This window comes from Paraburkholderia sp. 31.1, assembly GCF_014397645.1.
GTDB classification, from domain to species: domain Bacteria; phylum Pseudomonadota; class Gammaproteobacteria; order Burkholderiales; family Burkholderiaceae; genus Paraburkholderia; species Paraburkholderia tuberum.
In genome coordinates this window covers 57,672-114,088 of sequence record NZ_VZQN01000018.1, presented here as the reverse complement: position 1 = coordinate 114,088, position 56,417 = coordinate 57,672, and the positions used below count along the sequence as shown (strand labels likewise).

Below are 56,417 nucleotides of genomic sequence, written 5' to 3'. Positions count from 1 at the left end.
CGCGAAGCCTGCGGCCATGTCGTCGAGCGGCATGATCAGCGACGGCACGAAGCGCAGCACGTCCGGACCCGCCATCAGCATGATCACGCCGTGCTGGCCGGCCGCGGTGACGAAGTCCTTCGCGCGGCCCCGGAACGTGTCGTTCAGTTCGGCGCCGATCAGGAGACCCTTGCCACGCACTTCGGTAAATAGCCCGAAGCGCTCGTTCAGTTTCGCGAGATGACCCTTCAGCACTTCGCTGCGCGAGCGTACGCCTTCGAGCAGCTTCGGGTCGCTGACGAGTTCGACCACTTTTTCCGCGATCGCCGAGCCGAGCGGATTGCCGCCGTAAGTCGTGCCGTGCACGCCGACCTTGAAGTGCGCGGCGAGCTCTTTGGTGGTCAGCATCGCGCCGATCGGGAAGCCGTTGCCGAGCGCCTTCGCGGTGGTCAGGATGTCCGGCGTCACGCCGGTGTCCTCGTACGCGTAGAAGAAGCCGCTGCGGCCCACGCCGGTTTGCACTTCATCGAAAATCAGCAGCGCGTTGTGCTGGTCGCACGCTTCGCGCAGCGCCTTCAGGAACGCCGGATCGGCCGGGATCACGCCGCCCTCGCCCTGGATCGGCTCGACGATCACCGCGCAGGTCTGCGCGCCGATCGCCTGCTTCGCCGCTTCGATGTCGTTGTACGGCAGATGCGTGATGCCGGCCGGCACCGGGCCGAAGCCTTCCGAGTACTTCGGCTGGCCACCGACGCTGACGGTGAACAGCGTGCGGCCGTGGAACGACTGCGCGAACGAAATGATTTCGTCTTTCTGCGCGCCGTGACGGTCGAACGCGACGCGGCGCGCGAGCTTCAGCGCGGCCTCGTTCGCCTCGGCGCCCGAATTCGCGAAGAACGCGCGGTCGGCGAACGTGAGGCTTTCGAGGCGCTTCGCGAGGCGCAGCACCGGCTCGTTCGTGTAGCCATTGCCGATGTGCCACAGCTTGCCGCCCTGCTCATGCAATACCTTCAGCAGCTCGGGATGCGCATGACCGAGCGCGGTGACGGCGATGCCGCCGGCGAAGTCGATGTAGTCGCGGCCTTGCGTGTCCCACACGCGCGAGCCGAGACCGCGATCCGGTACGAAGGCGGCGGGGGCAAACACCGGCACCATGACTTCGTCGAAGGTCTGGCGTGTCACAGTCAGTTCGTTCATGGCAATTCCTTTTACGGGTGACAGGTAATACAGCTAGTGTAGGAAACCGCGCGCGGCACGTCTTGCGCATACGCGACGCTTTCTATGAGGTTCCGCGCGTCGCGGCTGTCGAGCTTTGCGCTGAACTTGCCGCGGTTTCGCTTTCAGATGGCTTGCGTCAATCGAGCTCGGGCCGCTCGATCAGCGCGGCCGGCCGCGGCTCGCTCGCGCCGCCGTGCGCGCCGGTCTGGCGGTCGATCCAGTTGCGGCGATCCTCGCGCGGGGTGACGCCGAAGCGCTCCCGATACGCATTCGAAAAGTGCGCCGCCGACGCAAACCCGCATGCGAGGCTGATCTGCACGACGGATTTGCTGGTGCGCTGCAATTGCGTGCGCGCCTTCGACAGCCGCAGCCCCAGATAGTATTTGGACGGCATCGAGCCGAGATACTGGCGAAACAGGCGCTCGAGCTGCCGCCGCGAGACGCCGACGAAGCCGGCGATTTCATCGGTGGTCAGCGGGTCCTCGATATTGGCTTCCATCAGCAGCAGCGCGTCGTTCAGGCGCGGGTGGCGCTCGCCCGGCGCGGTCACGAACGGAATGCGCTGACGCTCCTCGCCCGCGCGCAGCACGCCTACGCCGAGCGTATCGGCGATGCGCTCCGCGAGTTCGGGCCCGTGCTCGCGGCCGATCATCGCGAGCATGAAGTCGACGGTCGCCTGGCCGCCCGCGCAGGTCGCGCGATCGCGATCGATTTCGAAGATCTGCTGCGTGACGATCGAGCGTTCGAACTGTTCAGAGAACTGCTGATAGGTTTCCCAATTCACGCTGACGCGATAGCCGGACAGCTGCCCCGCCATCGCGAGCCACCACACGCCGTGGTGGATACCGGTGACGAGCGGCGTGCGCTGACCGACGCGCGCGAGGCTCGCGAGAAACAGCCGGTAGTCGGCGAACTGCTGGAACCGCTCGCTGACGATGATCAGCCAGTCACACGCGATCGCGTCGCCGAACGCGGCATCGGCCGGCCATTGCGCGCCGCCCGCGAGCGGCACCGCGCGGCCGTCCCACGAACATACCTGCACGCGATACAGCGCACGGCCGTCGATTTCATTGGCGAGATTGAGCGCGTCGACGATCGGCCCGACGCCCGACATCGACACGGGCGGCAGTGCGACGATCGCGACCTGCGTCGTGCGAGCCGGGCTGGACGTGCGGGCCATCGGGTGTCCGTAAAAAGCGAGCCGCGCTTTACTTCAGGCTGCCGGACAGGAACTGCTTCAGGCGCTCGCTGCGCGGCGCGCTCAGCACCTCGGCGGGATTGCCCTCCTCCTCGGTGCGGCCCTGGTGCAGGAACATCACATGGTTCGACACATTGCGCGCGAAGCCCATTTCGTGCGTGACGACGATCATCGTGCGGCCTTCCTCGGCGAGCTTCTGCATCACCTTCAGCACTTCGCCGACCAGTTCGGGGTCGAGCGCGGAGGTCGGTTCGTCGAACAGCATCACGTCCGGGTCCATCGCGAGCGCGCGCGCGATCGCGACACGCTGCTGCTGGCCGCCTGACAGATGCGACGGATACTGCTTCTCGAGACGCGGCGCGAGCCCGACCTTCTCCAGATACTCGCGCGCCCGGTCCTCGGCCTCCTTGCGCTTCAGACCGAGCACATGAATCGGCGCTTCGATCACGTTCTCGAGCACGTTCATGTGCGCCCACAGGTTGAAGTGCTGGAACACCATCGCGAGCTTCGTGCGGATGCGCTGAAGCTGCTTGTGATCGGCGACTTCGAGATTACCGGCGCGATCGGTCTTCGTCTTGACCGCTTCGCCGTCGACGATGATCTGCCCGGCGTTCGGCCGCTCGAGAAAATTGATGCAGCGCAGGAAAGTGCTCTTGCCCGAGCCGCTCGCGCCGATAATGCTGATCACGTCGCCCTTGTTCGCGTTGAGCGACACGCCCTTGAGCACTTCGTTGTCGCCGTAGCTCTTGTGGATGTCCTGTACGGCGAGCTTGCAAGCTTCGGTTTGAGTGGTATGGAGCAAGATGCTCTCCCAGTGAGAATACGGATCGGTCTGGTGCGGACGCCGCCCTGCCGAAGCTCGAGGCGCCCGATGCTATGTCGTCAACGCGCGCTCAGTGCGTGCGCACCGCGAGATGCGCGAGCCAGCGACGCTCGGCGCGCCTGAACAGCGCGACGAGCGCGAACGACACCACGAGATAAATCAGCGCCGCGAGCCCGAACGCGTTGAACGACTGGTAGGTCGCCGAGTTCGCATCGCGCGCGACCTTCAGGATGTCGGGCACCGTGGCCGTGAACGCGACCGTCGTCGCGTGCAGCATCAGGATCACTTCGTTACTGTACAACGGCAACGCGCGGCGCAGCGCGGACGGTATCACAATGCGCCGGTACATCGTGAACGCGCTCATGCCGTAGGCACGCGCCGCCTCGACTTCGCCGTGCGAGGTCGAGCGGATCGCGCCCGCGAAAATCTCGGTCGTGTACGCGCAGGTGTTCAAGGCGAACGCGAGGATCGCACAGTGAAAGCCGCTGCGAAAAAACGCGTCGAGCAGACTGTGCGAGCGCACGAACGCGAGACTGTACACGCCGGTGTAGATCAACAGCAGCTGGACGTAGAGCGGCGTGCCGCGAAATACGTAGGTGTACAGACGTACCGGCGTCGACAGCCAGCGCTTCTTCGACACGCGCGCAACCGCGAGCGGCACGGCGCACACGAAGCCGATCGCGATCGACGCGACCAGCAGCCACAGCGTGACCGCGAGACCCGACAGGCGTTGCCCGTCCCAGAACAGATACGCCTTCCAGAATTGATTGAGGATGTCGATCATGACGCTCAGAGCTCCGCGTGTCGCACGCCGATCGAATAGCGGCGGTTCAGCCAGATCAGCGCGAGGTTCGATACGGTGGTGATCGCCAGATAGATCAGCGCGGCGACGAGGATGAAGAAGAACATGTTGAAGGTGCTTTTGCCCGCGTCCTGCGCGGCCTTGACGACGTCGGCGAGACCGATGATCGACACGAGCGCGGTGGCTTTCACGAGCACCTGCCAGTTGTTGCCGATGCCGGGCAGCGCGAAGCGGATCATCTGCGGGAACAGGATGCGCGTGAACACGCGCACGCCGCTCATGCCGTACGCGCTGCCCGCTTCGAGCTGGCCGCGCGGCACCGCGAGAAAGGCGCCGCGAAAAGTCTCGGTGAAATACGCGCCGTAGATGAAACCGAGCGTCAGCACGCCGGCCACGAACGGATCGATGTCGATCTGCTCGATGCTGAACATGTCGGTCAGATCATTGAGCCAGATCTGGATGCTGTAGAACAGCAGCAGCATCAGCACGAGGTCGGGCACCGAGCGGATCAGCGTCGTGTAGCCGGTCGCGATGACCCGCAAGGGCCGGTTGAACGAGAGTTTCGCCGCCGCGCCCGCGAGGCCGAGCAACACAGCGGCCGCCAGCGACAGAACGGACAGCTCGATCGTCTGGAGCGTGCCGGCGAGCAGCACGGGACCAAAGCCGTATAGGAACACGCGTGTCTCCATCCAGGTTCGTTGAATTGGCGCGGATGGCGGCGGCTTCATGGGCTGCTCGCTGCTCCGGCATGGCGCGGAGTCTCGCAAGCTGAAATCAATTTCTCAAATACCCGGCGGGTGGTTTGCTGCGACGCAACATGACACTTCGACGCACGACGGAACGCTCGTAGCGCTTGGTTTCACGGGGGTTATCGTGTTGTCGGGCGCGCCGCACGCGCCTGGCCGTGCGGCGATTTCGCCAGTTTCGGGTCGCTTTTTCGATAGGCCGCGCCGACGGCGGTGGCACCGCCCGATCGCGTCGCGCTGTTGCATCAGCGCGTCCACGCCGGCTCCGACGCCTGACAGCTCGCGCTCAGTCGAGCCCGAGCCGCGCGCGAATCGCCGGCAGCATCTGCTCGACCGCCTCGCGCCCTTCCTCGATGGCTGGCGCCGCGCGATGAAAATCGAAGATGCCCATGCCGCCGAGACGCGGCTGGATCAGGATATCGGCCGGTTCGCCAGCGAGCCGGCTGCGCGTGATGCGCACCTGCATGATGTCGATGCTTTGCGCGATCGAGCTCAGCATCGACGGCACCTGCGCGCTTGGCTTCGGCGGCACGCGCACGTCGTCGGTGGCGCTCGCCTCCGCCGGCGCGAGCCAGCGCGGCCATGGCTTGCCGTTGCGGCGCAGCGCGACGGGCGGCGGTGCGGTGGGATCGAGCGCGGGCGTTTGAATGACCGGGCCGCCGAAATCGCGGCCGTTCAGGATGTCGTTGTTCAGATCGATCGCGATCACGCAGTCCGCGCGCATGCCCCGCGCGACCGACACCGGCACCGGATTGCTGAGCCCGCCGTCGACGAGCCACACGCCGTTGTGCCATACCGGCGTGAAGATGCCCGGAATCGCAATGGATGCGCGCACCGAGTCGATCGTGCTGCCGTCCTGCAGCCAGATTTCGCGGCCCGTGTCGAGTTCGGTCGCGACCGCCGCGAACGGCATGTGCAGTTGCGCGATCGAGCAGCCGGCGAATTTGTCGGCGAATAGCTGGATCACCTTGCGCCCGCCAAGCAGGCCGCCCGAGATGCGCAGATCGAGCAGCCGCACCACGGTCTGCCACGTGAGACGCGACACCCACTCCTCGAGCCAGTCGAGATCGCCGTTCGCATAGACCGCCCCGACCAGCGCGCCGATCGACGTGCCGCACACGACGTCGGGCCTGATGCCCGCGTCTTGCAGCGCGCGAATCGCGCCGATATGCGCCCAGCCGCGCGCGGCGCCGCCCCCCAACACCAGCCCGATCCGGCTGTATCGACGTCGACGTATCATGCCTACCCCGCTTTTTCGGCCCGCTTATCCGGCCGTCTTCTGATCGACATTGCCCCCGCCTATCGCCCGCGGATCACGTCCGAGCGTGACGTGGTGTACACCCTCTGGTTCCGGTCGAAGTGAACGTTGAAGATGCCTTCTTCGGTCACGCCGCCCTCGCGCCATTTCCAGCTCCACACGGTTTCCGGCTTCAGCGGAAACACCGCCACCTGTCCAGGCTTGCCAAGCAAGCGCCGCACCTCGTCCTCGGTCATGCCCGAGCGAACCTGCGCGAAGTTGTCCGCGGTCAGCACCTGCGTGATCGCCTGCAGCTTGCCGTCGCGATCGATGTCGACCATGTAGGTGTTCAGGCCTTGCGGGCCGCGCGGATATTCGAAGCGCTTCGAGCCGTCGGTGAAGGTGCGCGTGGTCTCGGGCTTGCCCATCTGCGCGAGGATTTGCGCTTCGGTCGTGACGCCCGGCGTCATGTTCTTGAGCAGCAACGCGTCCGGTTTGACGGCGTTGAAAAAGTCCTTGAGTTTTTGCACGGCTTGATCGCTCTGCTGTTGGTCGCAGCCGGTCAGCGCAAAGCACGCTATCAGTAGCGTGACGCCCAGCGGTTTGAGGCTCACTTCGGTTCCTGTCCGGAGATGTGGGATCTGTCGTCGCGGCGCCTGGCCGGTCTGTAGTGTGTACTACAAGGATAACCGCGCACGGAGAAAACCGCGAGCAACGCGGGCGCGACGGGTGCGGCGACGCACGCAACGTGTTGCGCGCAGCGCTAATGGATCGGCTGAGGTCGGCTGAGATGGGCACGCCAAAAGCAAAAAGGCGACGCTGCGTACAGCGTCGCCATGTCGGTCGACAGGATCAACCGGAAGTGACGGCGGCTCATTGGCCGCCTTGCGCGAAGCACCGCGGACGGCGCGCAGCGGTCTGCTCCAGACGAAGCGATGAGCAACCTTGGCTACTCACCTTGCGCCATCGCCGAATGACAAACCGCTGCCTTTTATGGCCGCCCTGGTCCCTCGAAAAGCCTTCCAGATGCCGCTAATTTAAACGCATCGGAGGCTTTCGACGAGAGCGCGTTTACACCGAATTGGCAGAAGATTCGCGCGGCGCAAGCGGGGTGCCGGATGGCCGGCCCCCGGATGGCCGGCCGCCGGATGGCCGGCCCCCGGATGGCCGGCCCCCGGATCGCCGGCCGATCAAATCACACGAAAGCCGTGCGTGCCGTCGCGCGCGAGTTGCGCGACGAGCCCATGCTCCCACTCCAGATACGCGCTCATCGCTTCGCGCGCGTTCTCGGTGCCCTCATACGGCCGCTGATAACGATCGATCCGCGGCGACGCCATCCGCGTCCCGCCCGACTCCACGGGCAGGCCCGCGTCGATCCACGCGATCGTGCCGCCGCGCAGCACCTGCACCGGCCGCCCGGTCGCCGCGGCGAGCTCCGGCGCGACGAAGCGCGCGAGCACGTCGCTGCCGCACGTGAGCACAAAGCGCTTCGCGTCGGGCAGTGTGCGCAGCGCGTCGGCGAGCTGACTGCGGATCACGAACCACGCGCCCGGAATATGCCGCCTCAGATAGTGCGTGCTGCTCGTGAAGTCGAGCACGACGGTTCCCGTCGACTGCAGCAGCGCGGCGAGCTCGGCCGGCGCGATGTCGTCGACGTCGGGCGGCGTGACCGCGTTGCGCGCCAACGGCGCCATGCCCTTCTCGGCGAAATCGGCCGCCGTCAGGCCATCGACCACGTACACCTCTACGTTCATCTGCGCGAGCCACGATGCGGTCATGTTCGCGCGCACACCGTCGCTGTCCGCGAGGATCACGCGCGCGCCGCGCACCGTCACGAACAGGTCGGTTTCCTGCACGAGCTGGCCGCCCGGCGCGCTGCGAAAACCGGGTACATGGCCCGCCTCGTATTCCTCCGGGTTGCGAACGTCGAAGCGATAGACGGTACGCATCGCTTCGTCGGCCCAGCGGCGCGCTTCGTCGCGCGACGTGCGGCGCACGCGCGCCCGGTCGGCAAGCGCGCGCGCGCCGTCTGCCGCGGCGAGACGGGAAGCGTCGTCGACCGCGCCTTCGACACGCCGCGCGCTGCCGTGCGCGAGCGGTTGACCGGCGAGCGTCCAGCCCATCGTGCCGTTGCGCAGCGCGGCCACCGGATTCGGCACGCCCGCGTTGATCAGCGACTGCGCGCCGATGATGCTGCGCGTGCGCCCCGCGCAATTGACGATGATGCGCGTGGCCGGATCCGGCGCGAGCTGCCTGGCGCGCAGCACCAGCTCCGCGCCCGGCACGCTGATGCTGCCGGGGATGTTCATGATCTGAAACTCGTCGAAGCGGCGCGCGTCGAGCACCACGACATCGGCCTCGCGATCGAGCAGCGCCTGCACCTGCTGCGCGGACAGCGACGGCGTATGACGCACGCTTTCGACCAGTTCGCCGAACGCCTTGCTCGGCACGTTGACATCCTTGAACAACTCGCCGCCCGCTTCGCGCCAGCCTTGCAGGCCGCCTTCTAGCAAGGCGACGTTGGTATAGCCGAGTTCGGCGAAGCGCTCGGCCGCACGCCTCGCGAGGCCTTCGCCGGCATCGAACACGACGATCGGCACGGCCGGGCGCGGCAGCCGCAGCGGCGCGTCGAGTTCGAGCCGCGACAGCGGCAGATTGGCGGCGAACAACGGATGACTGCGCGCGTGCGGATCTTCCTCACGCACGTCGACGAGCGCGATCTCCTCGCGGTCGAGCAATGCGTGGGACACGTCTTGGAATGACCGGGTACGAAACTCTTTGACGACATTCATGGGATCGGGAACTCCTTCGCTACATTCCGGATGTCCGGCAACGGGTCGCGTCACCGCACCGATACTTAACCGTACACTCGAATTCCGATCGGCGCACGGTCACTCGCTGGATTGCTGATTCGGGCGCACTGCGAATGCCAAGCACCGCCGCGCGAACACGCTACGCACGTGCAATTTCCGCGCCATGGGTCGCGCCTCGGCGCGCCTCATCGGTCCTGCCGACCCTTCGGTCGACAGGGGCATCGCCGCGCCGCCAGCAGAAAAGGCGCCGCTTTGCCACAATGCCCCATCGCGCAAAAGCGCCGCCCATCGCAATCAACAGACAATGATCCCCTTCTCGGTTCTCGATCTTTCGCCGGTCACCGCGGGTGCCACGCCGGCTGACGCGTTCAGGAACACACTGTCACTCGCGCAGCACGCGGAAAAGCTGAACTACAAGCGTTACTGGCTCGCCGAGCATCACAACATGACCGGTATCGCGAGCGCGGCGACCTCGGTCGTGATCGGCTACGTGGCCGGCGGCACGAAGACGATTCGCGTCGGCTCCGGCGGCATCATGCTGCCGAACCATGCGCCGCTCGTGATCGCCGAGCAGTTCGGCACGCTCGCGTCACTGTATCCGGGGCGGATCGATCTCGGCCTCGGCCGCGCGCCCGGCACCGATCAGACCACCGCTCGCGCGCTGCGCCGCGATCTCCAGGCGAGCGCCGAAACCTTCCCCGACGACGTCGTCGAATTGCAACGGTATTTCGCCGAGCCGGTCGCGGGTCAGCGCATTCGCGCGGTGCCGGGCGCGGGCCTGAACGTGCCGCTGTGGCTGCTCGGTTCGTCGCTGTACAGCGCGCAACTGGCCGCGGCGCTCGGGCTGCCGTTCGCGTTCGCGTCGCACTTCGCGCCCGATTACATGATGACCGCGTTGCAGGTGTATCGCACGCAGTTCCGGCCGTCCGCGACGCTGGCGAAGCCCTATGCGATGGTCGGCGTCAATCTGTTCGCCGCCGACACGAACGACGAAGCCGCACGCCTGTTCACGTCGCTGCAGCAGCAGTTCATCAATCTGCGGCGCGGCACGCCGGGACAATTGCAGCCGCCGGTCGAGCGGCTCGACGCGTCGGAGATGGAGTTGAACAACGTCGCGCGTGCGCTCGCCTGCACGGTGCTCGGCGATCGCGACGCAATCCGCGAAGGTCTGCAATCGATCATCGAGCAGACCGGCGCGAACGAGTTGATGCTGACCGCGCAGATTTACGATCACGCCGCGCGGCTGCGCTCGTTCGAGATCGGCGCCGAGGTGCGCGATGAAATGATGGCGGCCCGATAAGCGGTTCGCGAACCGATCGGCGGACACGGCGACGCACGAAAAAAGGGCGGCTCATGGCAAGCCGCCCTTGTCTTTGCACTGAGTTGGGGCCGGTCGTGTGAGAAGTCGGCCCAATGCCTTCGGGGTCTACTAGAAGGCGCTTTTTATAACGCCCCCGTCGGCCCGCAACGCGGCTCCCGTCGTGGCCGACGAAAGCGGACTGGCGATATAGGCCACGAGCGACGCGATTTCCTGCGGCGAACCAAATCGCTTGATGAGCGAGGTGGGACGGACCTTCTCGAAGAACTCTGTTTCGAACGCTTCAAACGATTTGCCGTCGGCCTTGGCAAGGGTCTCCACGAATTCACCCACTCCCCGCGATTTCGTCGGCCCCGGCAGCACGCTATTGACTGTAATGCCCGTGCCGGCAACGGCTTCGGCGAGCCCCCGCGAGACCGCCAGCTGCGCGGTTTTCGTCATCCCGTAGTGGATCATTTCAGCGGGAATCTGCACCGCACTTTCGCTCGAAATGAAAATGATGCGCCCCCAGTTGGCCTGCCTCATCGCAGGCAAAAACAGGCGAGCGAGGCGTACCCCACTCAAGACATTGACGTCGAAGAACCGCTGCCAGTCCGCATCGGGAATCTCTTCAAACGGCTTGGGCTCGAAGATGCCCAGGTTGTTGACCAGAATTTCCACGTCCGGATAGCGTCGCGCGAGCTCTTCTGCTGAAGCGGCGGTACTGAGATCGCCCGCAAATCCCTGCACGTCGCTGCCCGTCTGCGCTTTCAGCTGCGCGACCACGTCGTCCACAGATGACTGGGCGCGGCCGTTCACGATCACACGAGCGCCCTCCTGCGCCAACGTGGTGGCGATAGCGAGACCGATGCCGGCTGTGCTGCCGCTCACCAGTGCGAGCTTGCCTGTCAGGTTCAGGTCCATGGGTGATTTCCTTTCAATGGATGAATTAAAAATGGCGACATCGGAACTTGAACGTCGGATGCCGCCAGGAGGTCCACGTACGTGTAATCGATGCGCCACCATCGACCAGTGAGGCGGTTCGGTCAAGAACGCCTGCGATTCGTTGCTGTCGTTCATGCCTGGACACATCTGCGTGTCCACGGCGCCCGGCAACACCGATTAAGTCAGGATCGGGCGTGGAGCCTCGCTTTCGAACAGGAAAAAGAGTAGATGATCTGACGGAGATGGCCAGGAGCAGCAAAGCGTATATGTGGGGCACGCACATGAGTGGCGGGCGGATAGCGAAGCAGGCAGACCTGAAGTACGTGTAGGAGAAGGAAAGCAAGGCCATGTCAGCGATTTTCCAACTTCGTTTGGCTAAGTGATGGTGGCGCCCAAACTCGCATCATCGCGATTCACGGGGGGATGCGCTCCGCACAGGTCACGCCCGGATGGCATGACATGTGCGTTGTGTGCTGCAAGCAGCCGGCCGCTTAAATGTTTGTACAACCCTCTTTCAAGGAGACACATCATGAACACGCTGACCATCGACGACATCCAGAACACTGCAGAACTTGATCACCAGGAGATGACCAAAATCCAAGGTGGCCGGATGAAACTACCCGGCCAGCACATCGGCTCGATCCTCACGTCCGCCGATGGCGACCCTGTCGGCGTCTATGTCGACGGCGTGCTGCAAAACTCGGTCACCGACGGCTTCTACCACGGCTGACAGCAAAGGAGGCGCGCAGCCCTGCGCGCCCGATGCCGTCGGTGTAGCAGCCTACCTGTCGTGAAGCTGGCTCACCAGGTAATCGATGAGCGCACGTGCTCGAGACGGTAAAAAACGGCTCGACGGATAAAGCAGCCAGACCGGTCCCATATATGTACGGGCCTCGAATTCCCAGTCGGTCAGCACCCGGACAATGTCGCCCCTGGAAATCGCCTGCGCAACAGCAAAATCGGGCAAGCTCGCAATGCCCAGGCCATGCAGCGCAGCATCCAATCGCGCGCCCGCATCATTGGCGATGTATCGCCCCTTCACTTCGACCGACTGTGTCTCAGAATCGCGGCGGAAATGCCATCGATTGTCGTCGACCGTCTCCCCTAGATACATGCATGCATGCCGAGCAAGGTCGTGCGGCTCGGCCGGGGTCCCCCGTTCCGCGAGATAGGCAGGTGACGCGCATAGAACCCATTTGACCGCTCCAAGTCGCCGGGCAGCAAGGCCTGGCGGAGGCGAACGCGTGAGTCGGATCACCATATCGACATCGTCACGTAGCGGATCGACTTCGTGGTCGGCGAAGACCAGATGGACATCCACGTCGGGCCACATGCGCAGAAATTCGGGAACAAGCGGATGGATGACAGATCTCGCAAATGAAATCGGCGCACTGATGCTGACCTTGCCTCGCGGATCACCCGTCACTTGTCCCGCGACGTCGACGGCGCCCGACGCTGCGCCGACCATATCCCGGCAATACCGGTAGATCTGCGCGCCTGAATCCGTCAAACGGATGCTACGGGTCGAGCGCTCAAGCAACCGCGTGCCAAGCGAATCCTCAAGGCGCTTGATCTGCCGACTGACAGTCGACGGTGTACTGCCCAGTTGCCGCGCGGCAATGGAGAAGTTGCCGGCGTCGACAACCCTCGCAAACGTCGCCATGTCGGGTAGCAACGCAAAGAGTTCATTGGGATTCATCGCGACCCTCGCACCCTCACCAGCTATTTGTGCATCTCAAACATAAAAGATGTTCCACTGACCCGGATTATATTTGTCAATGCAATACCCGACAATTTGGGCCGTTCGAATGAAAAACAGAAGGTCCGTCATGTCGAAGCAAAAGAGCCCGTTATGGATATCCGACCTGATGCTGCTTGCGGTCGCGATGGTGTGGGGCACCAGTTATGGGGTCGTGAAAGGCGCGCTCACGATCTATCCCGTGCTCGGTCTGCTGGCGTTGCGCTTCGGGCTGACGTTCCTCGTGTTGTCGCCGGCGTTGCGCTCGCTCCGACACGTCAAAGCGTCCGCCTTGCTGGGTGCGCTCGGCTCCAGTGCAATCCTGCTCGGCATCTTTTTGGCCGAGACTTTCGGGATAGCGCACACACGCGCGTCGAATGCGGCGTTCCTTATCAGTCTGTGTGTCGCGCTTACGCCGCTGGTCGAATGGGTGTTGTTACGACGAAAGCCGTCGAGTGGCGAATGGATCGCCGTGGGCCTGTCGCTGACGGGCGCCGCGTTCGTGAGCGCAGGCGTGATCATTCCGACCGCGGGCGACGCGCTGATTCTTCTTGCGGCGTTACTGCGTGCGCTGATGGTGTGCGTGACCAAGCGTGTGATGCGCGAATCGGAACTTGCTCCGCTGTCGGTGACGGCGGTCCAGGCAGGCGTCGTTGCATTGGGCAGTGTCCTGGCGGCGTTCGTGCTGCCGTCACAACATTGGGATGCGCTGCCGTCGCTCAGTGGGCACGGTGACTTCTGGGCGAGCATCGCTTACCTCGTGCTCGCCTGTACGTTGTTCGCTTTCTTCGCACAGAACTTTGCCGTCAAGCGCAGCAACCCAACGCGCGTCGCTTTGCTGATGGGAAGCGAGCCCGCGTTCGGTGCGCTATTCGCATACGTATGGCTCGGTGAGCATCTTTCTGGCTGGGCATGGTTTGGCGGAGGTCTGATGGTACTTGCATCGGTGCTGGCGGCGGTTCCGTTTAAAAGGGACGCCAACGCGGCGCTTGAAATGCATCCCGCTACTTCGGTTGACGGTTAGGCTGTCTTCAGGGCGCAAGCAGTTCCTGGCCGACTAGAGCCTGTCCGCAAGCGTCCTCCGTGGAAATCCGCGAAGGGCCATAAAGTAGCTACCAGGACGTTTCGCCTGGCGGTGAACGACGCAGGAGTACGGTAGCGGGACAGAAAGCCGTTTGAACGCTCAACGATTGGTCGGCACCGCCGCGAGTCCATCGAGCAGTGCCCGATGAAACGCTTCCGGGTCCTGCATCTGCGGCGCGTGACCGAGCCCCGCGAACTCGACCAGCGTCGCATGGAGAATCGCCTTCGCGGCCGCGCGGCCCAATTCCGGGTAATGGCCGAGCTTCGCGCGCACCTCGGGCGGCGCTTTATCCTTGCCTATTGCCGTCGTGTCCTTCTGGCCGATCAGCAGCAGCGTCGGCATGCTGAGGTGCCCCAACTCATAAAAAACAGGTTGCGCACAACGGTCATCACAATAGACTTTTCGCCGATGTCCCCAAAATCCCTATCCCATAAGGCTTTGAGCGGAATACAGGTGTGCCAGAGGCAGCAAAATGCTTGTTCGCGGATCTCCCGGGAAAGGCGCTTCCAGACCCATCTCGGCCGCTCGCGCTTTCGCCGACCGAATGGCGGTTTGCGGAGTACCTCGGTCGTCCAATTGATCGGTGTCAGGCGGATAGTTGGCCGGATCTGCTTCGCCAACGAACGTTCGCGAATCCCGGCCATGCGGACGGGTACCAAGACGGCTTTCGGTCGTACGCTCTGCGTGAATCGGTGCATGTCATCCGGAAGGAAGAACGACCACGGCAAGCCGAAACTCGCGAAAAACTCGTCTGCCGCATCGCGAGACGCGTCTGACGCTCATGCAAGCGTCGGTGCGGTGGTATGGCTCACTGCCCGGTGACTTGCCAGGTCAGGACGGGGTGCGTGGCCCCGGGCGGCATCGTCCAGGCGCCACTCGGACCGAAGTCCCAGCCGACAAAACTTGCCGGGGCGCTCATCTGGGCCGTAGTGAGCCCGTTCGATGCTGGCAGGTTGCCGCCGCTCGACGACTGTCCCGTTGTCTGTACGTTCCAGTAGACGTCGCTCCCAATGCCAACGCAGCCGTAGTAGGCGCAGATGCCGCCGACGAAGATCGAGGCCGAACTCACGGGACCCGTCGCGAAGGACTGTGTGATCGTTCCGTGGTCGCCGTTGCTCACCGCGAGTCCTCCTGCGTACCCGAAAACGTTATCTGCGGTGACTGATCCGGTTGTGTATGACTCAGTGATCGTGCCTTCGTTACCGATGACCAGCCCGCCGGCAACACCAGCCCGGACGGTTGCGCTGCTGCCCGAGCGCGCGATCAGCCCGTAGTTAGTGGCGACAAGTCCGGCGAACCAGTCGATTGAATCGCTGGTCTCTGAAACAATGGCCCCGGATGTAAAGACGTTGGCGATCATTCCGTAGTTGTAAACGGCCAGTATCGCGGCGTAGGAAAGATTGTTAGCCGTTGTGCTGACGTTCGACTTGACGTTCACGTCGCGCACGACACCGGTTGCGCCAATCTCACCAAAAATCGCGAAATCGCTCGGCAAGACGTTGGAAATCGTATGCCACATACCGTCGAACTGGCCCGCGAAAATGTACGCGAGTGTTGTGAACGCGACATTGCTCCCATCGATGTCCTTGCCGAGTGCGTAGTTGCCGGCACCATTGTTCGCGATGTTCTGAAGGTCGGTGACCGAATTGACGAGTTGGTAGCCGGTGATCTGCGTCACGAGCCCGCTGTAGAGCGGCGCGCTCCAGGCCGCATTGCCGACAAGCGTGCCGGGGCTGTAACTGCCGTTCATATCGTAGAGCGTGCTGACGATGCCCGTACTTTTCGACCAGTCGATGGTGCCATTGTTGATGACGCTGCCGCCGTTATCGATGCCCGAAGCGTCGGAGCGCAAGGCCAGATTGCCCGCACCATTGTTCGCTATCGTCGTGCCCGTCGTCACGGAGACGTTGTGGTACGCGGCAAGCGTGAGCGAAGCCGGACCGCTCCAGCTCAGGCTCGAAGCAATGCCCAGGTCGCCCGTTGCGCCGTTCGCGCCTGTGGTCGTGACATCGATCGACGTGCCCGCGTTCAGGCTGCGCTGCAACGCGCGCGCGGCGGCATCATCGATCGTGAAAGCGGGCGTCAACAGGTTCCATTGGCCCGCGTGAACGGCTGCATGCCTGCCGAATGCGAGTTGCGCCGCTTGCGTGTCGACCGTTCCGCCGCTGCCATCCGCGTTGCTCGCGGAGATCTTGCCGAGTTGACTGACACGGCCGCCATCGGCGACGAGCCACACGTGGCCATCACGATTCGCCGTGCCCGTCGCGCGGATGCGCGTGCCGCCGCCAGCGAGCGCGTAGACATTGCCGTCGGCGGCCTGCAGGCTGACCTGCGCGGCCTTTATGTGCCCTCTATTGACCACGGTGCCCTGACTGCCCATCTGCACGAACACCTGTCTGCTGCTGCCCGAATCCTGTAACAACACCTGTTCGCCTGCAGCCAGTTCGGCCGTACCGTTGGGCGCTGTGATAGTGCCCGCGTTGATCACGGCGTGTCGCGCAATCAGGAACACATCGCCGCTGCTCGAACTGATCTTGCCGAGGTTGATCACGCTTGCGTTCGGGTCGCCCGACAAGGTGAGGGAACCACCGCCCTGCATGAACGCGGAGTCGCAGACATCGAGCGTTGACGCGACGAAACGGCCACCGGTGCTGATCACGCCCGATGGCCCCACGACGATGCCTTGCGGATTGATCACATACAGGCTGCCCGTCGCACTGAGCCTGCCGAAGATGGCGGACGGCGAGCCGCCCGTCACGCGGTTCAGCGTCGCGCCCGAGCCGTTGTCGAACGTCACGCTGTTGTTCCTGCCGATCGAAAAACTGTTCCACTCGATCACGCCGCGCGTCGAACCCGGTTGCGTGACCACGAGGCCGTCTCCATGGCTTGCTATCGCGCCGGCGCCGGCCACGTAAGTGCCGCCTTGTGGAAGGGTGCCCGCCGCGAGCGCCGCATGGGCAAAGGACAGTCCGGTGATCGAACTGCCGATGACGAGCCACATGCGTGCGTTTGACTGCCGACGATGCAGTGCGCGTCGCGTGCGCCGAGGTAGTTTTGGACGTGACATACCCCCCCCCTTTCCACGTGGGGCGCGGAATGGCTGCCGACGACCCGCAGAGCCGACCGGAAACGCAATAGTCGCAGCGTCTGAAGAATAGCCGCTGGCGTCGCCGACGCATGCCGATATCTCTGCGTTTTGCGCCTTCTTCGCGCTTTTATTCTGTGCGCTTGTGGCCGCCTGGCGTGTACCGGCATCTCCGGATGCTTTTACGAAATCAACGCGAAACTGCGCCACGACGCGACCGGGTTCTGCCAGTCGCCTGTGACACGTGCTGTGGACAGCCTATGGCGATGGACGATACCGGCGCTCGTGTCCCAAAGGCCAAGGACCGTTTGCAATGCGGAGCCAACGTCTGAACGTCTGTCTAACGGGAGGGGCGAATGACGCTTGATGGCCGCGTGCTGCCCGATGCGTTTTGGCTCATGCCGACCCCGAACGGACCTTCGATTTCGTCGAAAGCAGCCGTTCAAGTTGGCCGGCTGGCGGCATTTAGACAGCAGCACTTCCTGGATGAACTGTTCGAACGCCATGTCCTCGGCGGAAGCGGCCCTATCCTGTAGCCGTTCGCCGGTGTTTTCCATTCCTTGGGTGCGAGATCGAGGCCCGTCGTTTCGCGCGCGGAGTCCGCCAGATGCTTGAACGATTCCTCGATATTCAGTTGGCCGTGCATGGAGCGGTACTGGTCGGGTGAAAAATCACGTGTGATGGGCGAACCGAATGCCGACGTATTGAGCGCGACCTGAGTCAAAGGCCGCAGCAAGCCTTGCGGGGCCGACAGGAAAGCATCCTTGATGATGTTGCCACTGCTGCCGTCGGGCAGCGAGAGCGGGGTGGTTTCCTTCAGCGCGGAATTGACCCCGCCGAATACGACATCGCTCATGTCGGCCTTGGCCGTCGCTGCGCGCGAGGCAAGCGCGGCCATCTGCCAAGCGACCTTCGGAATGCCATAGCCTACCGGCACGGAAATGAAGTGGTCAACCTATAATGCGACGAACAGCGCTTACCCAAGATCGCAATCAACTAAAGGCGGGGCAACGGTGGAATTTGCTACGTTTGATTTCTTCAAGTTTAAACCTGTCACGCCGCACCTCATCAAATCTCTGGCAGGTTCGACCATCTGGTGCGCCCAGCCTTCCAGATTGAACGATCCATTCGACTGCCAGATAAACTTACAGGGGTCGTTCGCCCGAGCTGCGGCGAAATCATCCGGCGCGCATAAAAAGTGGCTTGAGCAGTTTCTCGATGATGTTAAGTTTTTTGAAGTGTGGGCAAAGATGTTTGAGCAAGTGGGGGTTTGTTCCTTCTCGCTCAATTTGTATAACTCGCTTATGTGGTCACATTATGCGGACGAACACAAAGGGGTATGCCTGCTTTACCGGTTTTCCGAAAATTTTTTTGCTGATCCGGCCAGCAAAATTATCGGTGTCGATAAGGTTCGCTACGAAGCGGACGTGCTCACTGACTGGCTACTTGATGATCCGCCGACCGATGATCTGTACGAGCTGAGGGTAAAACTCACGGAAATCTACCTGACCGCAAAAGCGCCTGACTGGAGCTACGAGCAGGAGTCGAGAATCGTGCGGTTCAATCATGGTTTGTTCACAATTCCGCGCGAGTCGCTCATACAGATATGTTTCGGTTTGCGGACACCCGAGGCAGACATCGCAAGGATAAAGGAAGCAGTCGGCGAAAGCGGTAGCCAGATTCAGTTTTGTCAAATTGTCCGTGATCCAGCAACCGATTTTGGAATTACCGCTGTCGAACTGTAGCAAGTCACGTGTCGACCTAGTCATCCCTGAGTAGCGGCAAAGCATCACGGGCCATAAGCCGAAGGAGTTTGGCCGCCGACTCGTCCACGTGCCCCGTCTGATCTAGGGAAATCAGGCGAATGGTCGTCTCGTCCCTCAGTGGTTGTAAAAAGTTGGCCCCGAGTGCCAAGGCAACGCGCTCAACATGGTCAAAATTGTGCCGAAGGACGCGTCGAATTCCCGAGGCCAGCAGATCCGCTACCTGAACTCCTGGGGATGAGGTTGAATCAACGTACTTGAAGTCTTCCCGGATCACCTTACCGATATTGACGACGTTGTTATTCTTCGTGTCAACGTCTAGCCCGTACACCTTGCTCAGGTGGTCAGGGGCTTTTCCCTGCTCGTATTCGAATCGCGCAAAGTGACTGTAGTCCTCCCCTTCCAAAGAAATCATTGGATCACGCAAAAACTTGGTTTGCAGCGCTGCGGGCAAGATATCCCGGAAGGCCTTTTCGTATTTGTTTGGCGCCCGACCCTTTTGATCGACCCGCCAACGGAAGTGAGCCAGGCTAACTGGATTACGCTGAACGTAATAAAGCGATGCACCCTTGAGCACAACGTGGAACAGTTCGAGCTGCAGACAGAGCTGTGTGTAGAGTTGAAGCGACAGTGCTTCGAAATTATCGGCGAGGTCTGCAACCGCTTTCTTACCCTCGTCGAAAACCATCAGGTCAATGCGCTCCCGGATTTTCTCGACCTGGCTACGCTGATGCTGAATGATTTCATCATGACGATGGAAACTCACATTGACGCCTACCGCAAATGCGAGCCCGCCAACCTGTCTCAGTTGCGTCAGGAACTTAACGTACGAATCTTCCGAAAGGTTTCCAAGTTTGACCTCCTGAAGATTGCCGTGTGTGCGTCGCACGGACAACATGAGCGCATCGAGTTGTTTCCGGCTGGACTCTGGTAACACATACGCTGCCACCACGCACCATGCGTCCTCCTTATCCGTCAGTACGAACGATCCAGACTCGTCAACAAAAATGAACATCACGTTCCCGTCGAATAAGATTGCAGGAAATCAAGGCTGGGCCATGCTTCGGCCAGCAGACATTTTACGGTGGCCTGGCGGCAAACTAGATTAACTGATGGGAATGCGACTAGTGACTTGCCCGCATTGCTTTGACCTGTACATGCGTATCGGTGCCATGATCGAGAATGCCCGCGACCATCACTGCCCGCTGTGCGTTCACGCCTGCGGCCAGCGCTCACGTCTCAATACGCGACATGTCGTCTTCAGTTGCTGTTCGCAGTTGGATATGCGGTCGCATTTGCTGACCTTGGGCATTGGGAGTATTAGTATTGCCAGATTGTCAGCAATTCAGGCATCCACGTCGAGTGACCGAAACTGGCCGAATACCGCCTGTCCGCAGGCGGCCCTCTCCGGAACGCCGCGACGGACCGCAAAATAGCCCCAGGCAGCTTCGCTTAACGGCGAGCGACGCAGGACTATGACTGCGCGACAGAAACCCACGTGATCGATCAACGGTTTTCCGGCGCCGCTGTCAGCCCCTCCAACAGCGCCTTATGAAACGCTTCCGGGTCCTGCATCTGCGGCGCGTGACCGAGCCCCGCGAACTCGACCAGCGTCGCATGCGGGATCGCCTTCGCGGCCGCGCGGCCCAGTTCCGGGTAATGGCCGAGCTTCGCGCGCACCTCGGGCGGCGCTGCGTCCTTGCCGATCGCCGTCGTGTCCTTCTGACCGATCAGCAGCAGCGTCGGCATGCTGAGCTGGCCGAGCTCATAAAAAACCGGCTGGGTGTAAATCATGTCGTAGAGCAGCGCGGAATTCCACGCGACGATCTGCTTGCCCGGCCCACGATACATGCCCGCGAGCATCTGCACCCACGGTTCGTAGTCCGCGCGCCATTGCCCCGCGTAATAGGTCGCCTGTTCGTAGCGGCGGATGCCGTCCGCGGTGGTCTTCAGCTCCCGCTGATACCACTGGTCGACCGACAGCGACGGCACGCCCTTCGCCTTCCAGTCCTCGAGTCCGATCGGGTTCACGAGCACCAGTTGCTGCGTTTCGCGCGGATACATCAGCGCATAGCGGACGGCCAGCATGCCGCCCGTCGAATGGCCGACCACCGTCACCTCGCCGACGCCGAGCGAATCGAGCAGCGCATGCGTATTGCGCGCGAGTTGCTGGAAGCTGTACTGGTAATGCTCGGGCTTGCTCGATTTGCAAAAGCCGATCTGGTCCGGTGCGATCACGCGATAGCCGGCATCGCTCAGCCGGCGAATCGTCGCGTCCCACGTCGCCGAGCAGAAATTCTTGCCGTGCAGCAACACCACGGTGCGGCCGTTCGCATGCGCGGGCTTCACGTCCATGTAGGCCATCTGCAAAGGCACGCCCTGCGAGGTGAATTCGAAGCGTTCGACCGGCGCCGGGTAGCTGAAGCCCTGCAGCTCCGGACCGTAGGCCGGGCCGGAATCGTCGAGCGAAGACGCGGCCGCGGCGCTCGCGGCGGTCGGGCTCGCCTCGCTGACCGGCACGCCCGCCGGTGTGGCGGCCACCGCGACGGACGCCGCGCACAACATCGCACAGGCGCAGACACTCGACAGGGCAAGCAGGAATGGGCGGTGAAGATTCATCGGGATGCTCTGCAAAAAACGCAATAGGGATGCACGAGGCAGGGAGCGCACGATTCTACGATGCGCCGCCGAACTCCGCCGCCAGTCGCGCACTGCGGGCACGGCACGCGGCCGCGGAGATGTGGCATGCATATTGCGCGTTGTGGGCTCAAGCATCGTCCGGACACGACCTCGTGGCCAATGTGTTGCGCCGCACCGAAAAACGCGCCGTAACAGGCGATCGTTTGAGGATGATCCGCCACGCGGCCCCCGCAATAAACATTATTCGCTCGCGTCCAATCGGTGCTAGAACTGACTGACGGACCCGCGAAAACAGGCAGCGAAGAACGGCAATGCGGCACGACTGCCAGGCAGCCCGAATCATCAGCGCAGAGGAAGCGACCAGATCATCCCCGGGGGTATATCAATCAAGCAACCATCTTGCATGCGGTCGGAGCGAGTGCTGAAGGGCTCACTCCGATCGACAGGAGACAAATATGAATACTCCGGCACGGCTGAACGACTTACAGCGCACTACCCTCGCGATCGTCCTCGCCGGCGGACGCGGTACCCGGCTCGGCCCGCTCACGAACAAGCGCGTGAAGCCGGCGGTGCACTTCGGCGGTAAATACCGGATCATCGACTTCGCGCTGTCCAATTGCCTGAATTCCGGCATCCGCCGCATCGCGGTGGTCACGCAGTACAAGGCGCATTCGCTGCTGCGGCATCTGCAGCGCGGCTGGAGCTTCCTGCGCGGCGAGATGGGCGAGTTCATCGACCTGTGGCCCGCGCAGCAGCGCGTCGAAGGCGCGCACTGGTATCGCGGCACCGCCGACGCGGTGTTCCAGAACCTCGACATCATCCGCTCGATCCGCCCGAAGTATGTGGTCGTGCTCGCGGGCGACCACATCTACAAGATGGACTACACGCGCATGATCGCCGATCACGCGGACAGCGGCGCCGACTGCACGGTCGGCTGCATCGAGGTGCCGCGCATGGAAGCGGTCGCGTTCGGCGTGATGGCGGTCGACGAAAATCGCCGCGTGACCGGCTTCGTCGAAAAACCGGCCGACCCGCCTGCGATACCCGGTCGCCCCGACACGGCGCTCGCGAGCATGGGCATCTACGTGTTCAGCGCCGACTACCTGTACACGCAGCTCGAAGAGAACATCGCCGCGATCGATACCGATCACGACTTCGGCAAGGACATCCTGCCGCGCGTCGTCACGCGGGGCGTGGCGATCGCGCATCCGTTCAGCATGTCGTGCGTGTCGTCGGACCCGAGCGTCGAGCCGTACTGGCGCGACGTCGGCACGATCGACGCGTATTGGGCCGCGAACCTCGACCTCGCGTCGACGATACCGACGCTCGACCTGTACGACGAGTCATGGCCGATCTGGACATACCAGGAGCAGCTGCCGCCCGCGAAGTTCGTACGCGACATGAAGGGGCTGCAGGGCTCGGGCAACAATCTGATCGTCTGCGGCGGCTGCGTGATCTCGGGCTCGCAGATTTCGCGCTCGGTGCTGTCATCGAACGTGAAAGTGAGTTCGTTCTGTAATATCAATGAGGCAGTGTTATTGCCGCAGGTCACGGTCGGCGCGAGTTGCCGCCTGCAGAAGGTCGTGATCGACCGTGGCTGCACGATTCCGGAAGGCACGGTGATCGGCGAAGACCCGGCGCGCGACGCCGAGCGCTTCTATCGCACCGACGAAGGCGTCGTGCTGGTCACGCAGGAGGCGTTGCGCGAGCATCCGTAGTAGCGCGCCCACCGCTGCCCGCGCCGGCGGCCACGCGCCGCCGGCCAGGCTTCACCTTGCTTCACCCGGCTTCGCCCGAACCACCGCTGACTATTTGCCGACCCCGAGCAACCCTGCCACCCCGACAGAGACCCGGCCTATGACGATTCGCGCGCTGCACGTCGCAAGCGAGCTGTATCCCCTCCTCAAAACGGGCGGTCTCGCCGACGTCGCGGGCGCGCTGCCGTCCGCGTTGATCGAGCGCGGCGCCGACGTGCGCGTGCTGCTGCCGGGCTTTCCGGCCGTGCTCGCCGGCCTGCGCGATCTGCAGCCGGTCGCGCAACTGGGCAGCCGCTTCGGCGCGCCGAACGTGACGCTCGAACGCGGCACGCTGCCCACCAACGGGCTCGCCGTCTACGTGATCCGCGCCGCGTCGCTGTACGATCGCCCCGGCAACCCGTATCTGAACGATGAACACGTGCCGTACGGCGACAACGCGCAGCGCTTCGCGCTGCTCGGCTGGGTCGCCGCGCAACTCGCGCAGCAAACGGACCCGACGTGGTCGCCGCAGATCGTCCACGCGCACGACTGGCACGCGGGGCTCGCGCCCGCCTACCTGAAGGCCGCCGAACGCGAGCACGGCCGCGCGCCCGCGCGCAGCGTGTTCACGATCCACAACCTCGCCTACCAGGGGATTTTTCCCGCGCATCAGTTCGGCCTGCTCGGCCTGCCGCACGATTTCTTCAACATGCACGGCGTCGAGTTTTATGGTCAGCTGTCGTTCCTGAAGGCGGGGCTCTACTACGCCGAGCGCATCACGACCGTCAGCCCGACCTATGCGCGCGAAATCCAGACGCTCGCGCACGGCGGCGGGCTCGATGCGCTGCTGCGCCATCGTGCGCACGATCTGAGCGGCATCCTGAACGGCGTCGACTACACGGTGTGGAATCCCGCCACCGATACGCTGCTCGCGACGCACTACAGCGCGTCGAGGCTGGCGGGCAAGCTCGCCTGCAAGGAAGCGCTGCAAAAGCGCTTCGGCCTCGTGCAGAGAAGCGACGCGCTGCTGTTCGGCGTCGTCAGCCGGCTGACCGAGCAGAAGGGCCTCGATCTGCTGCTCGGCGCGGTGCCCGAGATCGTCAAGCGCGGCGGGCAACTGGTCGTGTTCGGCACCGGCGATCCGGCGCTCGAGAATGGCCTCAGGATGGTCGCGCAGGCGCATCCGGAATCGGTCGCGGTCGAGCTTGGCTTCGATGAAACCCTCGCGCATACGATCATCGCCGGCAGCGACGTAGTCGCGGTGCCGTCGCGCTTCGAGCCGTGCGGGCTCACCCAGCTCTATGCGCTCGCCTACGGGTCGCTGCCGCTCGTGCACTGCATCGGCGGGCTCGCGGATACGGTCGCCGACTCATCGCTCGAAAACCTCGCCGACGATTTCGCCACCGGCTTCGTGTTCGAACGCTTCGATCCGAAGGGACTCGCCTCGGCGATCCGCCGCGCGTTCGCGCTGTACGGACGCCGCACCGAATGGAAGGCCACGCAGCGCCGCGCGATGCGCCAGGACTTCGGCTGGGGCGCGTCGGCCGACCGCTATCTGGCCTTGTATCGCGAACTCGTCTGAAGCATCCGGCCGCACGTTGAACGGTCAGGTTTCGTTAATCTTCACGCGCGTTTGATGGTTCGGCGCAACAGCACGGGGACGGATCAACTCGCGGCTGTCAAACTCCTGTATCGTTTGCTGGCTTGCCGGCTATGCAGTTCGTGGGTTTTTCCTGCACCATCTGTATCAGGCATGTCTGCCGCACGGCGGCCGGGCCATCGGCCCGCCCGCGCGAGCCTCCCCTTCCAGTGTTTTGTTGACCGCGCATGACCGGTTGCGCGAGCCTTACCATGACGAAAAACGTTCTGAGCATCCAGTCCCATGTCGTGTTCGGTCACGCCGGCAACAGCGCGGCCGTGTTTCCGATGTGCCGGCTCGGCGTCAACGTGTGGCCGCTCAACACCGTGCAGCTCTCGAATCACACGCAATACGGGCATTGGAGCGGCAGCGCGATCGACGCATCGCAGATGGAAGATCTCGTCGACAGCATCGGCGCGATCGGCATGCTGCCGCGCTGCGACGCAGTGGTTTCCGGCTATCTCGGCACGAAGGAACAGGCGCAGGCGGTGATTGACATCGTCAAGGCCGTGAAGGCGGCCAATCCCCGCGCCTGGTACTTTTGCGATCCGGTGATGGGCGCCACGGGCGGCTACAAGGTCGAGCCCGGCATCCAGGAATTCCTCGTGAAAGAAATGCCGCAAGTCGCCGACGGGATCGCGCCGAATCACATCGAATTGCAGCGCCTCGTCGGTCGCGAGATCGAGACGTTCGAGGAAGCCGTCACCGCGTGCCGCGAGCTGCTCGCGCGTGGGCCGAAGCTCGTGCTCGTCAAGCATCTGCTCGATCGCAACAGCCCCGCCGACCGCTTCAACATGCTCGTCGTCACCGAACGCGAAGCATGGATGGGACAGCGTCCGCTCTATCCGTTCGCGCGCCAGCCGGTCGGCGTCGGCGATCTGACGAGCGCGGTCTTCGTCGCGCGCACGCTGCTAGGCGATTCGATCCGCTCGGCCTTCGAGCACACGCTCGCCGCGGTCAACGCGGTCGTCAAGGCGACCTGGCAGGCCGGACGCTATGAACTCGAACTGGTGGCGATGCAAAATGAAATCGCCCAGCCGCGCGAGTGGTTCGATGCGTGGGTCGCGGAAACCGCTTAGATAACTTAGACACGTCGCTCGTTGCCGAGCGCCCTCGCCAGCACCCTGCTGGCGGCCGTCCTATAATGCGTGCCGCGTGGACCAGGGCTTGCGCCCTCGCGCCACGGCATTTTCAGCATCCGGCATTCAGCAGACGAGGCATTCGATGGACGGTCATATCCGCAGCGAGCGGGAAGAATTTTTTGAGCAGTTGTGCATCAGCGTCGACGCGGACGAAGCGCACGAACAGGAAGCGATCGAGTTCTTCGAGAACCAGTTCGACCAGCCCGACTTCGATCCCGCGCAATGGCTCGATATCGCGCTCTACTACTCGGCCGCCGTCGCGCGCGGCATCGTCGAGATGGTGACGGCCGACGACAAGGCACGCAGCAACATCGCCGAAATCATCGCCGGCAATCTCGACATCTCGTACGGCGAGGACGACTGCCAGCAGTTCGCCGAGACGATCGAATTCGCGCTGAACAACGGCGTGCCGGTCGATCTCGACGTGGTGCTCGACGGCTGCCAGCGCGCGATCGACGATCTCGACACGTGGGCCGACGAAGACACGAAGGCGCCGCTTTTGCGTCTGCGTGAAGAGCTGCTGCGCCAGCAAGGCGAGCGCTAGGCAAAAGGCTCGAATCTCCTCCGACAACGCAACACCGCAACACCGGCCGGCGCGCTCGCGCCGGCTTCTTAAGCATATGCCGTAATCCGCAGCCCAGGCGGACCTTCGCACGGCAAGCCAGCTTGCATGCCTCACGCACGCTCCATGTGCACCACATGCACCTGTTGCCGCCTATGCCGAAATGCTCATCCAAAACGCCACGAATTGCCAAGACGACGGCAATTTGGCTTTCTATATTCGCCCCAGATTGACGTCGCGAACACACTGCGAGGCTCAACGCCAGTGCGCGTATTCCAGCATTGTGAGCGGCGAGCGATCCTTCGTAGTCTTGCGATGCGCGAGGGCTTGCCTCGGCCTCACGTGTCGTACCGCTTTGCTGTCGTACCGCTTTCATAACAACCGTCGATGCAAGGAGAGACCATGAGTCTTCGCAACACGCTGAAACCGCTGGCCATGCTCGTGGGTGCGATGTTTGCCGTCGCGCCTGTTGCCAGTTTCGCCGACGACCTGCCGGTCAAGATCGGCTTTGCCGCGCCGCTGACGGGCGCCAATGCCGGCTACGGCAAGGATCTGGAAAACGGTGTGCGGCTCGCGATCGACGAAGCCAACGCGCAGAAGATCAAGATCGGCGACAAGGTCGCGCACTTCGAGATCGTCTCGCAGGACGACCAGGCCGACCCGCGTGTCGGCGTGCAGGCCGCGCAGAAGCTGGTCGACTCGGGCGTCGCGGTGGTCGTCGGCCACTTCAACTCGGGCACGACGATCCCGGCCTCGCAGGTCTACGAGCAGGCTGGCATTCCGGTGCTCGATCCCGCCGCGACGAATCCGATCATCACGGGCCGCGGCTTCGCGAACACCTTCATGGTGATTTCGACCGACGCGCAGAACGCCGGCAATGCGGGCGCCTATGCCGTCGACGTGACGAAGGCCAGGCGCATCGCGATCATCGACGATCGCACCGCGTTCGGCCAGGGCGAAGCCGACGAGTTCGAGAAGGCCGTGAAGGCGCACGGCGGCAACATCGTCGCGCGCGACTACACCGACAACCACGCGGTCGACTTCAGCACGCAGATCACCAAGTTCAAGGGCGCCAATGCCGACCTCGTGTTCTTCGCCGGCCTCGACAGCCAGGCGGCGGGCTTCGCGCGGCGCATGAAGCAGCTCGGCCTGAACGCACAGCTGGTCGGCGGCGGCGGCGTGATGGACGAGGACTTCATCAAGCTCGCGGGCGATGCGTCCGACGGCGCGATGGCCTGGGAATACGGCCGCCCGCTCGCGCAACTGCCGGGTGGCAAGGACTTCAACGCGAAGTTCAAGAAGCGCTTCGGCGCGGACGTGCTGTCGTATGCGCCGTTCGGCTACGACGGCGCGTGGGTCGCGATCAAGGCGATGCAGCAGGCCAAATCCGACTCGCCGAACGTGTACCGTCCGGCGCTCAAGTCGATCGACTACGACGGCGTGACCGGCAAGATCTCGTTCGACAGCACCGGCGCGTTGAAGAGCGGCGCGTCGACGCTGTATCAGGTGAAGAACGGCGCGTGGGTGCCGGTCGTGACGAAGAGCGGCACCTAAGCTCCACGTCCGGTAGATCGTCGCGGCCCTGCCCGGCGCGTGGCCGGCGCGGGGCGCGCTACTGCCACGCGCTCGCCGCCCGGACGACCACCTCGGCATCGAGATCGCGCTCGATGCGCACGAGGGCGTCGCGAATCGCCGCGAATTCGTTTGGGGTACACATCTGATGGCCGAACGCGGCGCGCAGATGCCGGTTGACCTGCAACGTGCGCGTCGCCGGATCGAAGACGTAGTGCGACGCAAACGTGAGCAACGGGTCCTCGACCGTGCTGTCGGTCGGCAGGTCGGTCACGCGCACGAAGCGCGGCAAGCTCATTTCCAGCGTTTCATCGAACTCCCCGCCGATGCACGCCCACGGTTGCGTTCTGACGGGCTCCGCGAGCCACGCCTCGACCTGCGAGCCCATGCCGCCGGCGAGGCTCGTCAGCGCCCGCACAGCAGTCGTGCCGTCCGGCCAGATCAGATGCGGCACGCTGCCCTGCATCGACGTCGCGAACGGACCGCCGGTCACGGCGACGTCGTCGGTCTGCAATTGCGCGGAGCCGTGCAAGCCCGTTTGCAGCAGACGCCTGGCGGCAAGCTGCTGCGCGCCCTGGCGCGTCGCGCGGCGGAACGTGTTGCGTTCGAGCTCCGCGGTATAGCCCCGATCTTCGACGCGGTACGCATAATGTGCGGTGCCGTTTTCGTCGATGTCGATCTGCACGCGCGCCTTGCGTTCGCGCCGTTGAGTGGCCGGCGTGCGCGCGAGCACGCCGTCGTCGACGAGCAGCACCGGCCGGTCCATGACGCCGCCAGGCAGATAGCCGAACGCGGTGCCGCCCGCCGTCGTGTCCGCGAATTGCGCCAGCTCGGGAATCCAGATGATCGCGTGATTGATCGCGCTCGCGCCGTAGCCGGGGACCTCGGGCAACGTGTAGTACGGACCGAGATTGAGCAGCACCGGCTCGCTGCGAATGCCGGCGGCCGCGAGCAGCGCGCCGTATAGCGCGACGTGGTCCTTGCAGTCGCCATAGCGGTTGCGCAGGATGTCGGCCGCCTTGTGCGGAATCGCCGCCGTCTCGCCGAGAAAAAGCGCGACGTAGCGGATGTTCAGACGCGTCCAGTCGTACAGCGCGCGGGCTTTGTCGCGAGGATCGGTAAGGCCGGCCGTCAGTTGCTGTGCGAGACCGATGATCGCGGGATCGTCGCGGGTCGCGTCGTTCTCGGCGGGACCGCGATAGCGCGCGGCGAAGCTCGCGAAGTCCGGCACCGTCGACACCATCAGCCGGTCGCCCCAGTTCGCGTAGCCGACCGCGCCCGCTTCGAGCCGCGCATAGGGGCCGTGCCGGTAGTCGAACTCGTAGCGCGTGCGGCCGTTCGCGGTGACGGGCGGCATCGCGACATAGCCGCGCGCATCCGCATAGAGCGGCACGTCGGCGGGAAGATCGAAGATCAGACGCTGCTCGTCGACGGGCTGGAGCGACGGCTCGACCAGATAGGCGAAGGTGCCCGCTTGCAGCGGCTTCGCGCGGGTCTTGCGAAATTCCAGGTGCACGCGCGAGCCGATCGTGACGCCGGGGAAGATCACGGTGCGCAACACACCGTCCTCGAAGCTCGGCGCGCCGGACGAGCGCGGCTCCTGCACGTCGCGGATCGCCTCGGGACCGACCGCATGCGCGGTGCCGTCGGGGTCGATCGTTTCGGCGGCCAACTGTTGCACCTGCTCGATGTCCTTGTTGAACCACACGTAGCGTTGCGCGATCTCGTCGACGCCGCTGGCCGTGTCCGCGCGCATCAGCGTGTCGTCGTGTTCCTCGACGGAACCGTCTTTCTGGATCACGAACAAATGGACGTCGCGCTCGATCGTCGCAGGGGCACGTTCGTTGGTGGAGGTGACGATTTCGCCGGCTGCCGCGCAAAAGGGCAAGACGATGCCGCTCGCGGCGGATAGCGCGGCAAGCAACGCCGCGGCGCGCACGCCGCGCACGCGGCACGCGAGCCCGATCATCGCGATCGACGTGTGCGCCAACGTGACGCCGACGTTCCCCAAGATCCACCTCGGACAGGTTCGTGTCGTCGTTGTAGCACATCGCCGACCCGTGCGTTTCGGGCCGGGGTCGGCGTTGCCGCGTCGAGCTCGAGCGGCATTGGAGTCACAGGCGCACCCGCGACGCAGCGGCCGGCGTCGATCGTCTTCACTCGCCGTCGTCGAGCTGGCTCAGCAGCGCCTGCAGTTTTTCCACGTGCCGCAGCAGCATGTGCCGGTGCTTGTCGATCTGTTCCAGCCGGCCCTCCAGGTCGGCTTGAATGCGGTCGTCGAGTTCGGCCGCAGCCATCACGTCCTCGACCTTCGCGCGCATCGATGCAAGCTCCACCGGCGCGTGCAGCAGATGCCGCTCGAAGCGCCGCACTTCCTGCGTCGCGAGATCGCGCACCTTGCGAAAATGCGCATGACGGCGGTGCGCTTCGACATCGAGCGTTTCTTCCTCGAGGCGTCGCGCGGGCGGCGGCTGCCCAAAAATCGGCTCGGGCCGCAACACCGTCTTCTTGCGCACCGGATGCGCGGTGCCCCGAAAGCGCGCGAGCGGCTGCTCGTTGTCGATCGCCTCGCGCGCATTCGGCGGGATCTCGTGACCGGTGTGCGGCACGTTCATCCAGCCGCCCGGCAAACCGGTGACGGCCTCGACGCCGCGCACGAATTCCTCGCTGAATTCGCGTTGGCCCGACAGCATCAGCTTCAGGTAGCTCGCGGAAAACGTCATCATGCGCGCGAGCCGGCTCGCGGCGCCGACCTCGCTGGTCAGCAACACCAGGTTCGCGCGCCAGACTGGCAGCAGCAATTCGTCGGAATCTTCCATCGCTGGGTCTTCCATCTTTTCGCCTGATGAATCGATGACCGCATCGCGCATGTCATCGTTTTGAAAGGGTCGTCGTCTCGCGGTGTCACGTGCGATGCCGCTATGCCGCTTTGCGTGCGGTGGAGCCCAGATGTCGAAGGTACACATTTGACACGGTACGCACCGGCCAATTCAGCGCAAAGCGCGTTAAAACAGGGCTTACGACACATCGCCTGTTGCATTGACACACGTATTCGCGCGCCGGTCCTATCCGCGGCCGCTTGATGTGGCATGCTTACACGCCGATGCGGCACGCGTCGTGCTGCATGGCTTGCTCCACAACACTGACTTAAGGGTTTTGTAATGAAGAAAATCGTTCTCGCCATCGCCGCAGCCGTTGCCACGCTGAGCGCGATCGTCCCCGCTCAGGCCGATGAGCATCACCACGAGTGCCATAAGGTGCGCGTGCATCATCATTGGGAAAAGCGCTGCCACTAATGGCGGTGAAACCGTGTCCGATGGACGCGGTGCACATCAAAAAGCCCCGCTTTCGCGGGGCTTTTTTTCATGGCGCGCCGCGTCTTGAAACAGCCGGCGCACGATACGCTGTGCGCGCTCGACGCTCAAACCATTCCATATGAACGCGCCGGCACGCAATCACGGACACATGCTGTTACACCTTCGCGATACGCTGACCGATGCAGGCCGACGCGGACCGCGATGCCGCGCGTTCCTGCAGCAATCGTGATCCGCGTGGTGAGAAAGGAATACAAGCTTCAGGCGCATTTCACGCGAGCGAGAGCCGTCGTTACCAGCGCTTCGAGCAGCGGCGCGACCTTCGCGGCGAGGTCTTCATCGTATGCATAAGGCAGGCGCTCTTCCATGTAGGTGATCTGCGACAGCTCGAGTTGCACCGCATGCACGCCCTGCTCGGGCTGCCCGTATTGCCGCGTGATATAGCCGCCCTTGAAGCGGCCATTCGCGATCGCCGTATAGCCGCCGTGACGCCCGACCAGCGCGGCCAGTTCGTCAGCCAGGCCCGGCGCGGCGCTCGCACCGTTCGACGTGCCGAAGTTGAAATCCGGCAGACGTCCGTCGAAAAAACGCGGCACGCGCGAGCGGATCGAATGCGCTTCCCACAGCAGCACCTTGCCGTGCTTCGCCTTCAGCGCCGCGAGCTCGCCGGTCAGCGCGTCGTGATACGGCTTCCAGTAAGCGTCGCGACGGCGCGCGACTTCGGCGTCGTCGGGCAGATGGCCGTCGCGATAGAGCGGCTCCTTGTCGAACGTGTCGACCGGCAGCAGACCCGTAGTGTCCTGCCCCGGGTACAGGTTCGCGCCGTCGGGCGGACGATTCAGGTCGACCACGTAGCGCGCGTAGGTCGGCGTCAGGATCGACGCGCCGAGGCGCTTCGCGAATGCGTACAGGCGATCGAGATGCCAGTCGCAATCGTCGGTGCGTTGCGCGACCGGTGTCATCGTCACGGCGATGTCGGCGGGGATTTGCATGCCCAGATGCGGGATCGAGATCAGCAGCGGCAGGCTTCCCTGATGCAGCGAGAAAACCGGCGTGAGGTTCGAAGCAGTCATGTCAGTCCGGAATCGGTGGGATCGGAGAATCAGTTCGGCGGGTCATGGCCGTTATTTGAGCAGTTCCGCGAGCGCCGCGCGATAGCGTGCATAGGCACCCTCTTCGTCGCGATGCCGGCGATCGTCGACAACCCTGACGCCGCCCGCGTAGACGTCGCGGATCGGCGTATCGCCGTGCTCGCAGAATACGACGCCTGACAGCCACGCCTCGCGCTCATGCCCGGCGATGCTCGTATGGTCGGCGTCGAGCACGAGCCAGTCCGCGCGATGGCCCGGCTGCAACGCGCCGACCGCGCGGCCGGTCGCACGCGCGCCGCCGTCGAGCGCGGCCGCGTACAGACGATCCGCGACATGCGGAGCTTGCGCCGACGCCAGCACGTTGCGCTGCCGGCGCGTCAGACGCTGGCCGTATTCGAGCAGACGCAACTCGGCGCGCCAATCGACGCCGACATGGCTATCCGAGCCGACGCCGATGCGGCCGTGCGCGTCGAGATAGTCTTGCGCGGGAAAAATGCCGTCGCCGAGATTGGCCTCGGTGGTCAGACACAAACCCGCGACCGCGCCGCTCTTCGCGAGCGCGAGCGTTTCGTTCGCATCGACGTGGGTCGCGTGCACGAGACACCAGCGGCTGTCCACATCGAAACGATCGAGCAGCCATTGCACCGGCCGCGTGCCTTCGGTTTCGAGGCACGCGTCGACCTCGGCGGTCTGTTCGGCGATATGGATGTGGACAGGCACGGTTGCGTCGATGCCGCCGAGCAACCTGCGCAGCGAAGCCTCCGATACCGCGCGCAGCGAATGCGGCGCCACGCCGTAACGCAGCGCCGCATGTTCGGGGCGCGCGGCGCGTAGCGTGCCGAGCAGATCGAGCAGGCTCTCAGGCGTATTGATGAAGCGCCGCTGATCGTCGCGCGGCGCGCGCGCGCCGAAGCCGCTGTACTGATACAGCACCGGCAGCATCGTGATGCCGATACCGCTCGCCGATGCCGCGTCCACCACGCGTTGCGCAAGCTCGGCCTGATTCGCGTAGCGCTGGCCGTCCTGCGCGTGGTGCACGTAGTGGAACTCGCACACCGACGTATAGCCCGCCTTCAGCATCTCGATGTAGAGCCACTGCGCGACGCTCGCGAGGCCTTCCGGCGTGATGCGCGCGGCAAAGCGATACATCAGGTCGCGCCACGACCAGAAGTTATCCGTCGCATTGGCGCGATATTCGGTGAGCCCCGCCATCGCGCGCTGAAACGCGTGCGAGTGAAGATTCGGCATGCCTGGCATCAGCGGGCCCGCCGCCTTCGGCACCCCCGCCGGCGCCTCGGGTTGATCCGTCGTGACCGCGGTCAGCGTGCCGTGAGCGTCCCATTCGAGCAGCACGTTGCGGCGCCAGCCCTCAGGCAGATACGCGTCAGCGGCGAACAGCGATTGATTGGATTGCGTCATCTCTCAGGTTCTAGTTCAGGTCACACGCGACTCGCGCCGCGTATAGACGGTTTCGCCCGCGCGCACGACGCGCGCGCAGAGCGGCCGGCCAATCCAGTAAGCGAGCTCCGCCAGCGAATCGACCGACCACACCGCGAAGTCGGCCGCGCGACCGACCTGCAGCGCACCGTGCCGATCGCTCTTGCCGAGCGCGCGCGCAGCGTGCGTGGTGACGCCTTGCAGCACCTCGGGCACGGTCATGCGAAACAGCGTGCTCGCCATGTTCATCATCAGCAGTAACGAAGTCGCCGGTGAGGTGCCCGGGTTGCTGTCGGTCGAGATCGCGATCGGCACCTCGTAGCGCCGCAGCAGTTCGAGCGGCGGCAACTGGGTCTCGCGGATGAAGTAGTACGCGCCCGGCAGCAGCACCGCGACGGTGCCCGCTTCCTTCATCGCGGCGACGCCGGCTTCGTCGAGAAACTCCAGGTGATCCGCCGACAGCGCGCGATGCCGTGCCGCGAGCGCGGTGCCGCCGCCGTTCGACAACTGCTCGGCGTGCATCTTGACCGGCAGCTCGTAGCGCGCGGCCGCGTTGAACACGCGCTCACTCTGTTCCAGCGAAAAACCGATGCGCTCGCAGAACACGTCGACCGCATCGACGAGGCCTTCGTCCGCGAGCGCGGGCAGCATCGTGTTGCAGACTTCGTCGATATACGCGTCCGCTCGGCCCGCGAATTCAGGCGGCAACGCGTGCGCGCCGAGAAACGTCGTATAGACCGTGACCGGATAGCGCTCGCCGAGTTGCCGCGCGACGCGCAGCATCTTGCGCTCGCTCGCGAGGTCGAGACCGTAGCCCGATTTGATTTCGATCGCCGTCACGCCTTCGGCGAGCAGCGGTTCGAGCCGCGCGGCCGCTTGCGTGAACAGCGACGCTTCGTCCGCGGCGCGCGTCGCGCGCACCGTCGACACGATGCCGCCGCCCTGTCGCGCGATTGCTTCGTAGCTGACGCCCGCGAGCCGCTGCGCGAATTCGTCGGCGCGCTGGCCGCCGTACACGAGGTGCGTATGGCAATCGATCAGGCCCGGCGTCACCCATGCGCCGCGCAGATCTTCGCGCGGCCATGCGGCATAGGGCGTGGGTAAATCGGCGAAAGCGCCGAGCCACGCGATACGGCCGCCGTCGACCGCAATCGCGGCATCGGCGAGCGTGTGGCGAGGATCGCCCTGCGGGCACAAATTCAGGTGATGCCAGACGGTTTGCTTCATCGCGTGCTCTTTGCCGCTCGTTGCGTGTCTGTGGATGGGTTGTCCGTAATGGAGCGCATGTGAGGCCCTATCACGGTTGATTCGTCATCGCGTGTAGCGGATCGTGATCGCGAGCACCGCGCCGTCGCCCGTCAGCGTGCAAGTGAGCGCGTTCGGCCCGTCGACGCGCAGCGTATCGCCGGTGTCGAGCCGCACGGCTTGCGCGTGGTCCGCCGCCAGTCCGACCGTGACCGCGCCGCCCGCGCAAAACAGCAGCGCCACGTCGCCGTCGAGCACGCGCGGCGCATCCTGCCGCGTGCCAGTGCGCCACACGTCCAACTCGCCCTGCGCCACGTCGCGCCGCACCATCAGGTTGAAGTCGCGCGTCGCGCCGTCGACGAGCCGCGCGTCGATGCGCGTCGCGCCATCGAAGCGCGCGATGTCGAGCGGCTGCCGCAACACATGCGTCGAGGCGACGCCCGCGTCGCCCAGCTCATCGAGCAGCATGCCCGCGCCAGACAGCAACACCAGCGTCCGGTCGACGCCGTCGAAGCGCGAGAACGGTCCCGCCTGCGCAACCTCGGCGACGCTCACGCGCCACACGAAGTCGGCGCTCGCCGCACCCTGCCCGCCGCCTGGCGACGGAAACGCCGCGACCTCACGCGTGAGCCCGCCGCCGTTTTTCCACGGCGCCGCCACGAGGTCGGCGCCGCGAATCAGCGTGACGCCTGCCATGCCGCCCGCGTGGTTGGCCATGGTCACGATCAGCGGCCCAGCATCGGCAGATTGAGACCGGCCTCGCGCGCCGTCTGTTGCGCGAGTTCATAGCCCGCATCCGCGTGACGCATCACGCCGGTGGCCGGATCGTTCAACAGCACGCGGCCGAGGCGCTGGTGCGCGGCTTGCGTGCCGTCCGCGACGATCACGACGCCCGCGTGCTGCGAGAAGCCCATGCCGACGCCGCCGCCGTGATGCAACGATACCCACGACGCACCGCCCGCCGTGTTCAGCAGCGCGTTCAGCAACGGCCAGTCGCTGACCGCGTCCGAGCCGTCCTTCATCGATTCGGTTTCGCGGTTCGGGCTCGCGACCGAACCGGTATCGAGGTGATCGCGGCCGATCACGATCGGCGCCTTCAGCTCGCCGTTCCCGACCATTTCGTTGAACGCCTGGCCGAGACGATAGCGATCCTTCACGCCGACCCAGCAGATCCGCGCCGGCAGACCCTGGAACGCGATGCGTTCGCGCGCCATGTCGAGCCAGTTGTGCAGATGCGGATCGTCGGGGATCAGTTCCTTCACCTTCGCATCGGTCTTGTAGATGTCCTCGGGATCGCCCGACAGCGCGACCCAGCGGAACGGGCCCTTGCCTTCGCAGAACAGCGGCCGGATATACGCCGGCACGAAGCCAGGGAAATCGAACGCGTTTTCCACGCCCATTTCGAGCGCCATCTGGCGAATGTTGTTGCCGTAGTCGAGCGTTGCCGCGCCGCGTTCCTGCAGCGTCAGCATTGCCTGCACCTGCGCGGCCATCGACTGCTTGGCCGGCGTGACGATGCTTTCCGGCGCGGTCTTCATGCGCTCGCGCCAGTCGCCGACCGTCCAGCCCTGTGGCAGGTAGCCGTGAATCGGATCGTGCGCGCTCGTCTGGTCGGTCACGCAGTCCGGCGTGATGCCGCGCGCGACGCACTCGGCGAACACGTCGGCGGCATTGCCGAGCAGGCCAACCGAGATCGGCTTGCCGGCGCGCTTCGCTTCGTCGAGCATCGCGAGCGCCTCGTCGAGCGTCTTCGCCTTCTTGTCGACGTAGCGCGTCTTCAGACGGAAGTCGATGCGCGTCTCGTCGCATTCGACCGCGATCATCGAGAAGCCCGCCATCGTCGCCGCGAGCGGCTGCGCGCCGCCCATGCCGCCGAGACCGCCGGTCAGAATCCAGCGGCCCTTCGGGTCACCGTTGAAGTGCTGGTTCGCGACCGCGAAGAAGGTCTCGTAGGTGCCCTGGACGATGCCCTGGCTGCCGATGTAGATCCAGCTGCCCGCGGTCATCTGGCCGTACATCATCAGGCCCTTGCGGTCGAGTTCGTGAAAGTGTTCCCACGTCGCCCAGTGCGGCACGAGGTTCGAGTTCGCGAGCAGCACGCGCGGCGCGTCCGCATGGGTGCGGAACACGCCGACCGGCTTGCCCGACTGAATCAGCAGCGTTTCGTCTTCGTTCAGGTCCTTCAGCGACGCGAGGATCTGATCGAAGCAATCCCAGTTGCGCGCGGCGCGGCCAATGCCGCCGTACACGACGAGCGCGTGCGGGTGCTCGGCGACTTCCGGGTCCAGATTATTCTGGATCATCCGGTACGCGGCTTCCGCGATCCAGGTCTTGCAGGTCTTTTCCGCGCCGTGCGGTGCGCGGATCGTGCGAGTCGGATCGAGACGCGGATCGACGTGTTTCGGATTGTTCATGGTGTCCCTAATCATGCGTGAAGAGGTTCGATAAAGATTCGGCGAAGACGAAAAAGCGAATTCAGAAATGCCCGGTGAAGCGGTAACGGGTGCCCGGATGCCACAGATTCGCGATCGAGGCGACCTCGCCTTGCGACCACGTGCGCCGGTGCAGCACGAGACACGGCTCGCGTTCACTCATGTTCAACAGCTCGCGCGTGATCTCGTCGGCGGCGAGCGCCTCGATGCGGTACTCGACGCGCTGCAGCGGCGCGACGCGCACGAGGTACTGGTTGGGCGTGGTGTTCGTGAAGTCCTGCAGCGCGTATTCGGGTGCGACGGCCGGATTGACCCAGCGTTCCTCGAGCTGCACCGGCTCCTCGTTTTCGAAATGCAGCAGGCGCGAATGAAACACGGGGCTGCCCGCGCTCACCTGCATCTCTTCGGCGAGCGCCGCATCGGCGATGCTGGCGCCGATGTTCAGCACCCTCGCCTGATAGCGATGACCGCGCGCAACGATTTCGTCGGAGATGCTGCGGATCGCTACCAGGGTCGACTCGTACTTGGGACGGGCGACGAAAGTACCCGAGCCTTGTACACGTGTCAGCACCTGCTCCGAGGTCAACTCGCGCAACGCGCGGTTGACCGTCATGCGTGCGACGCTGAATTCGCGCGCAAGCTCGTTTTCGGAGGGCACCTGGTCGCCTTCGGCCCACTCGCCCGCATGAATGCGCGCGAGGATGAAGTCCTTGATGCCCTGATAAGCGGGTGCGTTCATGGGTGTGATCCGCGCTCTCGACGACTCATTGTTCCGACGCGAACGAGAACGGGCTCAGCTTCGCGACCGCGCCGGCCTGCACGAGCTTCGTGACCGCCGCGATGTCCGGCGCGAAGTAGTGATCGAGCTCGTAGTGCGCGACGTCCTTGCGCACGAGGTCCATCACCTTCTGCAGGCTCGGGCTGGTCTTGTGCGGCGCGCGCAGATCGACACCCTGGGCGGCAGCGAGCAGTTCGATCGACAGGATGTTCGCGGTGTTGTCGGCGATATCGCCGAGCTTGCGCGCGGCGAACGTCGCCATCGACACGTGGTCTTCCTGGTTCGCGGACGTAGGCAGCGAATCGACCGAAGCCGGATGCGCGAGCGTCTTGTTTTCCGACGCGAGCGCGGCGGCCGTCACATGCGCAATCATGAAGCCGGAGTTCACGCCGCCATCCTTGACGAGGAACGGCGGCAGGCCCGACAGCGTCGCGTCGATCAGCAGTGCGATGCGGCGTTCGGCGAGCGCGCCGATTTCCGCCACGGCGAGCGCCAGGTTGTCGGCCGCGAACGCGACCGGCTCGGCGTGGAAGTTGCCGCCCGACAGCACTTCGCCGGTGTCCGGGAAAATCAGCGGATTGTCGGAGACCGCGTTCGCTTCCATCAGCAGCGTTTCGGCGGCATTGCGCATCTGGTCCAGACACGCGCCCATCACCTGCGGCTGGCAGCGCAGGCTGTACGGGTCCTGCACCTTGTCGCAATCGGCGTGCGACACGTTGATCGCCGAACCTTGCAGCAGCGAGCGATACGCCGCGGCCGCGTCGATCTGGCCTCGATGGCCGCGCAGTTCGTGGATGCGCGCGTCGAACGGCTTGACCGAGCCCATCGCCGCATCCACCGACAGCGCGCCAGCGACGAGCGCCGTGCGGTACAGGTCTTCGATCGCGAACATGTTGTACAGCGCGAGCGCGGTCGAAGCCTGGGTGCCGTTCAGCAGCGCGAGACCCTCCTTCGCCTGCAGCGTCAGCGGCTTCAGACCGACGAGCGCGAGGCCTTCGGTGGCCGGCATGCGCTCGCCCTTCGCGAACACTTCGCCGACGCCGAGCAGGGTCGCCGACATATGCGCGAGCGGCGCGAGGTCGCCCGATGCGCCGACCGAGCCCTTGACCGGGATCACCGGCAGCACGTCGGCGTTGAACAGCGCGATCAGCGCCTCCATCACCTCGCGGCGGATGCCCGAGTGGCCGCGGCCGAGGCTCGACAGCTTCAGCGCGATCAACAGACGCACGACCGGGCGCGACATCGGCTCGCCGACGCCGACCGCGTGCGACAGCACCAGATTGCGTTGCAGCAGTTCGAGCTGATCGCGCGGAATGTGCGTGCTGGCGAGGCGGCCGAAGCCGGTATTGATGCCATAAGCCGGCTCGCCCCTGGCGGTGATGTCGGCGACGGCCTGCGCGCACGCGTCGATGGCGGCGTGGCTTGCGGGATCGAGTTGCAGGGTGACCTGCTCACGCGCGATCTGGCGCAGTTGCGGGAGGCTCAGGTAGCCGGGCTTCAGAATCATGGTTGTCGTCCTGTCTATACAAGTTCAAATAAGTCTAGCCGGCGGGCCTTGTATATACAACTTGTTTTTCGAGATTTCGTGCCTGGGGATTTCCATTATTTGGCACGTGGCTCGGCGGGAGCGCGGCGGGTTTGGCGGCAGGTCGCAGGCGGCGGGTGCTGGACGCATGGGCCGGCGTGGCCGCCGTGATTTAGCCCACAGTTGTATATACACCTTCGCGGCGCGGGTCGCCATCTGGCCAAAATTGGGCGCTCTCTCGCTGGCGGGAAGCCGGACACGCCGGCTCCGCCGATATCTGGGTTATAGGACAGAAGGCTCTGCGACGCGGATCAGAGCTTGACCCGCGCCGCGATGAAATCCAGAAAGCACTGCACGCGCCCCGCGAGCGATGCGCTCTGGTAGTACACCGCATGCACCGGCTGCCGTTCATCGACGAGCAGGTTGCCGAGAATCGGCACGAGGCGGTTTTCGCGCACGTCGCCGGCGGTCATGAAGTCGGCCAGACAGGCGACGCCCCAGCCGGACAGCGCCAGTTGCCGCAAGGTTTCGCCGCTCGACGCGGTGATCGACGGTTCGATCTTCAGCAGCGCGGCTTCGTCGCGCTGCCCCTTGGCGCGCTTCGTTCCCCTGCCCCCTTCGCGCAACGGCCAGCGATTCAAATGCTCCGGCGCCGTAAAGCCGATCAGCCGATGCGCGTGCAGCGCGTCGAGCGTGGTCGGCTCGCCGTGCTCGGCCAGATACGCCGGGCTCGCGAGCACGCGCAGCCTGCTCTCGCCGAGCGCGCGCGCATGCAGCGTCGAATCCTGCAGCGCGCCGATGCGAATCGCGATGTCGACCTTCTGTTCGAGCAGATCGACGATCCGCTCGTTGCTGGTCAATTCGAGCCGGATCTCCGGATACAGCGCCGAAAACGCGGTCATATGCGGCGCCACGCAATGCAGCATGAACGGCGACGCCGCATCGACGCGCAAGCGCCCCGACGGCCGTTGCCGCCCGCGCGCGACCGACTCCTCGGCCTCTTCGAGCGCGTCGAGGATCGCGCGCGCGCGCCGCAGGAACGCGTCGCCTTCCTCGGTCAGATGCAGACGCCGCGTCGTGCGCCGCACGAGCGCGGTGTCGAGCTTCTGCTCGAGGCGCGTGAGCGCGCGGCTCACGCCGGAGACGGTCTGCCCCAGCTTCTCGGCCGCCGCGGTAATCGAGCCGCTGTCGATCACGGTGACGAACACCAGCAATTCGTCGGTGGAGGTTTTCATTGTTGATTTCAGATCAAGATTGATTTGAGACTAACACGCTTTTTGCGAGAATCCGCGCGAGCGATACTGCGTGCCTGTCGATCGGAGTTGGCGCTTTAGCGCTTACTCCGATCCCATGCAAGAGATTGCGGTCTTGGCATTTCCCTCAGGAGAACGTCTTGAAGATTTTCGTTACTGGCGCAAGCGGTTTCATCGGCGGCTCGATCGCGGCGCATCTGGCGCGCGCCGGCCATCAGGTGCGCGGGCTGATTCGCAAACCCGAACACAGCGGCGAGTTGCAGCGGCTCGGCATCGAGCCCGTGCTCGGCACGCTCGACGACCGCGCGTTGCTGATCGCCGAAGCGCAAGCGGCCGACGCGGTGATCAACGCCGCGAGCAGCGATCACGAAGGCGCGGTACGCGCACTGATCGACGGACTCGCCGGTTCGGGCAAGGTGTTCCTGCACACCAGCGGGTCGAGCATCGTCGGCGATGCGTCGGGCGGCGAAGCGGGTGAAGCACGCATCTATCACGAAGACGCGCTGCCCACCCCGACCGCCGACAAGGCCGCGCGCGTCGCGATCGATCAACTGGTGCTCGACGCCGCGCAACGCAACGTGCGCTCGGCCGTGCTGTGCAACACGCTGATTTACGGTCACGGCGCGGTGGCCGGCAGCGCGAGCGTGCAGTTGCCGCGACTCGTGCGCCAGGCGCAGAAAAGCGGCGTCGTGCGTCATGTGGGCAGCGGCGGCAACGTCTGGTCGAACGTGCATATCGACGACGTCGCCGAGCTGTATCGCCTCGCACTCGATAAAACCCCCGCCGGCACGTTCTATTTCGTCGAAAGCGGCGAAGCATCGTTCCGCGACATGAGCGCCGCGATCGCACGCGCGATGAAGCTCGGCGCGCCGCAGGACTGGCCGCTCGAAGACGCGAAACAGGAATGGGGCTACGAAATGGCCTCGTACGGTCTTGGCTCGAACAGCCGCGTGCGCGGCGAACGCGCGCGCAAACTGCTCGGCTGGCAACCGCGGCGCAGGTCGGTGATCGAATGGATCGAACGCGACATGATGGGGCCGCAAAGCACCGTTTGACGGGGCTTTGCGCGCCGCGCGACGTAAGCTATGTAAGCGCGGTCGTTGCGAATCCGTAAGCTCCTTTCGATAAAATCGCGGGCACCTGACGGTGCGATTCCACCGTCGCGCACACGCCCCGATTCGACCGATGAGCTTCGCGCTGAACTTCGACTGGCTGACTAACCTGATGGCGATTCTGTTCGTCGTCGCGTGTCTGTACGACACGCGCTACGACGAATACGGCGTGCTGACGCTCGCGGCCGCGGCGATGAGCCTCATCGTGATGGCGATGGAAATGTTCCTCAGACCCGCCTTCGAGATGGCGCTGTAGCGAGCTGATGCAGCACAGAGGCGCCGCGCCAGCTAGCGCGGCGCGCGCCCCTCGCCCCCTTCGTCGACCCGCTTCACCGCTTCACCGCTTCACCGCTTCACCACTTCACCGCTTCACCGCCTCACCGCTTCACACCGTGTACGATCCGCACGCCGGGCAAGCCGCGCGCGCGTGGTCGTCGTAGCGGTCGTGATGCCTGACCCAGTCGGTCAGATTACTGTTCTCGTTGCGGCCTTTCGGCGCGATGTCGAGAAGCGCGTAGATGTTCACGAAGCGCTCGTCGCCGCGTGCGTAGCATGAGTACGTGTGATACACGTCGCCGTTTGCGTCCTTGTAGAACACGCTGTGGCCGTGCTGTTCGTCGATGCCGACGTCCTGCTCGGTGAAGTTGTAGAACGCCTTTTTGCTCGCCAGTTGCTCCGGCGTGAACGACACGTGGTAGTCGAAATTGAAATCGCTGCCGCTCGACGACACCCACGGAAAGGTCCACCCCATGCGCCGTTTGAACGCGTCGATCTTCTCGAGCGGCGCGTGCGATACCGTCACATAGCTGACGTCGTGATGGACCAGATGCGTGAGAATGCCGCTCATATGGTCCGACAGAAACGAGCAGCCGACGCACCCCTCTTCCCAGTCCGGGCCCAGCATGAAGTGATAAACGATCAGCTGGCTGCGGCCGTCGAACAGCTCCGCGAGCGTCTTGCGGCCTTCCGGCGTATCGAACGTATAAACCTTGTCGACCTTGACCCACGGCAATTCGCGGCGCTTGCGCGCGAGTTCGTCGCCGGCGCGCATATGCGCTTTTTCGTCGGCGAGCAGCGCGCGGCTCGCGGCAAGCCACTCTTCCTGGCTGCCGATGCGATGTTGCGGTTCCATCTGCGTCTCCTTTCCTGCGGATGCAGGGCTTGACCTCAAGATTAAGGTTTAGAGACGCTGACGCGAAAGTCAAGGAGCCGCAACGAAACTCAGATCGCCCAGCCGCCGACATAAAACCCGACCAGCACGACTGCGATCGCCACGGTCCCGACATTGAGCTTGCGATACTCGCCGCTGACGACGCGTCCGATCACGAGCGTCGCGAAGCCGAGCATGATGCCGGTCACGATGTTCGCGGTCAGCACGATGAACACCGCGCACACGAGCCCCGCCATCGCGTCGACCATGTCGTCCATATGCAGCTTGCTGACGTTCGACAGCATCAGCAGCCCCACGTACATCAGCGCGGGCGCGGTCGCATACGAAGGCACCAGCGCGGCGAGCGGCGAGAAGAACATCACGACGAGAAACAGCAGGCCGACGACCGCCGCCGCCATCCCCGTCTTCGCGCCCGCCGCGACGCCGACCGTCGACTCGATATACGCGGCCGCCGGCGCGCCGCCGAGCAGGCCCGAGAAGATCGAGCTCAGCGAATCGGCGGTCAGCGCGCGGCCGCCGTTGATGATGCGGCCGTTTTCGTCGAGCTGCCCCGCCTGGCCCGCGACCGCGCGGATCGTGCCGGTCGCGTCGAACACGGCGGTCATCACGAGCGCGAGCACGCTCGGCAGCACCGCCATCGACAGCGCGCCCTTCACGTCCATCGCGCCGATCAGCGACGCATGCCCCGGCGCGCTCAACGACGGCACCGCGAAGATGCCGTGAAACGCCACGGCCGGATCGATCGCGAGCCCGATCGCCGAGATCGCGACGATCACGATCAGGATCGAGCCCGGCACGCGCCGCCGCACGAGCCCGACGATCGCGGCGAGTCCGGCGACCGACATCAGCGCCGGCAACGCCGCAATATTGCCGAGCGACACCGGCAGCCCCGCGCCCGGATTCTTGACCACGAGCCCGACGTCGTTCGCGGCGATCAGCAGCAGGAACAGGCCGATGCCGATCCCGGTGCCGTGCGCGATGCCGACAGGCAGGTTGCGCAAAATCCACGAGCGCACGCCGGTCACCGAAATCGTCGTGAACACGACGCCCATCAGGAACACCGCGCCGAGCGCAACGGTTGGATGCAGGCCCTTGCCGAGCACGAGGCCGAACGCGGTGAACGCGGTCAGCGAGATCGCGCAGCCGATCGCGATCGGCAGACGCGCCCACACGCCCATCAGCAGCGAGCCGAACGCCGTGGTCAGACACACGGCGACGAACACCGCGCTGGTATCGAAGCCTGCCTTGCCGAACATGCCAGGCACGACGAACACGGAATAGACCATCGCGAGGAAGGTCGTGATGCCGGCGACGATCTCCTGGCGCTGCGTGCTGCCGCGCGCGGAAATGTCGAAGTAGCGGTCGAGAAAGCCCTTACCGCGGAATGATTCGGTGTCGAAGGATTCGCTCGCGACGTCGGCATTCGCGAGGGCCTGGGGTTCCATCATGATGAGTGCCTCCTTTATCAGCGCGCTGAAACGGCCGCTAAAGCGGCCGTCATCAGGTTCGTCTCGTGGATTGGTTGGTGTGGGTAACGCTTTTCTGAGTCGAAATGTAGGTGAAGCGAACTATGTGTCCAATCGCATGAATGGCATGCCGGACATGTCGCGCGACTTATATCTTTTGCGCGACGGTCGCTCACGCGAGCGCTGCGCGCGTATACACCTACGGCATACGGGCAGCCGCGAAACGCGCCGAACCCACCCCGGCGATCGCGTTCCAGGCACGCGGCGTGCAGCGCCATACCGCCAGCGCATCGGCGAAACCGCCTGTAACGCAACCGGCGAAAGGCTGCCCGCGCGGCAGCGCAGGTTAAACTCTGGGCCGTACCCCATCCAACCGCGGCGGCTCATCGCGCCCGTCCGCACCTGCCCGTGGAGTTTTTCCTGATGACTGGCGGTTTTCCGCGCCCCGCCGGGCGCCTGCCGATTGTCCCGTTTGGACCGCTTGGATCGCTTCGCCCGCTCGATTCGCTTGATTCGCCTGATTCGCTCGATGTGCTTCGACTGTTCCGCTGGCTGTGCACCGTGGCCGCGCTGTTCGCGTTCGCCGCGCTGTCCGGCTGCAGCAGCCTGCTGTGGGGTACGCAGCAGGCGCCGATCGTCGATGCGACGGTGATGCCGGTCGAGCCGGCAAGCGCGCCGGTCGCGGCGTCCGCGCCCGAGCCGGTCGAGAGCGAGGCGAACGAGGGGCCCGAGGAGCCGAAGAAACCGAAGAAGCCGGTCGTGAAGCCGCACAAGGTCGAACCGCCGCCGCCCGTTGTCGTGCCGGCTCCGCCGCCTCCCCCGCCGCCGCCGCCGCTGATCGTGCTGCGCACGATCGAGCGCAGCGACGCGCGCGCGCTGCTCGACAGCCAGGTGCAGAAGCCCGACGGCAAGGTGGTCGGCCGCGCGGTCGACATGATCGCCGACGCAGCCGGCAAGCCGCGCGAGATGGTCGTCAATCTGCAGGGCTTCCTCGGCGTCGGCGACCGCAAGGTGAACTTCCCGTGGGGCGCGTTCCACTTCACGCCGACCGCGAAGGGGCCGCCGATCACGCTGAACCCGACGGCCGTGCCGAGCACCGCGAACAAATCGAACCCGCTGGAACTGCCGCTGCTCGATGCGACCGTCGAGCGCGCGAACGGCGCCAAGGTGGGCCGTGTGGTCGACGTGCTGATCGACGGCAACGCGCAGCCGCAGGCGATCGTCCTCGACGTCGGCGGCCTGGTCAGCCCCGACCGGCGCACGATCGCCGCGAACTGGTCGGCGCTGCGCTTCGTCACGCGCGACAAGGAACTGCATCCGCAGATCGATCTGAGCGACGCGCAGATCAACGCGACGCCGCTCTACGCGAGCGACAAGCCGATTCGCGCGGTGTCGCCGGCGCCGCCCGCGCAGCCTGCCGCCAGCGCCGCGCCGGCGGCCTCGGCGCCGCCGGCCGCGTCGTCGGCCGTCGCGGTTTCCAACGCACGGGCGGTCCGATGACGGTCCGTACTATGGTCACGGCGCGAAGTCTGCGCGCGCTCGATTGGCTCAACTTCTTCGTCGCCAACGTGCAGACGGGCTTCGGGCCGTTCATCGCGTCCTACCTCGCATCGCACAAATGGACCCAGGGCGAGATCGGCATGGTGCTGTCGGTCGGCACGATCAGCGCGATGGTCAGCCAGGTGCCCGGCGGCGCCGCGGTCGACGCGTTGCGCAACAAGAAAGCGGCGGCCGCGTGGGCGATCGGCGCGATCATCCTCAGCGCGATGCTGCTCGCGATCAGCCCGACCGTGCTGCCGGTGATCGCCGCCGAGGTGTTCCACGGCTTCGCGAGCTGCATGCTGACGCCGGCGCTCGCGGCGATCTCGTTCGCGCTGGTGGGTCGCGCGAATCTCGGCGACCGGCTCGGCCGCAATGCGCGCTGGGCGTCGATCGGCAGCGCGGTCGCGGCCGGTCTGATGGGACTGTTCGGCGAGTACTACTCGCCGCGCGCGGTGTTCGTCCTGACCGCGGGCCTCGCGGTTCCCGCGCTGATCGCGCTCGCGATGATCCAGCGCACCGACACGATCGAGCTGCCGCAAGCGGCGCCCACCCCCGAGCAGCTCGAGCGGCGCGAAAGCCTGCGCGAGCTGCTGCGCGACAAGCGCATGCTGCTGTTCGCCGCCTGCATCGTGCTGTTCCATCTGTCGAACGCGGCGATGCTGAACCTGGCCGCCGGCGAAGTGACGGCCGGCATGGGAGACAACGTGCAGCTCGTGATTGCGGCATGCATCATCGTGCCGCAGGCGATCGTCGCGATGATGTCGCCGTGGGTCGGGCGCTCGGCCGAACGCTGGGGCCGCCGGCCGATTCTGCTGCTCGGCTTCTCCGCGTTGCCGATCCGCGCGCTGCTGTTCGCGGGCATCAGCAGCCCCTATCTGCTCGTGCCGGTGCAGATGCTCGACGGCTTGAGCGCCGCGGTGTTCGGCGTGATGCTGCCGCTGATCGCCGCCGACGTCGCCGGCGACAAGGGCCGCTACAACCTGTGTATCGGCCTGTTCGGGCTCGCGGCCGGCATCGGCGCGACGTTGAGCACGACGGCGGCGGGCTTCGTCGCCGATCGTTTCGGCAACACGGTGAGCTTCTTCGGTCTCGCGGCGGCCGGTGCGCTCGCGGTGCTGCTGGTGTGGGCGGCGATGCCCGAGACGCGCGACGCGGCGACGGCCAGCAACGGCGATGGCGCGGCTGTGCCCGGTCGTGGATAGTCGGCGGCGAGGTGAGTCGCGCGAGCTGTATCAGCCGGGGCGTGGTCTGATGGCCGCAGTCGGATTACGTCGCAACCGGCTTGATCACTGCGGAAGTCAGGTGAGTCAGTCGGCGAGAAACACCTCTTCGCCTCGACCCAATGGCACGACGACGGGTCGCTGCACGACGGTCTCGATATCGACGTGCCGCCCCTCGCGCGACGAGCGTTCGAAGGCATCCAGCACCTCCAGCACGTGTAACGCCAGTTCGCCGCTCGCGCGATGCGGCCGACCTCGACGCAACGCCATGGCCATGTCCAGCACGCCCACAGCGCGCTCGATGCGGGCCGCATTGGGCGTGCCATTGGCGGGGCCGTGGCCGTGTTGCCCAGTCCGACCCGGCAGCCCGGCGCGAGGCGGCGAACGGCAAGCCATGGGTCAATTGCTCGGAATTCTTGCCCGGTAGTGACGTGCCTTATGTCAGCATCGACCACCGCCAGGCCGGTACGGATGCCGTGCAGTACCTCATCAACAAGGGCCACCGGCGCATCGGCTTCATCACCAGCGATGAGCGCTTCCTGTATGCGCGTCAGCGCCGCGAGGGCTATGACGCGGCACTACTGCGCGCCGGTCTCGCGCCTGCGCCCGAGCTTGTCTGCGTTACTGGCGACAATAGTTACGCCGCCGGAAGCCAGGCGGCGGCAAAGCTGCTGGCGGTGGTGGATCCACCGAGCGCCGTGTTCGCCGTGTCGGACACGTTGGCCATCGGCGCGATCAAGGGCTTTAGCAAAGCCGGCCGGCGGGTGCCGCACGACGTGGCGGTAATGGGCTTCGACGACGTGCCCATCGCTGGCATCTTCGAGCCGGGGCTGACGACCGTGGCCCAGCCCATGGTCGAGCTGGGCGCCGCGGCGGCCGAAATGCTGCTGGCGTTGCTCGACGGCCAACGCCCAGCGTCGCGCATCCTGCAGCATCAGCTGGTGCTGCGGGAGTCGGTTTGAGCGGTCGATCGGGAGAAGTAAAGATCTGCTTTGCCCACCGAGGTGGTTTGTAGCTGGCTCAGTTTTGGTGAGGTTGCCGACGCCGATGCATTTCGGCCACCTTGCTCCCACGGCCCATGAAATCGTTCGTTGAAGCTTTCGTGGTCGCCGTGGCTGGCGCCGTCGCTGTGGCGGTTTTTGCTCACTCGAGCCAGCCGAAGACCCATCAGCAAATGCTTGAAGAACTGGTTCAGATCGGAATTCCCGGCAACGCTCAACCTTTGCGCCGCAGTTGTTGCCCCTGTGGTATTTGTTGATTAAGGCTGATGACGCGACGAGCGTGAACATCCGCTGGCTACTGCGGAACCGCCGATAGAGCACGCGCGGGCGCACGCGAGCGAATGGCTGGAGATGGGCCGGCTACCACCCGATGCGCTCGGCTGTTGTCGACCCTCAGGAGTCAGTCAGGCGCGGCCTGCGAGCGTCTCATTCCAGGGCTACTTGAGATTTCCGGCAACGCGGCAAGCTGTCATAGGTCGATGCCTGCAAGTAACAACACATGGCATAATGCGCCGCATTCACCTTCACCAGACCAATATCGAATCGTCGGCCTTATGCTGAGCTGCTTCTGCCGGAAATTGGGCTCCTATCTGGGATTGCTGGCAATCCTGATGGCAACGCTCGCGCCGACGGTTTCACACGCACTGGCTGACCGCAACGAGGCTGGGCTTCCTTCAGCCTCGCTCTGCTCCGCACATTCGACTCCAGGCAATCCGCCGGGCAACGAGGACACCTCCCACTCGCTGGCTGCTCACTGGCATGCTTGCGGCTACTGCAACCTGATTGCGCACACGCCCGTACTGCCGAGCGTCCAGCCTGAATTTGCGGTCACGGTCTGGGCCATCCAGCATCGCGTTGCGACGCGGTTCGAGAGCATCCGTCGCGTCGAACCGCTGGCATCCGCCCAGCCGCGCGCGCCCCCCGTTTCATCCTGAATTGAGCCCTGGTGGCGATGCCGTGCACGAACGCATCGCCAGGCGTCGTCGTGTCTCTTCACAGACACGCGGCGGCGCGATGACGACCTCGATCAATGGATGAAACATGAATACCAATACCTTGCGCCATGGGAAACCCTTCTTCGCCACGGCAACGATCTCGTTCGCCGCAACTGCGCTCCTGCTCGCCTCATCGCCAGCCGCTGCCCATGCCATCGCGGGCGACCGCGTCTTTCCGTCAACGTTGGCTGTCGATGATCCAGGTGTCGGCGATGAAGCTAACTTCGAATACGGGCATCAGCGTGTTCCTGGAGACAACGGCGATCAAAGCATCAATACGTTCAGCTTCGAGTACGACAAGCTGATCACGTCAAGGCTTGCCCTGTCCGTCGACGGCGCTTACGTGATGCAGAACAATCCGACTGCGCGCGGGTTCGATAACTTTGGAGTCGGCCTGAAGTATCTGCTGTATGTGAACGCCCCGCACGAATTCATGACTTCAGTCGGGGTGCATGCGGAATTGGGTGGAACCGGCAGCCACGCGATTGCGGACAGCTTTTCGACCATCTCGCCGACGATCTACGTGGGCAAGGGTATGGGCGATCTGCCCGACTCACTGGCCTATCTCCGACCCGTTGCCATTACCGCCGAAGCTGGGCCTTCGTTGACCACCGGGGCCGGTCAGCCCAATTCTTTCGACTATGGTTTCACGGTCCAGTACAGCCTGCCCTATCTGCAGCAGCAGGTGCACGATTTCGGCTTGCCGCAGCCGCTCTCGAACATTGTTCCCATCGTCGAGTTTCCGCTATCGAGAAGTCAGGGCCAAACCACTGGCACAATCAATCCAGGGTTCATCTGGATCAACCGCTATGGCCAGTTCGGTGTCGAAGCCCAGATACCAATCAACAGCGCGAGCGGTTCGCATGTGGGCATCCTGGTACAGGCCCATCTTTTCTTCGACGATATTGCGCCGAAAACGCTCGGCAAGCCGCTGTTCTAACGTGTAAGGAGTCCTCTCATGAAACTGCACACGATTGCACGCGCGGCCATCGCCGCGCTGATGATCGCCGGCTGCAATCTCGCGCAGGCGCACGCCTACCCGACCCAGGAGGCGCCGGGGGCCGGTGCGACCGTCACGACCTCGCAGAAGGACGTGGCGATCGATTTCGACGATGGTCTGGAGCCCGCCTTCAGCTCGATCGCCGTCACCGACTCGGGAGGCAAGTCCGTGACGAGCGGCAAAGCTGCGGTTGACCCGTCGAACAGGAAGCACATGTCGGTAGGGCTAAATCCCCTCGTGCCGGGCGCCTATACCGTCTCGTGGGTCGCCGTTGCCGACGACGGCCATCGCACCCAGGGGCATTACACGTTCACGGTGAAGTAACGGTGGATCCGCTCGTCGTCGCCCAGATTGCACTGGCCGCGATGCAGGACATTCTGTTTGCCGTCGCTACCGGCGCTCTTGCATGCGGCGTCCTGGGCGCGCGTAGCGGATTGCCAGGGCAAGACACGACGCGAGTCTGGCGGACCGTCGCGTCAGTCGCACTCGCTCTCACCGCCCTGGCGTACCTCTGGCTTCAGGCCGCAATCATGAGCGGTTCGCCGCTCGGTGAAGCTGGTTCGGCTATCGCCCCAGTACTGACGCAGTCCCACTTCGGTAAGGCATGGTCGATCGGCGTTGCCGGCGCGCTGCTCGCGGCATTGAGTGGCCTCAAGAAAGAGCGCGGCTCAGCGCTCTTTGCTGCGGGGTTCGTCCTGTGGGTCGCGGGCAAGGCAGCCGCGAGCCATGCGGCCGACTCCGGCGACTTCTCGTGGCGTGAGGCGATTCACGTCGTCCATCTTTCCGCGACTGCGCTTTGGGCCGGCAGTGTCATCGTCGCCGCGATCCTGCTGCGCCGGCTCGAACGCGAACCAGGCCGTCCGCCCGGCCGGAGGGCTGCGTTCTGCTCGGCGCTGTCTCATCTGGCGACGGCTGCGCTCGTGTTTGTTCTCGTCACCGGTTTCTACAACGCCGTTCAGGACACGGCGCAGGCCAGCGCGCCGCTGTTGCGCACACACTGGGGCCGGTTGCTCGCCGCAAAGCTTGCATGTGTGGTCCTGGCGACATTGCTCGGCGGCTGGAACCGGATGGCGATTCTGCCCGATCTGCTCGTGCTTGCCGAGCGGAACGATCCGGACTACCCTGCCGCGCAACGCCGCTTCGACGGCGTTGTCTCTGTCGAAGCGCTCGTCATGCTAGCCATACTTGCGCTGGCTGCGGTGCTGGGCCATACGTCGCCGACGGGCGGATAGCGGAGCGACCATGTAGACATGCGACCGATATGACGATCGAGCGGCGCCCCGGTGCCGCGACGTACGTCCCGCCAACCCATCACATTTTCCTTAACGTAGAACAGGAGGTTATGCCATGCACCACCCCTTCTTCCGCCTGGCTATCGCGCTGCCGCTCGCGGCTGCTTCGCTAACCGCTTTCGCCGCTTCGTCGGGCGCCATGATGGTGTCCGACTGCTGGATCCGCTCGATGCCGGGCGACGTGCCGTCCGGCGGCTACTTCAAGCTGATGAACATGGGAGACAAGCCCGTCGATCTCGAAGGTGTTAGCACCGATGCGTTCGGGATGTCCATGCTGCATCAGACGCAGACTACCGGGAGCACGTCGAAGATGGTCATGGTCGACAAGGTGACCGTCCCGGCCAACGGGACACTCGCGTTCGCGCCGGGGGGGTATCACGTGATGTTCGAGAAGGAAAAGAAGCCGCTGACGGTCGGTTCGACGGTTCCCGTCACGTTCAAATTCAGTGACGGGGAGAGTATCGTCGGGCAATGCGCAGTGAAGAGCGCAACCGGCCAGTAATGACGCTTGCAGCCCGCGCGAAATCGATCGCGAGACTTGAGAACGCGGGCTGCAACGATTCGGGCAAGCGGCGAACGTTTGTATCTGGTCAATGATGCTCGATGCGTTCGGCGGCACGCGACCCCGAGCCGACTTTCGGACTCGCGACACCGCAACGGCCGCTTCGGAGGCGCAACCTGTCGTCTGTTGTATGGCGATGCCCCGAAGCACCCGGCGGATCGTCTAAACTGCAGAATCGACGAACAGGCCATTCCCGCTCGGCTACCCGCCATGGCGCACATCTTCTTCGCTGCTTCGATTCAACGGCATATCGCAACGCCCGAGCGCGAGATCGACGCGGGCACGCTCGGCGAAGCACTGAAGGCCGTCTTCGCCGCGCAACCTCGACTGCGCGGCTACATCCTTGACGATCAGGGCTCACTGCGAAGACATCTCGCCGTGTTTGTCGACGGCCGGCCGGTGCGCGACCGACAACATCTGTCCGATGCGCTCGGCGAGGAAAGCCGGGTTTACGTCATACAGGCGTTGTCGGGCGGATAAGAAGGTTCCACTCTTACTCGAGCTTTGCATGGGACCAGAGTAAGCGCTAAAGCGCCAACTCGGGTCGACAGGAGACACTCCACATGAGCGATCGATTGCTTGTTGCAACCCGCAAGGGATTGTTCGTTCTGCAAGCCGACGGCGAGGGCGGCTGGACGCTCGGTGAGCCGTATTTCGTCGGCGAGCCGGTGAGCATGGTGCTGCCTGATCCGCGCGACGGTTCGCTGTATGCCGCGCTCAATCTAGGCCACTTCGGCGTGAAGCTGCATCGCCGGCGCGCGGGCATAGAGGATTGGGAAGAGTGCGCGGTCCCCGTCTACCCGCCGCAGCCTGCCGACGAGACGCATGCCGGTGACGGCGCGGACACGAGCGCGGACAATGCGAGCGCCGCCGTGCCCAGCCCGCCGGCTCCTGCCTGGACGCTCCAGCAAATCTGGTCGCTCGAAACCGGCGGCCCGGACGAGCCGGGCGTCCTGTGGGCCGGCACGATTCCCGGCGGGCTCTTCCGTTCCGACGACGGCGGCGACACATGGCTGCTCAACCGGGCGCTGTGGGATCGCCCGGAGCGCCGAGAATGGTTCGGAGGCGGCTACGACGCGCCGGGCATCCATTCCGTGATGGTCGATCCGCGCGACAGCCGGCACGTGACGATCGGCGTGTCGTGTGGCGGCGTCTGGCAAACCGCCGACGGCGGCGCGACCTGGCGCGTTAGTGCCGAAGGCATGGAGGCCGACTACATGCCGCCGGAGCGGCGCGGCGATGCCAACGTGCAAGACCCGCACCGCGTCGTGCAATGCGCCGCAAATCCAGAAGCGCTGTGGACGCAGCATCACTGCGCGATCTTCCGCTCGACCGACGGCGCGGCGCACTGGCAGCGGATCGAAGCGCAGCCATCGAGCTTCGGCTTCGCGGTTGCCGTGCATCCGCGCGAGCCGGACACCGCGTGGTTTGTGCCCGCCGTGAAAGACCAGTGCCGGATCCCGGTGGACGGCCAGTTCGTCGTCACGCGCACACGCGACGGCGGCCGCACGTTCGAGCGTTTCTCGAACGGGTTGCCGCCTGCACCGGCGTATGACCTCGTGTATCGGCACGGGCTCGCTGTAGATGACTCCGGCACGCGCCTCGCAATGGCGTCGACCACCGGCGCGCTATGGACGTCCGACGACGGCGGCGAAAGCTGGCATTTGATTTCAGCGCATTTGCCGCCTGCTTATTGTGTTCGGTTTGGATGAGGGCGCGGGGCGGACTGGTGAGACATGAAACGCCTACATTGCCATTCATGCGCCGGACATAGCCTGAATGCGTGCATCGGCGTGATGGATCGATACTTCGAGCCGTACGCGCCGGTGAACCGATTTGTGTAGCTCGGCTTGTCGCAAGAGACCTTTTGACACTTCGCCGAACGTCTGATCAGCACCAGCAGTCACGCGGACGCTCCTGCGCGAGAGACAGCTTTTGGCGGAGGACGCAGCTACTACGGCGTCAAGGCGTGCGAGTCTTCAGTGCTACTTTTCCGCCTTTTTCTCCTCGTCTGCTGTACGTAGTGCTGCGTTAGCTGTGACCAGCAGTTTCGCATCGTGGTCCTGGACTGCAGCGTCAACCGTGTCGAACGCTTTCTTAAGATCCTTTTGTGCCAGCTTTGTCGCGCTTCCATTTTCCAAAATGGTTTCCGCTTCCTTTCTCAGGCGCTTAACTAGTTTCGCGGCGCATCTGGTGTCGAGCGTCCCATTGATGACGAATTCACTGATGTAATTCGCCAGCGCGGCCAGCGTCGCAGCGGTCGACTCATTCGCGCCACTCTTACCGCTCGTTTCGGACTTCTTGCTCATCAGGACTCTCCCGTTAGGACACACTTCCGCAATGCAGGACCAGCGCTACGCTCACGGTCGGTGTCGCATGAAATGGTGACAGATTTCGAGCGAAAATAAGACGGTTTTTTTGGATGAAGAGGCGCTGTCATATCGCAACGTTCGGATATCGGTCGGCGGATTCAACCGGTCGATGCAATAGTTCGATGGAACCGCTTGCCGGCCCGCAGCGGAGGATCGTCGCAAGTCGACCCGTGCGGTCCTTCGCCACCGCCGCAAGCAGTCGTTGCCAATCTGCGAAAACAGACGCCCATTCAAAACGCTCGCTCCAACACGCGCAAAGCGCGCGGAAGGGAGTGGTCGCCTCTCGTGTGTGTCAAGTATGGGTTGAGAACGCCCGGCGTGCTTCCACTCTACTCGACCTTAACCCAGACCAACACGGAAGTGCTTTCCTTGCCAGTTAATGGGTTCCTGTCGGGCAGCGTCTTAATGTACAAGTACTTGCCGTCGATTCTGAACTGACGCACTTGGGTCGTTCCTGTCCACGACTGGTTCCACGATGCATCAATACGATGACTAACCCTGTCGCCCTCTATGCTGTAGGTCCCCGCGTATGAGCTAAACCCGCTGTAGAGATCGACGCGTTCGGCGTCGGTAGGAACCAGATCGGATGGCGCCTTTCGTCCCTCATTGACCAGAATTGCGTACATCCGGCCGTCGGGACCATAGCTGAGATAACCGCTTGGGCGAGCGCCGAACAAATCGGTCTTCTGGCCGGTGGCCAGGTCTTCAGTCGTGAAGGACTGTAGCTTCCACGTTCCTAGCTGCGCACCGGTGCAGGTCTGTCGCTCATGTGCCATAGCTTCCACCCTTCCAAGACAAATACACCGTGTGGCCTGAAACTGAGTCGAGCTCTTAGATGACGCTCATTCTGGTATCTCGGATCTGACTTTCCGTCCTCCGATTCTGGCGACACTACTCGCAGTCGTTCACCAGATCAATCAATCTCGCGTGACCGGAATCGTCCGCTTACGAGAAATTTCCGAGGCCGCTGCATAGTTCCGCTTCTGGCCGACGAACCGAGCCGGATGCCGATTCGGCCGAGTTCGCCCCCCTTTGCGGACATCCGGCGCCCGGAGGACAATGCCCTTGCGAATCTCTTCCGAGGCTGCCCAAGATGGCTAAATTTCAGCCCGATGGATGGCGTACCGTCACGCCCCGAATCGTCGTACGGGATCCGGAAAACCTGATCACATTCATCAAGATGGTGTTTCAGGCACAGGGCGAATTCCGTCACGGGCGGCCTGCCGAAATCATGATCGGCGATTCCGTCGTGATGGTTAGCGGCGCAGACGGCCTTCGCGATCCGATGCCGGCATTTCTGTATGTCTACGTCGAGGACGCCGATTCGACCTACCTGCGAGCGATTGCGGCGAATGCGATCTCACTCGAAGTTCCGACCGACATGCCATACGGCGACAGGCGAGCAACGGTAAGAGATCCGTGGGGAAACACATGGCAGATTGCCACACATCAGCGCGACCTCTGTGCTGCCGAGATCCGTTCAAGGTAGGGCGTTACTGACGTCGTAGGCAGAGCGGTGTCGCTTCGGTGCAAGCCTGGCAGCGGTCCGGACTTACTTAGGATGACCACTTACTGGCCGAATACGCGTTT

Annotated in this window: 54 protein-coding genes and 1 pseudogene (2 of these 55 cut by a window edge); 24 read left to right on the top strand and 31 right to left on the bottom strand. The window is 64.3% G+C overall.

The features are described 5' to 3' along the window. The 8 genes from F6X37_RS16175 to F6X37_RS16140 all read right to left on the bottom strand — a co-directional run. Positions 1-1,176: the 5' portion of an aspartate aminotransferase family protein gene (locus F6X37_RS16175; RefSeq protein ID WP_187612023.1), read on the bottom strand. 60 nt of this gene lie to the left of the window's left edge; 1,176 of the gene's 1,236 nt are visible here — the first part of the coding sequence; its start codon is at positions 1,174-1,176; the stop codon falls past the left edge of the window. A 157-nt stretch (positions 1,177-1,333) separates the two neighbouring features. Beyond that, entirely contained in the window at positions 1,334-2,377 is a 1,044-nt protein-coding gene (locus F6X37_RS16170) for a GlxA family transcriptional regulator (protein ID WP_187612022.1), read from the bottom strand. Positions 2,378-2,405: 28 nt separating this feature from the next. Further along, positions 2,406-3,197 carry an ABC transporter ATP-binding protein gene (locus tag F6X37_RS16165; RefSeq protein WP_090803998.1) on the bottom strand — a complete coding sequence of 264 codons (792 nt, stop codon included), beginning with the start codon at positions 3,195-3,197 and terminating at the stop codon, positions 2,406-2,408. A gap of 91 nt (positions 3,198-3,288) precedes the next feature. Beyond that, positions 3,289-4,002: an ABC transporter permease gene (locus F6X37_RS16160; RefSeq protein ID WP_184044231.1), complete on the bottom strand. Its 714-nt coding sequence runs from the start codon at positions 4,000-4,002 to the stop codon at positions 3,289-3,291. A 5-nt stretch (positions 4,003-4,007) separates the two neighbouring features. Continuing rightward, entirely contained in the window at positions 4,008-4,697 is a 690-nt protein-coding gene (locus F6X37_RS16155; RefSeq protein ID WP_187612043.1) for an ABC transporter permease, read from the bottom strand. A gap of 355 nt (positions 4,698-5,052) precedes the next feature. Next, positions 5,053-6,006 carry a patatin-like phospholipase family protein gene (locus F6X37_RS16150; RefSeq protein ID WP_184044233.1) on the bottom strand — a complete coding sequence of 318 codons (954 nt, stop codon included), beginning with the start codon at positions 6,004-6,006 and terminating at the stop codon, positions 5,053-5,055. A 59-nt stretch (positions 6,007-6,065) separates the two neighbouring features. Then, on the bottom strand, positions 6,066-6,617 hold the full coding sequence (gene bamE / locus F6X37_RS16145; RefSeq protein ID WP_090803993.1) for an outer membrane protein assembly factor BamE: 552 nt from the start codon (positions 6,615-6,617) through the stop codon (positions 6,066-6,068). 576 nt (positions 6,618-7,193) lie between these two features. Further along, a complete protein-coding gene (locus F6X37_RS16140) occupies positions 7,194-8,795 on the bottom strand; it encodes a rhodanese-related sulfurtransferase (protein ID WP_187612021.1) in 1,602 nt (533 codons plus the stop codon). Between the two features lie 325 nt (positions 8,796-9,120). Here F6X37_RS16140 and F6X37_RS16135 point away from each other — a divergent pair, with 325 nt between their 5' ends. Beyond that, complete coding sequence (locus F6X37_RS16135; RefSeq protein WP_090805675.1) at positions 9,121-10,116, top strand: LLM class flavin-dependent oxidoreductase; 996 nt, start codon at positions 9,121-9,123, stop codon at positions 10,114-10,116. 129 nt (positions 10,117-10,245) lie between these two features. Here F6X37_RS16135 and F6X37_RS16130 read toward each other — a convergent pair whose 3' ends face one another. Continuing rightward, positions 10,246-11,037: an SDR family NAD(P)-dependent oxidoreductase gene (locus tag F6X37_RS16130; RefSeq protein ID WP_184062059.1), complete on the bottom strand. Its 792-nt coding sequence runs from the start codon at positions 11,035-11,037 to the stop codon at positions 10,246-10,248. A 550-nt stretch (positions 11,038-11,587) separates the two neighbouring features. Here F6X37_RS16130 and F6X37_RS16125 point away from each other — a divergent pair. After that, on the top strand, positions 11,588-11,788 hold the full coding sequence (locus tag F6X37_RS16125; protein ID WP_187612020.1) for a hypothetical protein: 201 nt from the start codon (positions 11,588-11,590) through the stop codon (positions 11,786-11,788). Positions 11,789-11,839: 51 nt separating this feature from the next. Here F6X37_RS16125 and F6X37_RS16120 read toward each other — a convergent pair whose 3' ends face one another. Beyond that, a complete protein-coding gene (locus F6X37_RS16120) occupies positions 11,840-12,757 on the bottom strand; it encodes a LysR family transcriptional regulator (RefSeq protein ID WP_187612019.1) in 918 nt (305 codons plus the stop codon). 130 nt (positions 12,758-12,887) lie between these two features. On the opposite strand from F6X37_RS16120, the gene F6X37_RS16115 reads away from it, so the two are divergent. After that, positions 12,888-13,820 carry a DMT family transporter gene (locus F6X37_RS16115; protein WP_187612018.1) on the top strand — a complete coding sequence of 311 codons (933 nt, stop codon included), beginning with the start codon at positions 12,888-12,890 and terminating at the stop codon, positions 13,818-13,820. 159 nt (positions 13,821-13,979) lie between these two features. Here F6X37_RS16115 and F6X37_RS16110 read toward each other — a convergent pair. From F6X37_RS16110 to F6X37_RS16100, 3 genes and pseudogenes are all read right to left on the bottom strand, one after another. After that, positions 13,980-14,255: pseudogene (locus tag F6X37_RS16110) on the bottom strand (alpha/beta fold hydrolase); the annotation flags it as partial. Positions 14,256-14,688: 433 nt separating this feature from the next. Beyond that, a complete protein-coding gene (locus F6X37_RS16105) occupies positions 14,689-16,947 on the bottom strand; it encodes a filamentous hemagglutinin N-terminal domain-containing protein (RefSeq protein ID WP_187612017.1) in 2,259 nt (752 codons plus the stop codon). Between the two features lie 460 nt (positions 16,948-17,407). Further along, positions 17,408-17,863 (bottom strand): hypothetical protein, encoded by a 456-nt coding sequence (locus F6X37_RS16100; protein WP_262419945.1) that lies wholly within the window; start codon positions 17,861-17,863, stop codon positions 17,408-17,410. Between the two features lie 43 nt (positions 17,864-17,906). Here F6X37_RS16100 and F6X37_RS16095 point away from each other — a divergent pair, with 43 nt between their 5' ends. Beyond that, the gene (locus F6X37_RS16095) at positions 17,907-18,710 is read left to right on the top strand and encodes a DUF2971 domain-containing protein (RefSeq protein ID WP_187612015.1); all 804 of its coding nucleotides are present in this window, start codon (positions 17,907-17,909) and stop codon (positions 18,708-18,710) included. A 16-nt stretch (positions 18,711-18,726) separates the two neighbouring features. Here F6X37_RS16095 and F6X37_RS16090 read toward each other — a convergent pair whose 3' ends face one another. Then, complete coding sequence (locus F6X37_RS16090) at positions 18,727-19,743, bottom strand: DUF3800 domain-containing protein (RefSeq protein ID WP_187612014.1); 1,017 nt, start codon at positions 19,741-19,743, stop codon at positions 18,727-18,729. 491 nt (positions 19,744-20,234) lie between these two features. Beyond that, the gene (locus F6X37_RS16085) at positions 20,235-21,347 is read right to left on the bottom strand and encodes an alpha/beta fold hydrolase (RefSeq protein ID WP_187612013.1); all 1,113 of its coding nucleotides are present in this window, start codon (positions 21,345-21,347) and stop codon (positions 20,235-20,237) included. 476 nt (positions 21,348-21,823) lie between these two features. Here F6X37_RS16085 and glgC point away from each other — a divergent pair, with 476 nt between their 5' ends. From glgC to F6X37_RS16060, 5 genes are all read left to right on the top strand, one after another. Then, on the top strand, positions 21,824-23,086 hold the full coding sequence (glgC, locus tag F6X37_RS16080; RefSeq protein WP_090803975.1) for a glucose-1-phosphate adenylyltransferase: 1,263 nt from the start codon (positions 21,824-21,826) through the stop codon (positions 23,084-23,086). 139 nt (positions 23,087-23,225) lie between these two features. After that, positions 23,226-24,686: a glycogen synthase GlgA gene (glgA, locus tag F6X37_RS16075; protein WP_187612012.1), complete on the top strand. Its 1,461-nt coding sequence runs from the start codon at positions 23,226-23,228 to the stop codon at positions 24,684-24,686. 269 nt (positions 24,687-24,955) lie between these two features. After that, positions 24,956-25,822 (top strand): pyridoxal kinase PdxY, encoded by an 867-nt coding sequence (pdxY, locus tag F6X37_RS16070; protein WP_090803972.1) that lies wholly within the window; start codon positions 24,956-24,958, stop codon positions 25,820-25,822. A 145-nt stretch (positions 25,823-25,967) separates the two neighbouring features. Then, a complete protein-coding gene (locus F6X37_RS16065) occupies positions 25,968-26,429 on the top strand; it encodes a hypothetical protein (RefSeq protein WP_187612011.1) in 462 nt (153 codons plus the stop codon). Between the two features lie 420 nt (positions 26,430-26,849). Next, entirely contained in the window at positions 26,850-28,001 is a 1,152-nt protein-coding gene (locus tag F6X37_RS16060; RefSeq protein WP_090803969.1) for a branched-chain amino acid ABC transporter substrate-binding protein, read from the top strand. Positions 28,002-28,059: 58 nt separating this feature from the next. On the opposite strand, the gene F6X37_RS16055 is transcribed toward F6X37_RS16060, so the two are convergent. After that, positions 28,060-29,988, bottom strand: coding sequence for a DUF3857 domain-containing transglutaminase family protein (locus F6X37_RS16055; protein ID WP_410451372.1), 1,929 nt, complete (start codon positions 29,986-29,988; stop codon positions 28,060-28,062). 187 nt (positions 29,989-30,175) lie between these two features. Next, positions 30,176-30,838 (bottom strand): hypothetical protein, encoded by a 663-nt coding sequence (locus F6X37_RS16050; RefSeq protein WP_187612009.1) that lies wholly within the window; start codon positions 30,836-30,838, stop codon positions 30,176-30,178. A gap of 342 nt (positions 30,839-31,180) precedes the next feature. On the opposite strand from F6X37_RS16050, the gene F6X37_RS36920 reads away from it, so the two are divergent. After that, entirely contained in the window at positions 31,181-31,315 is a 135-nt protein-coding gene (locus F6X37_RS36920; protein WP_262419944.1) for a hypothetical protein, read from the top strand. Positions 31,316-31,593: 278 nt separating this feature from the next. On the opposite strand, the gene hutG is transcribed toward F6X37_RS36920, so the two are convergent. From hutG to F6X37_RS16010, 8 genes are all read right to left on the bottom strand, one after another. Further along, the gene (hutG, locus tag F6X37_RS16045; RefSeq protein WP_187612008.1) at positions 31,594-32,406 is read right to left on the bottom strand and encodes an N-formylglutamate deformylase; all 813 of its coding nucleotides are present in this window, start codon (positions 32,404-32,406) and stop codon (positions 31,594-31,596) included. A gap of 51 nt (positions 32,407-32,457) precedes the next feature. Continuing rightward, entirely contained in the window at positions 32,458-33,843 is a 1,386-nt protein-coding gene (locus F6X37_RS16040; RefSeq protein WP_187612007.1) for a formimidoylglutamate deiminase, read from the bottom strand. A gap of 15 nt (positions 33,844-33,858) precedes the next feature. Next, complete coding sequence (gene hutI / locus F6X37_RS16035) at positions 33,859-35,088, bottom strand: imidazolonepropionase (protein WP_184032855.1); 1,230 nt, start codon at positions 35,086-35,088, stop codon at positions 33,859-33,861. An 84-nt stretch (positions 35,089-35,172) separates the two neighbouring features. Beyond that, positions 35,173-35,823: a HutD family protein gene (locus F6X37_RS16030; protein WP_187612006.1), complete on the bottom strand. Its 651-nt coding sequence runs from the start codon at positions 35,821-35,823 to the stop codon at positions 35,173-35,175. A gap of 8 nt (positions 35,824-35,831) precedes the next feature. Continuing rightward, positions 35,832-37,520 carry a urocanate hydratase gene (gene hutU, locus F6X37_RS16025; protein ID WP_187612005.1) on the bottom strand — a complete coding sequence of 563 codons (1,689 nt, stop codon included), beginning with the start codon at positions 37,518-37,520 and terminating at the stop codon, positions 35,832-35,834. A 61-nt stretch (positions 37,521-37,581) separates the two neighbouring features. After that, positions 37,582-38,277: a histidine utilization repressor gene (gene hutC / locus F6X37_RS16020; protein ID WP_090803957.1), complete on the bottom strand. Its 696-nt coding sequence runs from the start codon at positions 38,275-38,277 to the stop codon at positions 37,582-37,584. Positions 38,278-38,302: 25 nt separating this feature from the next. Beyond that, complete coding sequence (hutH, locus tag F6X37_RS16015; protein WP_090803955.1) at positions 38,303-39,823, bottom strand: histidine ammonia-lyase; 1,521 nt, start codon at positions 39,821-39,823, stop codon at positions 38,303-38,305. Positions 39,824-40,152: 329 nt separating this feature from the next. Next, positions 40,153-41,076 carry a LysR family transcriptional regulator gene (locus F6X37_RS16010; protein WP_090803954.1) on the bottom strand — a complete coding sequence of 308 codons (924 nt, stop codon included), beginning with the start codon at positions 41,074-41,076 and terminating at the stop codon, positions 40,153-40,155. A 158-nt stretch (positions 41,077-41,234) separates the two neighbouring features. On the opposite strand from F6X37_RS16010, the gene F6X37_RS16005 reads away from it, so the two are divergent. Together F6X37_RS16005 and F6X37_RS16000 are read left to right on the top strand one after the other, a co-directional pair. Next, a complete protein-coding gene (locus tag F6X37_RS16005) occupies positions 41,235-42,149 on the top strand; it encodes an NAD-dependent epimerase/dehydratase family protein (RefSeq protein WP_187612004.1) in 915 nt (304 codons plus the stop codon). A 130-nt stretch (positions 42,150-42,279) separates the two neighbouring features. After that, positions 42,280-42,462, top strand: coding sequence for a hypothetical protein (locus F6X37_RS16000; protein WP_018418561.1), 183 nt, complete (start codon positions 42,280-42,282; stop codon positions 42,460-42,462). A gap of 129 nt (positions 42,463-42,591) precedes the next feature. Here the strand turns inward: F6X37_RS16000 and F6X37_RS15995 are convergent, their stop codons facing one another. Further along, a complete protein-coding gene (locus tag F6X37_RS15995; RefSeq protein WP_184062095.1) occupies positions 42,592-43,338 on the bottom strand; it encodes a DUF899 domain-containing protein in 747 nt (248 codons plus the stop codon). 89 nt (positions 43,339-43,427) lie between these two features. Next, positions 43,428-44,822 (bottom strand): NCS2 family permease, encoded by a 1,395-nt coding sequence (locus F6X37_RS15990; protein ID WP_410451371.1) that lies wholly within the window; start codon positions 44,820-44,822, stop codon positions 43,428-43,430. A gap of 444 nt (positions 44,823-45,266) precedes the next feature. On the opposite strand from F6X37_RS15990, the gene F6X37_RS15985 reads away from it, so the two are divergent. Together F6X37_RS15985 and F6X37_RS15980 are read left to right on the top strand one after the other, a co-directional pair. Further along, positions 45,267-46,343: a PRC-barrel domain-containing protein gene (locus tag F6X37_RS15985; RefSeq protein WP_187612002.1), complete on the top strand. Its 1,077-nt coding sequence runs from the start codon at positions 45,267-45,269 to the stop codon at positions 46,341-46,343. Beyond that, positions 46,340-47,587 (top strand): MFS transporter, encoded by a 1,248-nt coding sequence (locus F6X37_RS15980; RefSeq protein WP_187612001.1) that lies wholly within the window; start codon positions 46,340-46,342, stop codon positions 47,585-47,587. The genes F6X37_RS15985 and F6X37_RS15980 overlap by 4 nt, the downstream gene beginning before the upstream one ends. A gap of 105 nt (positions 47,588-47,692) precedes the next feature. On the opposite strand, the gene F6X37_RS15975 is transcribed toward F6X37_RS15980, so the two are convergent. Continuing rightward, positions 47,693-47,896 (bottom strand): hypothetical protein, encoded by a 204-nt coding sequence (locus F6X37_RS15975; protein WP_262419943.1) that lies wholly within the window; start codon positions 47,894-47,896, stop codon positions 47,693-47,695. A 140-nt stretch (positions 47,897-48,036) separates the two neighbouring features. Here F6X37_RS15975 and F6X37_RS15970 point away from each other — a divergent pair, with 140 nt between their 5' ends. From F6X37_RS15970 to F6X37_RS15930, 9 genes are all read left to right on the top strand, one after another. Further along, a complete protein-coding gene (locus F6X37_RS15970) occupies positions 48,037-48,567 on the top strand; it encodes a substrate-binding domain-containing protein (protein ID WP_410451369.1) in 531 nt (176 codons plus the stop codon). A 116-nt stretch (positions 48,568-48,683) separates the two neighbouring features. After that, positions 48,684-48,863 (top strand): DUF4148 domain-containing protein, encoded by a 180-nt coding sequence (locus tag F6X37_RS37960; protein WP_187612000.1) that lies wholly within the window; start codon positions 48,684-48,686, stop codon positions 48,861-48,863. Between the two features lie 297 nt (positions 48,864-49,160). Beyond that, a complete protein-coding gene (locus F6X37_RS15960) occupies positions 49,161-49,541 on the top strand; it encodes a DUF2946 domain-containing protein (RefSeq protein ID WP_090803944.1) in 381 nt (126 codons plus the stop codon). A 106-nt stretch (positions 49,542-49,647) separates the two neighbouring features. Beyond that, positions 49,648-50,541, top strand: coding sequence for a hypothetical protein (locus F6X37_RS15955; protein WP_187611999.1), 894 nt, complete (start codon positions 49,648-49,650; stop codon positions 50,539-50,541). A gap of 18 nt (positions 50,542-50,559) precedes the next feature. Continuing rightward, positions 50,560-50,925: a copper resistance protein CopC gene (locus tag F6X37_RS15950; RefSeq protein ID WP_187611998.1), complete on the top strand. Its 366-nt coding sequence runs from the start codon at positions 50,560-50,562 to the stop codon at positions 50,923-50,925. A gap of 2 nt (positions 50,926-50,927) precedes the next feature. Next, on the top strand, positions 50,928-51,833 hold the full coding sequence (locus F6X37_RS15945; protein WP_187611997.1) for a CopD family protein: 906 nt from the start codon (positions 50,928-50,930) through the stop codon (positions 51,831-51,833). 115 nt (positions 51,834-51,948) lie between these two features. After that, positions 51,949-52,395 (top strand): copper chaperone PCu(A)C, encoded by a 447-nt coding sequence (locus F6X37_RS15940; RefSeq protein WP_244145121.1) that lies wholly within the window; start codon positions 51,949-51,951, stop codon positions 52,393-52,395. A gap of 270 nt (positions 52,396-52,665) precedes the next feature. Next, complete coding sequence (locus F6X37_RS15935) at positions 52,666-52,935, top strand: MoaD/ThiS family protein (protein ID WP_187612042.1); 270 nt, start codon at positions 52,666-52,668, stop codon at positions 52,933-52,935. An 83-nt stretch (positions 52,936-53,018) separates the two neighbouring features. Further along, complete coding sequence (locus tag F6X37_RS15930; protein WP_187611996.1) at positions 53,019-54,167, top strand: WD40/YVTN/BNR-like repeat-containing protein; 1,149 nt, start codon at positions 53,019-53,021, stop codon at positions 54,165-54,167. A 273-nt stretch (positions 54,168-54,440) separates the two neighbouring features. Here F6X37_RS15930 and F6X37_RS15925 read toward each other — a convergent pair whose 3' ends face one another. Continuing rightward, entirely contained in the window at positions 54,441-54,764 is a 324-nt protein-coding gene (locus F6X37_RS15925; RefSeq protein ID WP_090803934.1) for a hypothetical protein, read from the bottom strand. Positions 54,765-55,156: 392 nt separating this feature from the next. Beyond that, positions 55,157-55,603 (bottom strand): lipocalin-like domain-containing protein, encoded by a 447-nt coding sequence (locus tag F6X37_RS15920; protein ID WP_187611995.1) that lies wholly within the window; start codon positions 55,601-55,603, stop codon positions 55,157-55,159. 317 nt (positions 55,604-55,920) lie between these two features. Between F6X37_RS15920 and F6X37_RS15915 the strand changes: the two genes are divergently transcribed. Beyond that, entirely contained in the window at positions 55,921-56,316 is a 396-nt protein-coding gene (locus tag F6X37_RS15915) for a VOC family protein (RefSeq protein WP_187611994.1), read from the top strand. Positions 56,317-56,396: 80 nt separating this feature from the next. Here the strand turns inward: F6X37_RS15915 and F6X37_RS15910 are convergent, their stop codons facing one another. Beyond that, positions 56,397-56,417, bottom strand: partial view of a BON domain-containing protein gene (locus F6X37_RS15910; RefSeq protein ID WP_187611993.1) — the final stretch only. It continues 354 nt past the right edge of the window; the window shows 21 of its 375 coding nt (coding positions 355-375); the start codon falls outside the window, past its right edge — the gene reads right to left on this strand; it ends in the stop codon at positions 56,397-56,399.

What these genes read in the sequence shown, in the direction of transcription:
- F6X37_RS16170 (WP_187612022.1), bottom strand. Translation starts at nt 2,377, where the DNA reads ATGGCCCGCACGTCCAGCCCGGCTCGCACGACGCAGGTCGCGATCGTC.
- F6X37_RS16160 (WP_184044231.1), bottom strand. Translation starts at nt 4,002, where the DNA reads ATGATCGACATCCTCAATCAATTCTGGAAGGCGTATCTGTTCTGGGAC.
- F6X37_RS16150 (WP_184044233.1), bottom strand. Translation starts at nt 6,006, where the DNA reads ATGATACGTCGACGTCGATACAGCCGGATCGGGCTGGTGTTGGGGGGC.
- F6X37_RS16140 (WP_187612021.1), bottom strand. Translation starts at nt 8,795, where the DNA reads ATGAATGTCGTCAAAGAGTTTCGTACCCGGTCATTCCAAGACGTGTCC.
- F6X37_RS16135 (WP_090805675.1), top strand. Translation starts at nt 9,121, where the DNA reads ATGATCCCCTTCTCGGTTCTCGATCTTTCGCCGGTCACCGCGGGTGCC.
- F6X37_RS16130 (WP_184062059.1), bottom strand. Translation starts at nt 11,037, where the DNA reads ATGGACCTGAACCTGACAGGCAAGCTCGCACTGGTGAGCGGCAGCACA.
- F6X37_RS16125 (WP_187612020.1), top strand. Translation starts at nt 11,588, where the DNA reads ATGAACACGCTGACCATCGACGACATCCAGAACACTGCAGAACTTGAT.
- F6X37_RS16120 (WP_187612019.1), bottom strand. Translation starts at nt 12,757, where the DNA reads ATGAATCCCAATGAACTCTTTGCGTTGCTACCCGACATGGCGACGTTT.
- F6X37_RS16115 (WP_187612018.1), top strand. Translation starts at nt 12,888, where the DNA reads ATGTCGAAGCAAAAGAGCCCGTTATGGATATCCGACCTGATGCTGCTT.
- F6X37_RS16105 (WP_187612017.1), bottom strand. Translation starts at nt 16,947, where the DNA reads ATGTCACGTCCAAAACTACCTCGGCGCACGCGACGCGCACTGCATCGT.
- F6X37_RS16100 (WP_262419945.1), bottom strand. Translation starts at nt 17,863, where the DNA reads ATGGCCGCGCTTGCCTCGCGCGCAGCGACGGCCAAGGCCGACATGAGC.
- F6X37_RS16095 (WP_187612015.1), top strand. Translation starts at nt 17,907, where the DNA reads ATGAAGTGGTCAACCTATAATGCGACGAACAGCGCTTACCCAAGATCG.
- F6X37_RS16090 (WP_187612014.1), bottom strand. Translation starts at nt 19,743, where the DNA reads ATGTTCATTTTTGTTGACGAGTCTGGATCGTTCGTACTGACGGATAAG.
- F6X37_RS16085 (WP_187612013.1), bottom strand. Translation starts at nt 21,347, where the DNA reads ATGAATCTTCACCGCCCATTCCTGCTTGCCCTGTCGAGTGTCTGCGCC.
- glgC (WP_090803975.1), top strand. Translation starts at nt 21,824, where the DNA reads ATGAATACTCCGGCACGGCTGAACGACTTACAGCGCACTACCCTCGCG.
- glgA (WP_187612012.1), top strand. Translation starts at nt 23,226, where the DNA reads ATGACGATTCGCGCGCTGCACGTCGCAAGCGAGCTGTATCCCCTCCTC.
- pdxY (WP_090803972.1), top strand. Translation starts at nt 24,956, where the DNA reads ATGACGAAAAACGTTCTGAGCATCCAGTCCCATGTCGTGTTCGGTCAC.
- F6X37_RS16065 (WP_187612011.1), top strand. Translation starts at nt 25,968, where the DNA reads ATGGACGGTCATATCCGCAGCGAGCGGGAAGAATTTTTTGAGCAGTTG.
- F6X37_RS16060 (WP_090803969.1), top strand. Translation starts at nt 26,850, where the DNA reads ATGAGTCTTCGCAACACGCTGAAACCGCTGGCCATGCTCGTGGGTGCG.
- F6X37_RS16055 (WP_410451372.1), bottom strand. Translation starts at nt 29,988, where the DNA reads ATGATCGGGCTCGCGTGCCGCGTGCGCGGCGTGCGCGCCGCGGCGTTG.
- F6X37_RS16050 (WP_187612009.1), bottom strand. Translation starts at nt 30,838, where the DNA reads ATGGAAGATTCCGACGAATTGCTGCTGCCAGTCTGGCGCGCGAACCTG.
- F6X37_RS36920 (WP_262419944.1), top strand. Translation starts at nt 31,181, where the DNA reads ATGAAGAAAATCGTTCTCGCCATCGCCGCAGCCGTTGCCACGCTGAGC.
- hutG (WP_187612008.1), bottom strand. Translation starts at nt 32,406, where the DNA reads ATGACTGCTTCGAACCTCACGCCGGTTTTCTCGCTGCATCAGGGAAGC.
- F6X37_RS16040 (WP_187612007.1), bottom strand. Translation starts at nt 33,843, where the DNA reads ATGACGCAATCCAATCAATCGCTGTTCGCCGCTGACGCGTATCTGCCT.
- hutI (WP_184032855.1), bottom strand. Translation starts at nt 35,088, where the DNA reads ATGAAGCAAACCGTCTGGCATCACCTGAATTTGTGCCCGCAGGGCGAT.
- F6X37_RS16030 (WP_187612006.1), bottom strand. Translation starts at nt 35,823, where the DNA reads ATGGCCAACCACGCGGGCGGCATGGCAGGCGTCACGCTGATTCGCGGC.
- hutU (WP_187612005.1), bottom strand. Translation starts at nt 37,520, where the DNA reads ATGAACAATCCGAAACACGTCGATCCGCGTCTCGATCCGACTCGCACG.
- hutC (WP_090803957.1), bottom strand. Translation starts at nt 38,277, where the DNA reads ATGAACGCACCCGCTTATCAGGGCATCAAGGACTTCATCCTCGCGCGC.
- hutH (WP_090803955.1), bottom strand. Translation starts at nt 39,823, where the DNA reads ATGATTCTGAAGCCCGGCTACCTGAGCCTCCCGCAACTGCGCCAGATC.
- F6X37_RS16010 (WP_090803954.1), bottom strand. Translation starts at nt 41,076, where the DNA reads ATGAAAACCTCCACCGACGAATTGCTGGTGTTCGTCACCGTGATCGAC.
- F6X37_RS16000 (WP_018418561.1), top strand. Translation starts at nt 42,280, where the DNA reads ATGAGCTTCGCGCTGAACTTCGACTGGCTGACTAACCTGATGGCGATT.
- F6X37_RS15995 (WP_184062095.1), bottom strand. Translation starts at nt 43,338, where the DNA reads ATGGAACCGCAACATCGCATCGGCAGCCAGGAAGAGTGGCTTGCCGCG.
- F6X37_RS15990 (WP_410451371.1), bottom strand. Translation starts at nt 44,822, where the DNA reads ATGGAACCCCAGGCCCTCGCGAATGCCGACGTCGCGAGCGAATCCTTC.
- F6X37_RS15985 (WP_187612002.1), top strand. Translation starts at nt 45,267, where the DNA reads ATGACTGGCGGTTTTCCGCGCCCCGCCGGGCGCCTGCCGATTGTCCCG.
- F6X37_RS15980 (WP_187612001.1), top strand. Translation starts at nt 46,340, where the DNA reads ATGACGGTCCGTACTATGGTCACGGCGCGAAGTCTGCGCGCGCTCGAT.
- F6X37_RS37960 (WP_187612000.1), top strand. Translation starts at nt 48,684, where the DNA reads ATGAAATCGTTCGTTGAAGCTTTCGTGGTCGCCGTGGCTGGCGCCGTC.
- F6X37_RS15960 (WP_090803944.1), top strand. Translation starts at nt 49,161, where the DNA reads ATGCTGAGCTGCTTCTGCCGGAAATTGGGCTCCTATCTGGGATTGCTG.
- F6X37_RS15955 (WP_187611999.1), top strand. Translation starts at nt 49,648, where the DNA reads ATGAATACCAATACCTTGCGCCATGGGAAACCCTTCTTCGCCACGGCA.
- F6X37_RS15950 (WP_187611998.1), top strand. Translation starts at nt 50,560, where the DNA reads ATGAAACTGCACACGATTGCACGCGCGGCCATCGCCGCGCTGATGATC.
- F6X37_RS15940 (WP_244145121.1), top strand. Translation starts at nt 51,949, where the DNA reads ATGCACCACCCCTTCTTCCGCCTGGCTATCGCGCTGCCGCTCGCGGCT.
- F6X37_RS15935 (WP_187612042.1), top strand. Translation starts at nt 52,666, where the DNA reads ATGGCGCACATCTTCTTCGCTGCTTCGATTCAACGGCATATCGCAACG.
- F6X37_RS15930 (WP_187611996.1), top strand. Translation starts at nt 53,019, where the DNA reads ATGAGCGATCGATTGCTTGTTGCAACCCGCAAGGGATTGTTCGTTCTG.
- F6X37_RS15925 (WP_090803934.1), bottom strand. Translation starts at nt 54,764, where the DNA reads ATGAGCAAGAAGTCCGAAACGAGCGGTAAGAGTGGCGCGAATGAGTCG.
- F6X37_RS15920 (WP_187611995.1), bottom strand. Translation starts at nt 55,603, where the DNA reads ATGGCACATGAGCGACAGACCTGCACCGGTGCGCAGCTAGGAACGTGG.
- F6X37_RS15915 (WP_187611994.1), top strand. Translation starts at nt 55,921, where the DNA reads ATGGCTAAATTTCAGCCCGATGGATGGCGTACCGTCACGCCCCGAATC.